Source organism: Mycobacterium sp. IS-1496 (assembly GCF_001499995.1).
GTDB lineage: Bacteria > Actinomycetota > Actinomycetes > Mycobacteriales > Mycobacteriaceae > Mycobacterium.
Window position 1 is genome coordinate 57,672 of the sequence record NZ_LQIU01000067.1, and the last position, 57,671, is coordinate 115,342.

The 57,671-nt window shown below is 69.4% G+C and carries 50 protein-coding genes and 1 tRNA gene (2 of these 51 cut by a window edge); 25 read left to right on the plus strand and 26 right to left on the minus strand.

The genetic code is table 11. The features are described from left to right. From AU195_RS22865 to AU195_RS22885, 6 genes are all read left to right on the plus strand, one after another. Positions 1 to 1,261, plus strand: partial view of a TldD/PmbA family protein gene (locus tag AU195_RS22865; RefSeq protein WP_059161400.1) — the 3' portion only. Its footprint begins 257 nt before the window's first position; 1,261 of the gene's 1,518 nt are visible here — the last part of the coding sequence; its start codon lies off the left edge, out of view; its stop codon occupies positions 1,259 to 1,261. After that, a complete protein-coding gene (locus tag AU195_RS22870) occupies positions 1,258 to 2,628 on the plus strand; it encodes a TldD/PmbA family protein (protein ID WP_059161304.1) in 1,371 nt (456 codons plus the stop codon). Before AU195_RS22865 ends, AU195_RS22870 begins: the two co-directional genes overlap by 4 nt. Before the next feature lie 52 nt (positions 2,629 to 2,680). Then, on the plus strand, positions 2,681 to 3,484 hold the full coding sequence (locus tag AU195_RS22875) for a carboxymuconolactone decarboxylase family protein (RefSeq protein WP_059161401.1): 804 nt from the start codon (positions 2,681 to 2,683) through the stop codon (positions 3,482 to 3,484). Next, positions 3,481 to 4,218: a YwaF family protein gene (locus tag AU195_RS25455; protein ID WP_082703170.1), complete on the plus strand. Its 738-nt coding sequence runs from the start codon at positions 3,481 to 3,483 to the stop codon at positions 4,216 to 4,218. The genes AU195_RS22875 and AU195_RS25455 overlap by 4 nt, the downstream gene beginning before the upstream one ends. Further along, positions 4,209 to 4,285: transfer RNA gene (locus AU195_RS22880), tRNA-Ile, on the plus strand. The genes AU195_RS25455 and AU195_RS22880 overlap by 10 nt, the downstream gene beginning before the upstream one ends. Positions 4,286 to 4,429: 144 nt before the next feature. Continuing rightward, positions 4,430 to 5,284 (plus strand): hypothetical protein, encoded by an 855-nt coding sequence (locus tag AU195_RS22885; RefSeq protein ID WP_286149458.1) that lies wholly within the window; start codon positions 4,430 to 4,432, stop codon positions 5,282 to 5,284. Between the two features lie 25 nt (positions 5,285 to 5,309). Here AU195_RS22885 and AU195_RS22890 read toward each other — a convergent pair whose 3' ends face one another. The 5 genes from AU195_RS22890 to AU195_RS22910 all read right to left on the minus strand — a co-directional run bounded on the left by AU195_RS22890 (position 5,310) and on the right by AU195_RS22910 (position 11,161). Further along, entirely contained in the window at positions 5,310 to 6,176 is an 867-nt protein-coding gene (locus AU195_RS22890; protein ID WP_059161306.1) for a universal stress protein, read from the minus strand. 84 nt (positions 6,177 to 6,260) lie between these two features. Further along, on the minus strand, positions 6,261 to 6,677 hold the full coding sequence (locus AU195_RS22895) for a nuclear transport factor 2 family protein (protein ID WP_082703171.1): 417 nt from the start codon (positions 6,675 to 6,677) through the stop codon (positions 6,261 to 6,263). A gap of 11 nt (positions 6,678 to 6,688) precedes the next feature. Beyond that, entirely contained in the window at positions 6,689 to 7,759 is a 1,071-nt protein-coding gene (locus AU195_RS22900; RefSeq protein ID WP_082703172.1) for an NAD(P)-dependent alcohol dehydrogenase, read from the minus strand. Between the two features lie 80 nt (positions 7,760 to 7,839). Further along, positions 7,840 to 10,575 carry a helix-turn-helix transcriptional regulator gene (locus tag AU195_RS22905; RefSeq protein WP_082703173.1) on the minus strand — a complete coding sequence of 912 codons (2,736 nt, stop codon included), beginning with the start codon at positions 10,573 to 10,575 and terminating at the stop codon, positions 7,840 to 7,842. Positions 10,576 to 10,603: 28 nt separating this feature from the next. Beyond that, positions 10,604 to 11,161, minus strand: a complete 558-nt coding sequence (locus AU195_RS22910; protein ID WP_059161308.1) for a TetR/AcrR family transcriptional regulator — start codon at positions 11,159 to 11,161, stop codon at positions 10,604 to 10,606. 185 nt (positions 11,162 to 11,346) lie between these two features. On the opposite strand from AU195_RS22910, the gene AU195_RS22915 reads away from it, so the two are divergent. Next, on the plus strand, positions 11,347 to 12,567 hold the full coding sequence (locus AU195_RS22915) for a cytochrome P450 (RefSeq protein ID WP_059161309.1): 1,221 nt from the start codon (positions 11,347 to 11,349) through the stop codon (positions 12,565 to 12,567). A 1-nt stretch (position 12,568) separates the two neighbouring features. Here the strand turns inward: AU195_RS22915 and AU195_RS22920 are convergent, their stop codons facing one another. Together AU195_RS22920 and AU195_RS26510 are read right to left on the minus strand one after the other, a co-directional pair. After that, on the minus strand, positions 12,569 to 12,799 hold the full coding sequence (locus AU195_RS22920; protein ID WP_286149459.1) for a hypothetical protein: 231 nt from the start codon (positions 12,797 to 12,799) through the stop codon (positions 12,569 to 12,571). 66 nt (positions 12,800 to 12,865) lie between these two features. Further along, complete coding sequence (locus tag AU195_RS26510) at positions 12,866 to 14,539, minus strand: N-acetylmuramoyl-L-alanine amidase-like domain-containing protein (RefSeq protein ID WP_059161311.1); 1,674 nt, start codon at positions 14,537 to 14,539, stop codon at positions 12,866 to 12,868. Between the two features lie 144 nt (positions 14,540 to 14,683). Here AU195_RS26510 and AU195_RS22930 point away from each other — a divergent pair, with 144 nt between their 5' ends. From AU195_RS22930 to AU195_RS22960, 7 genes are read left to right on the plus strand one after another with little or no spacing between them, the layout of a single operon-like run. After that, positions 14,684 to 15,781 carry a 4Fe-4S dicluster domain-containing protein gene (locus AU195_RS22930; RefSeq protein ID WP_172800690.1) on the plus strand — a complete coding sequence of 366 codons (1,098 nt, stop codon included), beginning with the start codon at positions 14,684 to 14,686 and terminating at the stop codon, positions 15,779 to 15,781. After that, positions 15,774 to 16,628: an FAD/NAD(P)-binding protein gene (locus tag AU195_RS22935; RefSeq protein WP_059161312.1), complete on the plus strand. Its 855-nt coding sequence runs from the start codon at positions 15,774 to 15,776 to the stop codon at positions 16,626 to 16,628. Before AU195_RS22930 ends, AU195_RS22935 begins: the two co-directional genes overlap by 8 nt. Continuing rightward, the gene (locus AU195_RS22940) at positions 16,629 to 17,387 is read left to right on the plus strand and encodes an NADH-quinone oxidoreductase subunit B family protein (RefSeq protein ID WP_059161313.1); all 759 of its coding nucleotides are present in this window, start codon (positions 16,629 to 16,631) and stop codon (positions 17,385 to 17,387) included. It begins immediately after the preceding gene. Next, positions 17,384 to 18,676: a Ni/Fe hydrogenase subunit alpha gene (locus AU195_RS22945; RefSeq protein ID WP_059161314.1), complete on the plus strand. Its 1,293-nt coding sequence runs from the start codon at positions 17,384 to 17,386 to the stop codon at positions 18,674 to 18,676. Before AU195_RS22940 ends, AU195_RS22945 begins: the two co-directional genes overlap by 4 nt. Positions 18,677 to 18,689: 13 nt before the next feature. After that, positions 18,690 to 19,190, plus strand: coding sequence for a hydrogenase maturation protease (locus AU195_RS22950; RefSeq protein ID WP_502687373.1), 501 nt, complete (start codon positions 18,690 to 18,692; stop codon positions 19,188 to 19,190). Between the two features lie 31 nt (positions 19,191 to 19,221). Next, entirely contained in the window at positions 19,222 to 20,325 is a 1,104-nt protein-coding gene (locus AU195_RS22955; protein WP_502687374.1) for a 3-oxoacyl-ACP synthase III family protein, read from the plus strand. After that, entirely contained in the window at positions 20,309 to 21,223 is a 915-nt protein-coding gene (locus AU195_RS22960) for a 3-oxoacyl-[acyl-carrier-protein] synthase III C-terminal domain-containing protein (protein ID WP_059161315.1), read from the plus strand. The genes AU195_RS22955 and AU195_RS22960 overlap by 17 nt, the downstream gene beginning before the upstream one ends. Here AU195_RS22960 and AU195_RS22965 read toward each other — a convergent pair. The 4 genes from AU195_RS22965 to AU195_RS22980 are packed head-to-tail and all read right to left on the minus strand — an operon-like array spanning position 21,159 to position 25,501. Next, a complete protein-coding gene (locus tag AU195_RS22965) occupies positions 21,159 to 22,193 on the minus strand; it encodes a 1-phosphofructokinase family hexose kinase (RefSeq protein WP_059161316.1) in 1,035 nt (344 codons plus the stop codon). The genes AU195_RS22960 and AU195_RS22965 overlap by 65 nt on opposite strands. After that, positions 22,190 to 23,095, minus strand: a complete 906-nt coding sequence (locus AU195_RS22970; protein ID WP_059161317.1) for a universal stress protein — start codon at positions 23,093 to 23,095, stop codon at positions 22,190 to 22,192. Before AU195_RS22970 ends, AU195_RS22965 begins: the two co-directional genes overlap by 4 nt. A 1-nt stretch (position 23,096) precedes the next feature. Continuing rightward, positions 23,097 to 24,104: an Acg family FMN-binding oxidoreductase gene (locus tag AU195_RS22975; protein ID WP_059161318.1), complete on the minus strand. Its 1,008-nt coding sequence runs from the start codon at positions 24,102 to 24,104 to the stop codon at positions 23,097 to 23,099. A 14-nt stretch (positions 24,105 to 24,118) separates the two neighbouring features. Beyond that, positions 24,119 to 25,501: a WS/DGAT/MGAT family O-acyltransferase gene (locus AU195_RS22980; RefSeq protein ID WP_059161319.1), complete on the minus strand. Its 1,383-nt coding sequence runs from the start codon at positions 25,499 to 25,501 to the stop codon at positions 24,119 to 24,121. A 139-nt stretch (positions 25,502 to 25,640) separates the two neighbouring features. Between AU195_RS22980 and AU195_RS22985 the strand changes: the two genes are divergently transcribed. Then, positions 25,641 to 27,014 (plus strand): wax ester/triacylglycerol synthase domain-containing protein, encoded by a 1,374-nt coding sequence (locus tag AU195_RS22985; RefSeq protein WP_059161407.1) that lies wholly within the window; start codon positions 25,641 to 25,643, stop codon positions 27,012 to 27,014. A gap of 11 nt (positions 27,015 to 27,025) precedes the next feature. Here AU195_RS22985 and otsB read toward each other — a convergent pair whose 3' ends face one another. Continuing rightward, positions 27,026 to 30,607 (minus strand): trehalose-phosphatase, encoded by a 3,582-nt coding sequence (gene otsB, locus AU195_RS22990; protein ID WP_059161320.1) that lies wholly within the window; start codon positions 30,605 to 30,607, stop codon positions 27,026 to 27,028. After that, the gene (gene ppsA, locus AU195_RS22995; RefSeq protein WP_059161321.1) at positions 30,604 to 33,000 is read right to left on the minus strand and encodes a phosphoenolpyruvate synthase; all 2,397 of its coding nucleotides are present in this window, start codon (positions 32,998 to 33,000) and stop codon (positions 30,604 to 30,606) included. The genes otsB and ppsA overlap by 4 nt, the downstream gene beginning before the upstream one ends. Positions 33,001 to 33,248: 248 nt before the next feature. Between ppsA and AU195_RS23000 the strand changes: the two genes are divergently transcribed. The 3 genes from AU195_RS23000 to AU195_RS23010 all read left to right on the plus strand — a co-directional run bounded on the left by AU195_RS23000 (position 33,249) and on the right by AU195_RS23010 (position 37,020). Then, the gene (locus AU195_RS23000; RefSeq protein WP_059161322.1) at positions 33,249 to 33,716 is read left to right on the plus strand and encodes a hypothetical protein; all 468 of its coding nucleotides are present in this window, start codon (positions 33,249 to 33,251) and stop codon (positions 33,714 to 33,716) included. A 215-nt stretch (positions 33,717 to 33,931) separates the two neighbouring features. Beyond that, positions 33,932 to 34,588 (plus strand): Rv1733c family protein, encoded by a 657-nt coding sequence (locus tag AU195_RS23005; protein ID WP_059161323.1) that lies wholly within the window; start codon positions 33,932 to 33,934, stop codon positions 34,586 to 34,588. Between the two features lie 98 nt (positions 34,589 to 34,686). Next, positions 34,687 to 37,020 (plus strand): Tex family protein, encoded by a 2,334-nt coding sequence (locus AU195_RS23010; protein WP_059161324.1) that lies wholly within the window; start codon positions 34,687 to 34,689, stop codon positions 37,018 to 37,020. A 9-nt stretch (positions 37,021 to 37,029) separates the two neighbouring features. Here AU195_RS23010 and AU195_RS23015 read toward each other — a convergent pair whose 3' ends face one another. Further along, positions 37,030 to 39,897 (minus strand): MMPL/RND family transporter, encoded by a 2,868-nt coding sequence (locus AU195_RS23015; protein WP_059161325.1) that lies wholly within the window; start codon positions 39,895 to 39,897, stop codon positions 37,030 to 37,032. A gap of 205 nt (positions 39,898 to 40,102) precedes the next feature. Here AU195_RS23015 and AU195_RS23020 point away from each other — a divergent pair, with 205 nt between their 5' ends. After that, positions 40,103 to 41,668, plus strand: coding sequence for a serine/threonine-protein kinase (locus tag AU195_RS23020; protein WP_059161326.1), 1,566 nt, complete (start codon positions 40,103 to 40,105; stop codon positions 41,666 to 41,668). Between the two features lie 7 nt (positions 41,669 to 41,675). On the opposite strand, the gene AU195_RS23025 is transcribed toward AU195_RS23020, so the two are convergent. Then, positions 41,676 to 42,359, minus strand: coding sequence for a hypothetical protein (locus tag AU195_RS23025; RefSeq protein ID WP_059161327.1), 684 nt, complete (start codon positions 42,357 to 42,359; stop codon positions 41,676 to 41,678). A gap of 18 nt (positions 42,360 to 42,377) precedes the next feature. Further along, complete coding sequence (locus tag AU195_RS23030; protein ID WP_059161328.1) at positions 42,378 to 42,944, minus strand: CsbD family protein; 567 nt, start codon at positions 42,942 to 42,944, stop codon at positions 42,378 to 42,380. Positions 42,945 to 43,181: 237 nt separating this feature from the next. On the opposite strand from AU195_RS23030, the gene AU195_RS23035 reads away from it, so the two are divergent. Both AU195_RS23035 and AU195_RS23040 read left to right on the plus strand, forming a co-directional pair. Beyond that, entirely contained in the window at positions 43,182 to 43,421 is a 240-nt protein-coding gene (locus AU195_RS23035) for a hypothetical protein (protein WP_286149460.1), read from the plus strand. A gap of 187 nt (positions 43,422 to 43,608) precedes the next feature. Then, entirely contained in the window at positions 43,609 to 44,925 is a 1,317-nt protein-coding gene (locus AU195_RS23040; protein ID WP_059161330.1) for a glycoside hydrolase family 183 protein, read from the plus strand. Here the strand turns inward: AU195_RS23040 and AU195_RS23045 are convergent. From AU195_RS23045 to AU195_RS23070, 6 genes are all read right to left on the minus strand, one after another. After that, positions 44,922 to 45,245, minus strand: coding sequence for a hypothetical protein (locus AU195_RS23045; RefSeq protein WP_286149461.1), 324 nt, complete (start codon positions 45,243 to 45,245; stop codon positions 44,922 to 44,924). The two genes, AU195_RS23040 and AU195_RS23045, sit on opposite strands and share 4 nt — an antisense overlap. Before the next feature lie 65 nt (positions 45,246 to 45,310). After that, on the minus strand, positions 45,311 to 46,051 hold the full coding sequence (locus AU195_RS23050; RefSeq protein ID WP_059161332.1) for an SDR family NAD(P)-dependent oxidoreductase: 741 nt from the start codon (positions 46,049 to 46,051) through the stop codon (positions 45,311 to 45,313). Positions 46,052 to 46,065: 14 nt separating this feature from the next. Beyond that, positions 46,066 to 47,679 carry a dipeptide ABC transporter ATP-binding protein gene (locus AU195_RS23055; RefSeq protein WP_059161333.1) on the minus strand — a complete coding sequence of 538 codons (1,614 nt, stop codon included), beginning with the start codon at positions 47,677 to 47,679 and terminating at the stop codon, positions 46,066 to 46,068. Next, positions 47,676 to 48,554 carry an ABC transporter permease gene (locus AU195_RS23060; protein WP_059161334.1) on the minus strand — a complete coding sequence of 293 codons (879 nt, stop codon included), beginning with the start codon at positions 48,552 to 48,554 and terminating at the stop codon, positions 47,676 to 47,678. Before AU195_RS23060 ends, AU195_RS23055 begins: the two co-directional genes overlap by 4 nt. Next, complete coding sequence (locus AU195_RS23065) at positions 48,551 to 49,519, minus strand: ABC transporter permease (RefSeq protein ID WP_059161335.1); 969 nt, start codon at positions 49,517 to 49,519, stop codon at positions 48,551 to 48,553. Before AU195_RS23065 ends, AU195_RS23060 begins: the two co-directional genes overlap by 4 nt. Beyond that, positions 49,516 to 51,054, minus strand: coding sequence for an ABC transporter substrate-binding protein (locus AU195_RS23070; RefSeq protein WP_059161408.1), 1,539 nt, complete (start codon positions 51,052 to 51,054; stop codon positions 49,516 to 49,518). The genes AU195_RS23065 and AU195_RS23070 overlap by 4 nt, the downstream gene beginning before the upstream one ends. 120 nt (positions 51,055 to 51,174) lie before the next feature. Between AU195_RS23070 and AU195_RS23075 the strand changes: the two genes are divergently transcribed. Further along, positions 51,175 to 51,708, plus strand: coding sequence for a hypothetical protein (locus AU195_RS23075; RefSeq protein WP_059161336.1), 534 nt, complete (start codon positions 51,175 to 51,177; stop codon positions 51,706 to 51,708). Here AU195_RS23075 and AU195_RS23080 read toward each other — a convergent pair. Continuing rightward, on the minus strand, positions 51,705 to 52,460 hold the full coding sequence (locus tag AU195_RS23080; RefSeq protein WP_059161337.1) for a 3-oxoacyl-ACP reductase family protein: 756 nt from the start codon (positions 52,458 to 52,460) through the stop codon (positions 51,705 to 51,707). The genes AU195_RS23075 and AU195_RS23080 overlap by 4 nt on opposite strands. 22 nt (positions 52,461 to 52,482) lie before the next feature. On the opposite strand from AU195_RS23080, the gene AU195_RS23085 reads away from it, so the two are divergent. Both AU195_RS23085 and AU195_RS23090 read left to right on the plus strand, forming a co-directional pair. Next, on the plus strand, positions 52,483 to 53,556 hold the full coding sequence (locus AU195_RS23085) for an NAD(P)H-dependent amine dehydrogenase family protein (protein ID WP_059161409.1): 1,074 nt from the start codon (positions 52,483 to 52,485) through the stop codon (positions 53,554 to 53,556). 1 nt (position 53,557) lies between these two features. Further along, complete coding sequence (locus AU195_RS23090) at positions 53,558 to 55,270, plus strand: Hsp70 family protein (RefSeq protein WP_059161338.1); 1,713 nt, start codon at positions 53,558 to 53,560, stop codon at positions 55,268 to 55,270. Here AU195_RS23090 and AU195_RS23095 read toward each other — a convergent pair. Together AU195_RS23095 and AU195_RS23100 are read right to left on the minus strand one after the other, a co-directional pair. After that, a complete protein-coding gene (locus tag AU195_RS23095; protein WP_059161339.1) occupies positions 55,267 to 55,584 on the minus strand; it encodes a hypothetical protein in 318 nt (105 codons plus the stop codon). The two genes, AU195_RS23090 and AU195_RS23095, sit on opposite strands and share 4 nt — an antisense overlap. After that, positions 55,581 to 56,237, minus strand: a complete 657-nt coding sequence (locus AU195_RS23100; protein WP_059161340.1) for a DJ-1/PfpI family protein — start codon at positions 56,235 to 56,237, stop codon at positions 55,581 to 55,583. The genes AU195_RS23095 and AU195_RS23100 overlap by 4 nt, the downstream gene beginning before the upstream one ends. Before the next feature lie 93 nt (positions 56,238 to 56,330). Between AU195_RS23100 and AU195_RS23105 the strand changes: the two genes are divergently transcribed. Then, positions 56,331 to 57,293 (plus strand): GlxA family transcriptional regulator, encoded by a 963-nt coding sequence (locus AU195_RS23105; RefSeq protein ID WP_059161341.1) that lies wholly within the window; start codon positions 56,331 to 56,333, stop codon positions 57,291 to 57,293. Here AU195_RS23105 and AU195_RS23110 read toward each other — a convergent pair whose 3' ends face one another. Next, positions 57,294 to 57,671, minus strand: the 3' end of a protein-coding gene (locus AU195_RS23110; protein ID WP_059161410.1) for a class I SAM-dependent methyltransferase. 711 nt of this gene lie beyond the right edge of the window; the window shows 378 of its 1,089 coding nt (coding positions 712-1,089); its start codon lies beyond the right edge, outside the window; it ends in the stop codon at positions 57,294 to 57,296.

Sequence of the window (57,671 nt, forward strand, 5' to 3'; positions counted from 1 at the left end):
CGTGGCCGCCGACACCGCGCGGCGGGCGGTCGCCGTGGCCAGGACGTTGGCGCCGCTCAACGCCGAACGCATCGAGCTCGCACCCGAACCGGTGTACCGCGACGTCACCTGGGTGTCGGACTACCGCGTCGACCCGTTCACGGTGCCTGCCGACGAGAAGATCGCCGTGCTGGGCGAGTACTCCGGACGGCTGCTCGCCGCGGACGGGGTCGACCACGTGTCGGCCGGTCTGCACACCGCCAAGGAGCAGACGTTCTACGCCGACACGTTCGGCTCGTCGATCACCCAGCAGCGGGTCCGGGTGCTGCCGACGCTGGACGCCGTCTCCGTCGACGCCGCCGCGGGCACGTTCGAGACCATGCGCACGCTGGCCCCGCCCACCGCGCGCGGCTGGGAGGTCGTCGCCGGTGACGAGGTCTGGGACTGGACCGGCGAACTCGCGCAGTTGCCGGCCCTGCTCGCCGAGAAGGTCAAGGCTCCCAGCGTGGCCGCCGGCCCCACCGATCTGGTGATCGACCCCTCCAACCTGTGGCTGACGATTCACGAATCCATCGGCCACGCCACCGAGTACGACCGGGCCATCGGCTACGAGGCCGCCTACGCCGGTACGTCGTTCGCCACCCCCGACAAGCTCGGCACGATGCGGTACGGGTCACCGGTGATGAACGTGACCGCCGACCGCACGGTCGAATACGGCCTGGCGTCAATCGGTTTCGACGACGAAGGGGTGCGCGCCCAGAGCTGGGACCTGGTGCGCGACGGCGTCTTCGTCGGCTATCAGCTCGACCGGGTCTTCGCCCCGCGCCTCGGCGTGGCGCGGTCCAACGGATGCTCCTACGCGGACTCGCCGCACCACGTGCCGATCCAGCGGATGGCGAACGTGTCGCTGCAGCCGGCGGCCGAGGACGTCAGCACCGACGAGCTCATCGCCCGCGTCGAGGACGGCCTCTACATCGTCGGCGACAAGAGCTGGTCTATCGACATGCAGCGCTACAACTTCCAGTTCACCGGTCAGCGGTTCTTCCGGATCCGCGACGGCCGCCTCGACGGTCAGGTGCGTGATGTGGCGTATCAGGCGACGACACTGGAGTTCTGGGGTGCGCTCGAGGCGGTCGGCGGACCGTCGACGTGGCGGCTCGGCGGGGCACTCAATTGCGGGAAGGCGCAGCCTGGGCAGGTGGCGGCGGTCAGCCACGGCTGTCCGTCGGCGCTCTTCCGGGGGATCAACGTGCTCAACACGCGGGCGGAGGCGGGCCAGTGATCGGGCCTCAGGACGTCGTCGAGGCGGTCCTCGCCGAGGCGGCCCGCCGCGGTCGGGCCGACGAGACGATCGTGCTGGTCACCGACCGCGCCGATGCCTCGCTGCGGTGGGCGGGCAATTCGATGACCACCAACGGCGAGTCGTTCAGCCGCAGCACCACGGTCATTTCGATCGTGCGGCAGGGTAAGAGTGCGCACGTCGGATCGGTGCGCTCCAGCGAGGTGGAACCGGCCGCGATCACCGCGCTGGTGGCGGCGTCGCAGGACGCCGCCGTGGCCGCGCCCGAGGCCCGCGACAGTGCGCCGCCGCTCCCGCCGACCGATACCCCGGGCGACTGGGACCTGCCGGTGCCGACGACCGGGGCGGAGGTGTTCGCCGGGGTGGCAGGCAGCCTGGCGCGTGGATTTCGCGGCGAGAACGCACTCTACGGCTTCGCCCGCCACGAGCTGGAGACGACGTTCGTCGCGACGTCGACCGGTGTGCGCAGGCGGTACACGCAGCCCACCGGATCGGTCGAGATCAACGCCAAGCGCGGCGGCGCGAGCGCGTGGGCGGGTATCAGCACACCCGACTTCGTCAACGTGCCAACGGATTCCCTGCTCGAAGACCTCGCGATGCGGCTGGGCTGGGCCGAGCGCACGGTCGAATTACCCGCGGGGCGGTACGAGACGATCATGCCGCCGTCCACCGTCGCCGACATGATGATCTACCTGACCTGGACGATGGACGGTCGTGGTGCTCAGGAGGGTCGCACCGCACTGTCGGCGCCCGGCGGCACCCGGGTGGGGGAGAAGTTGACGGACCTGCCGTTGACGCTGTACTCCGACCCGGCCGCCCCCGGCCTGGCGTGCCTGCCGTTCGTCGCGGCGGCCACGTCGTCCGAGCGGATGTCGGTGTTCGACAACGGAATGGACATCGGCCGGGTGGACTGGTTGCGCGACGGCGCGGTCAGCGCGCTGGCCTATCCGCGGGCCGCGGCGGCCGAGTTCGGCGAACCGGTCGCGGTGCCGGCCGAAAACCTGCTGATGACCGGCGGTACCGCGGAGTTGGCCGACATGATCGCCGCCACCGAGCGCGGGCTGCTGCTGAGCACGTTGTGGTACATCCGCGAGGTCGATCCGACCGTGCTCCTGCTGACCGGACTGACACGCGACGGCGTTTACCTCATCGAGGACGGCGAGGTGTCGGCAGCGGTGAACAACTTCCGGTTCAACGAGAGCCCGCTCGATCTGCTGCGGCGCGCCACCGAGGCGGGGGTGAGCGAGGTGACGCTGCCACGGGAATGGGGTGACTGGGCGACCCGCGCGGCCATGCCGACGTTACGGATTCCCGACTTCCACATGTCTTCGGTCAGTCAGGCGCAATAATCCGAAGGTGCCCCTCGACGCGGTCTTCCGTCAGCTGTCCGCTCTGGTCTCGATGTCGTCGGGAGACCAGCGCCTCGACACGGTGATCCGGTTGACCTGTGGGCGGGCGCTGCGACTGCTTCCGCTTCCGGTCGAGGTCGACCTGTTCGACGGGAAGTCGGACGCCGAATCGGTGGTCGCCGCGTTCGCCGAGCAGTTCGCCACCGACGTGACGGGCATCGGGGACAACCAGCGCGCGCGGTTCGCAGCGGTGTTGGGGGACAAGGCCTTTCGTGTGTCCGCCGCGGTGTTCATCGCCGACTTCGTGCCGCGCGTGCGGGCGGGGTTCGAGGCGCTGGGTCTCGGGCATGCGGTCGGCGACACGAAGGACTGGGACCACGAGACCGACCCGTCGCAGGCACTGCTGGGCGAATTCGTCCCCGCGGTCGCCCGCCTCCGGGCGCTCGACCCGCTGACCACCGAGGTGGTGCGGCTTCGCGGGGCGATCGCGCACAACTGCCGGTTGTGCAAATCGCTTCGGGAGGAGCACGCCCTCGACGCGGGCGGGTCGGAACCGCTGTACGCCGAGATCCAGGATTTTGAACACTCCGAGCGGTTGACCGCTGAGCACAAGGCCGCCCTGCGGTACGTGGACGCGTTGGTGTGGACGCCGTCGGCGATCCCGCTGGACGTCGCGCTCGGTGTGCGCGCGTGCTTCTCCGAGGACGAGTCGATCGAGTTGACGCTGGACGTCATGCGCAACGCCACCAACAAGATCGCCGTCGCGTTCCGTGCCGACGCGCCGAGGGTGGCGTCGGGCACCGAACGGTACCTGGTGGACGACGACGGGCAGACGGTGTTCGCCGGAGCGCCGTGACCGTCGCCGCGGTACGGCAGTTCGAAGCGTACGGGCCGTCCTACTGGGGCGCGATCGCTCTGTTCGTGGCGGGTGCGGTGGTCCTGGTGTGGTTGGGGCGCAGGCAGACTCGAGCCCAGTCGCGGCGGTTCGGCCGGATCGTCGGAGCATTCACCGCGGTGATCTACGCGGCCGTGCTGGTCTACTCGATGTTTCCGCCGACGATCGAGCGATCGGTGCCGTTGCGGTTGACCGACCTGGCCACGGTGGCCGCGGCGTGTGCGCTGTGGTCGCAGCGGCACTGGGCGTTCGCGCTGACGTACTACTGGGGTCTGGTACTCAGCGCGCAGGCGCTGATCTCGCCGGTGCTGGTCGGCCCCGACTTCCCGCATTACACGTTCCTGGCGTTCTGGGCGATTCACCTGGCGGTGGTGTGGGCAGCGATCTACCTGACGTGGGGGCGAGGGATGCGGCCGGGCTGGCGCAGCCTGCGCCTGGTCGTGATCGTGACGGCGGTGTGGGCGGCGGTCACCTTCACGTTCAGTCGGATCGCCGGCACCAACTACGGGTTTCTCAACGGCAAACCGGTGACCGCGAGCCTGTTGGACGTGCTGGGCCCGTGGCCGGTGTACATCGTCTCCGCGACGGCGCTGATCGTCGCCGTGTGGGTGCTGATGACGCTGCCGTGGGTGCGGGTGAGCGACTCCGCGCCGCATGCGACGATGGTGCCGCGTTCGTCGCGCCGGGGGCGGTAGCTCAGTCGGTTAGAGCCGTGGACTCATAATCCATTGGTCGCGGGTTCGAGCCCCGCCCGCCCCACCACCTCCCGTTCCGTGCGCCCAAACTGCGCACAGATCGTGGTCGGTCGTGATTTCGTGATCTGACAGCAGTCTCGGCGATGCTGAGGGAGGTGAGCCCCTCGTGAATCCACGACTCGACGGCTCATGTGTCTCGACGGACTTGACGATGAGCATCATCGAACTGGTCGGGGATTACGGCTTCCTCTCCAACCTGCTCTGCGGTCTGGCACTCGGCGCGGTCGCTTTCCTCCTCGGCAAGAGCGAAGCGGCTCCGCCGCACACCATCGCGCTGCTCTCCTCCGGCGTGCTGATCCTCACCGCCGACTCCTTCCTGTTCGCCTCGGTGCATTCCCGTCGGCCCTTCACCGTCGACGGCCTGGTCGCGCCGGGCGGCGAGAACGTGTGTTATCTCATGTGGACTCTCGCGATGCCGGGGTTCGGGATGCTGATGATCGGGGCGACAGTCCTCGTCGTCAGCATCGGCTGGATGATCGTGCAATACGCGATCTTGAACGACATCGAGAGTCGGGTGTTCGCCACCCTGGGTGGCGTCTTCAGCTTCTTCATCGTGCTGACCACAGCCTTGTCGCTGGTCAACATCTCGAACCAGTACCTCGTCTTCATGACCTACCCGGACCGGCCGTCGGCGCTGGCCGTCGCCGCCGTCTGGATTTTCGGGGCGGCCATGGCGGTGATCGCCTGCTCGATGATCGTGGTGAGGACGCTGGGTCTCTACCGCTACCGCAGACATCACTCCGACTGGGGTGCGATCGCCGATTCCCGCTTCGGCGCGCTCGCCGTCGCTGCGGTCGCCATCTCGGCGTACGGGTTTCTCGCGATCACCGTCGATGCGCTCGTCTTCCTGTTCCGCGCCGACGACTCGGTGCGCGGAGCGGGCGTGATGTGGTCCGCCGTAGTCCTGTGCCTGGTCGTTCCCTGGGTGGTCTACCTCCCGATCTGTTATGCCGTACCCGGACCCGGGTTCAAAGACGCAGTCTCGTCGTCTCGCGGTCCACGGTGATGACCGTGCCGCAGCCCCTCCCGCGCTACGCGCCGAGCGTGGGCACGACGAGCACATCGCACTGCGCTTCGCGCATCACGTGTTGGGCCACGCTGCCCAGGAAGGCGTAGGACAGCCGCGAGCGGGCGCCCGTCCCGACCACGATCAGATCCGCGTCGACAGACCGGGCGGCACCTTCGAGTGCGGTCGGCGGATGGCCTCCGACGACGGCGATCTCGCGCGGGCAGGGGTTCAGCGTGCCCGTCAGCCGCGAGATATCCCGCCGTGCCCGGTCGAGCGCGGCCCGCCGCAATCCCTCGACATCGTCGCCGGACACACCGAATGCATGCATCAGGCTCTCGCCGACGACGGTGCTGACGTGGACGACGACGTGGTCTGCCGCAGGTGTCAGTCCGAGGCCGAAGCGGGCCGCCTCGGCGGACTCCGTCGTGGCGTCGAGCGCCAGGACGACCGAGCGGTAGCTGTCCGTGCCCGGCCGCTTGACGACCAGCACCGGCACCGGACTCATCCGCACCACGTTCTCCGCCGTACTGCCGAGCAGAGCCTCGACGAGGCCGTGCTCGCCGCTGGCGCCGATGACCACGAGATCCGCCGCCGTGTCGGCCGCTTCGGCGGTGATCTCCACGGCCGCCCTGCCCCGGCGGACGGTGATGGTGGGCGCCGCGTCGGCGGAAGCCGACGGATCGAGGAGCCCGTCGACGAGTGCCGCGACCGCACCCCGTGCGGGCTCCGAGAAGTCGGTGCGCATTCCGGTGGGCTCCACGTGCAGGGCGGTCAGCCGGGCGCCGTGCTCGGTGGCCAAATGCGCGGCCCGAATGACCGCCGCGGCCGCCGGTTCGGACAGGTCCGTCGCCACGAGGACGTGGCGCAGAGCACCGGTGACCGTGTCCATCGAACCGCGACCTCCCGACTGGCGAACACCAGCGACGATACGCACCGACGGGCCCGGGCGGACCGTCGAACGCCCGCGGCGCGGTCACACCGCCACGCGCCGCCACAGGTCGTCGAACGCGAGCGAGTCGAAGAAGGCCGCTGCCCGCACGATCTTTCCGTGGTCGAGGGTGAGGAACCAGGCGTAGGTGTTGCGGTAGGGAACCCCGTCGCGTGCCACGCCTTCGGCATCGAAGAACACGATCACCGTGTCCCTGTCGGCGAACATGTCGCGGATGGTCGGGACGAGTGGCCGGGACATCCTGGCGTTGAACGGCCGGATGACATGCGTAAGGAAATCCTCCCTGCTGGTGTACACGCGCGACGCGACGGAGTTGCCCACGATTTCCCACGTGGCGTGCTCCGCGAGTGAGTCGAAGGGACTGCCCGTCCCGGCGCGCCACGCGTTGAAGCCGGCCTGGACGGTGGCGATGTTGCCGGATGTGACGTCCTCGTATGGCATCGGAGCTCCCGTCAGTCGTAGACGATGACGGCACGACCCAGGACGTCACCCCGCGCGATCGCCTCGAGCGTCTCGTTGACGTCGTCGAACCGCACACGGGTCACCGAGTGCTTGACCTTGCCTGCAGCGGCCAGCGACAGCACCTCGGTCAGGTCGTTGTAGTTGCCCCAGAACGAGCCGAAGTAGGTGTACTCGCGTGCCACCAGAGGAAAGAGCGGGATGTCGACGCGGTTGCCGATCAACCCGACGGACGCCACGGCACCCTCGGTCGCCAACAGGGAGAAGGCCAGCCGGATGGCCTCCTCGGAGCCCGCGCACTCGATCACCGCGTCGAGTTCCGGCCGTCCAGTCAGCGCCTCGAGTTCCCTGCGCACCGCATCGGGGTCCTTGTCGCGGACGTTGATGGCGTGGTCCACCCCGTTCTCCAGCGCGATTTTGAGCTTCTCGTCGCTACGCGCGAACGCGACCACGTCGGCGCCGCCTCCCAGCAGCTTCGCGTACTGGGCGCCATAGCTTCCCAGCCCGCCGATGCCACTGACGGCCACCGTGCGCCCGGCACCGAGATGGCCTGCCGCGCGGAGCTTCTTGAGTCCGCGGTACGGAGTCAGCCCCGCGTCGGTCAGCGGCGCGAGGTTGTCCGGCGACAGTTCGCCGTCTCCCGCCATCTTGATCAGGTAGCGGTAGTTGACGGGGAGGTACTCCTGGTAGCCGCCGTGGCGGCCGAACCCGGCCCAGACCCCGTGCGCGCAGAGTTGTTCGTTGCCCTCGTGGCACTGGCGGCATGCGCCGTCCCCCCAGCTGCCGAACACCACCACCTGATCGCCCTCGGACAACCCCGCCGACCTCGGCACCGCCGCGCCCAGACCGTCGATCCATCCCGCGACCTCGTGTCCCGGCGTGATCGGGAAGTCCATCGCCAGTCCGTTGTCGAAGTAGCCGTCGATCAACTGGAAGTCGGTGCGGCACATGCCCGCACCGCCTACCCGGACGAGGACCTCCTCCGGCCCGGGGGCGGGGACATCGATCTCCTCGAGGCGCAGGGGCTGCTTGTAGCCGTACATGCGCGCGGCACGCATCTTCATGGGGACTCCTCTGTGGACGGATGACAGAGAAGATGTTCCGGATGCCGGAGGTCATTCGCATCCGCCACTGGCCAGTCGAATCAGCTTCCGTGGGCGTCGGTCAACACGGCCGCGAGCTGACTGCGCGCTTCGATGCCGAGCTTGGCGAAGATCTTGCCGAGGTGATACTGCACGGTGCGGGCACTGATGAACAGCCGTGCCCCGATCTCCGGGTTGGACATGCCGTCACGCGCAAGCCGGGCGATCTGCGTCTCCTGTGCGGTGAGCTCGAGGGGCGTGGTCGCCGCCGCGGTGCGGCGGCGCGCGTGCTCACCGGTGGCCAGCAGTTCGCGCTCGGCCCGTTGTGCGAACGCCGCCATGCCGATCGACTCGAAAAGCTCATGAGCCGCGCGTAGTTGCGCCCGCGCGTCGACCCGACGGCGCTGCCTGCGCAGCCACTCGCCGTACAGCAACCGGGCCCTGCCGAGGTCGGGTCGCAGTCCCGCCCTGTCGAAACGCTCGATCGCCTCGCAGTACAGGTCTTCGGCGGCGGACCGATCGCTCAGCAACGCCCTCGCCCGCGCCTCGACGCCGAGGGCCCAGTCGGTGCCACTCGCTGTGGTCATCTCGGTCAGACGATCGAGTGCGGTCGCTGCGGCGACGGTGTCTCCGAGTCGTGCCGCGGCCTCGACGAGTTCCGGCAGGGCCCACCCCGACGCCCCGCCACCGTCCAGGCCGGACCACGCGTCCGCTGCGGCGTCTCGCGCTGTCCGGTAGTCACCACGTGAGTTGCCGGAAACGGCTTCAGCCCAGGCGATCACCGTCAGGCCGTGCCCTTCACCGCGTGTCTCCGCGTCGCGACGGGCGGTGTCGCTGAGCGCGGCCAACTCGGCGTGTCGGCCCCGCCAAGCCGTCAGCGCGATCTCACTGTACGGAGTCAAGTTCCTGCCCATGGCCTCGATGGCCGTGTACATCTCCGCCGTCGTCTGCGCTGCCTGGTCGAAGTCGCCGGTGAACAGCAAGGGGATGACGCGGCTGCTCAATGCCAAGGGAAGTTGGGTGACAGAACCCGAACCTCGTGCCAGTTGCACGTACCGGGTCGCCAGCGTCGCGTGCCGTTCGATGTCCCAGATGCGGGTGGACGCCAGGCAGGCCAACACCATCCACCGCAGCTCCTGTTCGGCGGTCATACCTCGGCCGAAGGAGCCGATCGCCTCGCGCAACGCCGGAACGCCTTCCTCGAAGCCCGCACAGTGCTGGGTCGCAAGGCCGTCGAGGAGGAGGTCGGCGGGACCTCCGCCCCCGGGGCGGCGTACTGCGGCGAAGGCCGCCTTCGACACCTCGGTCATGCTGCCCTCGACCGCGAGACGGCCGGCGAACAGTGCTGCGGACATCGCGTCGAGGTACGTCTCGCGGCTCAGCGCCGGGTCGACGGACTCCAGCCGGCGGGCGGCGGCGAGCAGCAATGGGGCGGCGTCGTTTCCGTGTCTGCTCACCAACGCCAGCTGGGCGCGCACCAGGTCGGTGCGCGCGCGCTGGATGTCGTCGCACGGTACGGCCTCGGCGATCGCCAGGAGGTCCCTCGCCGCGTCGAATGCCCCGGCCTGGGCCTTGGCCGATGCCGCGGCGGTGGCCAGCTCGCCGCGGCGTGCCGGGTCGACCGTCAGCGCCGCTGCCCGCTCGAGGAACGCTGCCGCGGCGGTGACGCCGCCGCGTGCTCTGACCCGGTTCGCCGAACGTGCCAGTTCGCCGGCGACCTCCTCGTCCGGCCCGACGGCCGCATGGCCGAGATGCCATGCCCGCCGGTCAGGTTCGCGATCGGCGTCGGTGACCGCGGCCAATGCGGCGTGGATCGTCTGTCGATCCGACAGGGGCACGCACCGGTAGGCGGTCGAGCGAATGAGTGGATGACGGAAGAGCACCCGGCTACCGATCTCGGCCAATCCGGCGTCGAGTGCAGGGGCGGCGGCGGCGCGGTCGAGGCCGAGGACGTCCGCGGCACGCCACAGCACCGACGGGTCCCCGGTCGGATCGGCGGCGGCCAGGGCCAGCAGCCGGCGCGTCGCCGACGGAAGACTCTCCAACCGGCGACGGTACGTGCCTTCGAGGCTGTGCGACGCGGGCGCGCCCGGATCCCCGAACCCCCCTGCGAATTCGCCGCGGGCCAGCGACCGCGGAATCTCCAGCAGGGCCAACGGATTACCGTGTGCCTCGGCGATGAGCCGATCACGGAGGCGGTGGTCCAGTGGGCCGTCGAGGTTCCTGCTCAGCAGTGTTCGCGAATCGTCGTCGGGCAGCCGCCCGAGTGTCATCTCGGGCAGGTCTCGCAGTTCGTCTCCGACGATCCGCGTCGCGAAGACGATCCCGACGGACTCGGCGCCCAGTCGGCGGGCGACGAACGCCATCACCCGCGCCGAAGCCTGGTCGAGCCAATGCTGGTCGTCGACGAGCAGCAGCAGACCGCGGTGCTGCGCGGCCTCGGACACGAGGTTGAGGACGGCCAGCCCGACCAGGAAGAGATCCGGTGGGGGTCCGTCGCGCTCACCGAGAGCGACGCACAAGGCGTCGCGCTGCGGCCCGGTGATGGTGTCCATCCGTTCCGCGATCGCGGTGCACACCTGATGTAGACCCGAGAACGCGAAATCCGCTTCCGATTCGACACCCGCGATCCGGACGACGCGGCACCCCGCGGCCCGGCCGGCCGCTTCGTCGAGCAGGGCGGTCTTCCCGATACCGGGCTCACCGCACACGACCAGCACCCGGCTCTGGCCGGACTGAAGCGCCTCGAGCAATTCGTCGAGGACGCGGCACTCGGCGCGTCGGCCTACCAGTTCCACCGTGCCTCCTGGCTCGGGCGTGGGGGAGTCACCCGGGCGGACCGTCGAACGCAGGCGCGACGAAGCGGAGCAGCAGTTCGCGTTCGTCACGTGGGTCGGGGTTCGGCCAGTACGCCAGCGACATCACCACGCGCACGATCCACTGTGCCGCCACGGGGTCGTCCTCGGTGATCCCGGTGAGATCGGCGGCGAGTTGGCGCAGCACCGGTGACGAGTGGAGCTCGCCGAGCCCGGGTGCGCTCGTCGCGCTCATGAGCAGCTTTCTCATGGGGTCGGACCGGATTTCCTCGAGCGCCACCACGATCGCGGTGACGACTCGATCCGAACCGCTGCGGTTCGCGACGGCGTGGCGGACCGTCTCGATGACGCCGCCGGCAAGGCGCGTCAGCACCGCGTCGCGGATCTGGGCCTTCCCCCCGGCGTAGCGGTAGATGGTGGCCCTGGAGCAGTGCAGTCGACTCGCCAGCGTGTCGATGTCGAAGGCGTTCAGCCCGTCCGTCACGACGAGGTCGACCGCGGCCGCGTAGATGCGTTCGGCTGCCGCGCCGCGGCGGTCGCCGCCGACCACCCAGTCGTCGCGAACCATCGGAAAACCCCCGTGTCGGTTGTCGCAAAGTATCTCAGCATTGAGACGAGCGCGGTGCCGTGTTTCAGCGTTCACCCAGCGTGGCGAGCTTCGTTGAGACAGTGCCGTGCCGCAGCGCGCGCGCCGGATGTCAACTTCGTGAGCATCCGTTGACGCGGCGTCGCCGCGCCGCGCAGCGTGGAGCGATGACGTCACCAGACGGTGCCCTCGGGCTCGCGCTCTTCGAGGACTCCTCCATCCAGGACCCGGGCCCGCTCTACGCGCGGATGCACCGGGCCGGAGCCGTCCACCGCGTCGGCGAGTCCGGGTTCTACGCGGTGAGCGGGTGGGATGCCGTGACCGAGGCGATCGCCCGCTGCGACGACTTCTCGTCGAACTTGACCGCGACCATGATGTACCAGCCCGGTGGAACCGTGTCCGAGTTCCACGTCGGTGAACTGGGCGGCGCGACACAGGCCCTGGCAACCGCCGACGAGCCGGCCCATTCGGTCCATCGGAAGGCACTGCTCCCACAACTGGCGGTCAAACGCATCCGGGCGTTCGAGCCGTTCATCGGCGACACGGCAACGCAGCTCTGGGACACCCACCTCCGAGACGGACGCATCGAGTGGATGGGTGCCCTGGCCAACCGGCTGCCGATGATGATCGTCGGGCGGATCATCGGCGTGCCCGACGCCGACATCGACAAGTTGATCCGGTGGGGCTACTCGGCGACCCAGGTCGTCGAGGGGTTGGTCACCCAAGAGCAGTTGAACGACGCGGCTGTTGCGGTCCTGGAGTTGGGCGGTTACATCACCGACCAGTTCCAGCGGGCGGCCGCCGATCCGCAGGACAACCTGCTCGGCGACCTCGCGGTCGCATGTGCCGACGGTGCACTGGACGATATGACCGCGTTGGCCATGATGATCACCCTGTTCAGTGCCGGAGGCGAGTCGACGGCTTCGCTCATCGGTTCTGCCGCATGGACGCTCGCGACGCGCCAGGACATCCAGCAGCAGGTCCGCGCTCGGCCGGAACTGCTCGACGCATTCCTCGAAGAGGTGCTGCGCTGCGAGCCCCCGTTCCGCGGTCATTACCGGCATGTCGTCCGCGACACCGCGCTGTGCGGCGTCGACCTGCCGGCGGGCTCACGGCTGCTGCTGCTCTGGGGCGCGGCCAACCGCGACCCGTCCCACTTCGACCAGCCCGGAGAGTTCCGACTCGATCGCCCGGCTGGCAAGGGGCACATCGCGTTCGGGAAGGGGGCGCACTTCTGTGTGGGAGCGGCGTTGGCCAGGCTGGAGGCCAGGATCGTGATCCGTCATCTCCTCGACCGGACCTCCCGCGTGGAGGCCGCCGAGGTCGGCCGGTGGTTACCGAGCCTGCTCGTGCGCCGACTCGAACGGTTGGAGTTGGCGGTCGAGTAAGTCAGCGGGTCGATTCGCAGCCGGTGCCGCTCCCGTCTCGATCGAGTTCGTAGATGTCTTCGCCGATGACGGTCACCGGTCCCTCGACATAGGCCGGACCGTCCCCGCTCCCGCCGGCACAGTCGACGTCGCTGGCGATCGGGACACAGGCGCCCGAGTAATTCGGGTCGCACTCGTTGGACTGTTGCGTCAGGGGAGTCGCGTGGGCAACCGGAGCGAGACCGATGCCCACGAAGATGCCGAGAGCAAGTACTGCAAAATGTCGCACGCTGGCAGATCGCTCCGAACCGGCGCCGCGTTACTGGGTCGGGCGCAGCACCACGATGCCCGGGATGGTCCGCATGTAGTCGAAGAACGGGACGTCGACCACCCGGTTGTGTTCCCGCAGCGACGACGCATTCCGCACCGCCGGTCCGTTCGGGGTGTCGACGTACATCCCGACGTGCGTGACGTCGAGACCGCCGTCTGCGGCGTACGCCCCGATGTAGTCACCGGTGCGCAGACCGTCCACGACCGCGTCGTCGATCTCTTCGCTCGGGATGTAGGTGATCTGGCGTGGCACCTCGGGCAGCCCGGGTAGGTACACCCCGCCGTCGTTCTTCCTGTTGAGGCGTTTGGCCACCGTCTTCGCCCGGGCGCCGAGGTCCGCGGTCACATCCGTCGCGATCGCCGGCGTCGCCGCCGACCAGTCGGTGAAGAAGTGCCTTCGGGTGCTGAACCCGACGACACCGTCTTTGTAGCGGACGTCGATGAGACGGTCGACGAACTCCTCGCGGTCGTCGGCGCGTTTGAGCGCCTCGACGTAGTCGACGTATGTGAAGCAGTCCACCGCCTCGACGTTGACGATGAGTTCCTCGGGTCGGTTCGTGGAGCCGACCAGGGTGTTGGGGCCGTACGGCACCCCGAGGAACTTGCTCGACACCGCCTCGGCAACAGACGGAACACGTTGGCGCACAGCGTGGTTGCGCACCCGCAGCAGCTCTTCGAGGATCTTCTCGCTGCGGCCGTGGACACGGATGACCGGCGGCTCGAGAGGGTGTTTGGCCAAGTAGTCGGTGACGGGGATCGGTGCGGTCGCGGCGTAGCCGATGGGCAACACCACGTCACCGGCGGTGGAGTTGTAGTAGACGTCCCAGCGGTAGAAACCCTCGAAGGCCGCCGGGTCGCGGGCCAGCGCCGCCGCGTAATCGCTGACCGCCCGCACGTACTCGTTCGAGTTGTTGTACCGCCACAGCGCGCCGTCGGGGTTGCGGGCGAAGTTGTTGGCGGCGAGGTAGCGGCCGGCGGCCATGATGCTGTCGTGGGGGGAGGTGATGTCGCCGCCCGCGCCGTACGCCGCGAACGTCGCAGGCATGAACTGCATCGGCCCCTGGGCGCCGGCCGTGCTGACCCCGGCGATGCGCCCGAACGCCGTCTCCACCAGGTTGATCGCCGCCAGATAGTTCCACCCGACACCGAAGGTCGACTCCGCCTTGCGGTAGTAGCCCATCAACTCGTCGGCGGGCCGCGGCGCGACGATCCGCCAGGCCGGCAGGGTCGGTTTCGCGTCGCCCCTGCTCAACGCCGTCAACTGGCGCCGCGCGCTGACGTTGCGGTCGTAGACCTCGATCAGCCACGCCGGGACCCGCGCCCGCACCTGCGCATCCCATTCGGGGTGGCGTCCCAGCGCGCGGTAGGCCAATTGCTGACGCCGCGCGGCCGCCACCATCAGCGCCTCCGGAGACGACGGGTCGCGCAGCACCCGCTCGTCGGCGACGAGGTCGTCGACGATCCGCAGCGGATCAGCCGCCAGGCGCAGTTTCGGCGGTGTGGGCGCGGCCTTGGGTGCGGGGGAGGGCGCGGCCGCCGCGGGCGTCGGAGCCGGGGGCGACGGCGCGGCCGGACTGGAGCAGCCGCCGGCCGCCACCGCGACGACGAGGAGAAGAGACGGCGCCGCCCTCAACAGGGCGGGCAGGGCGTGATGGTGGATCAAGGGTTCACTCCGGAGATTGCGTACACCCGACGGTCGCACATCCGGACCGTGACGTGACGTCCGCCCCGCCGGTGAGGGCCGCGGTCGGCGGAAAAAGGGTCCAATGCCCCTACCTCAGCTCCAGGCTGAGAGCACGATAGGCCTGTGAGCGTCGGGGTGATCGACGCTGCGGGGTTGCAGCAGCTGGTGGCCGCGTTGATTGCGCGCGGCTACCGGGTGGTGGGCCCGACCGTCTCGGACAACGCGATCGTGCTCGCCGAACTGACCTCGGCCGACGAGCTGCCCCGCGGCTGGGGGGTGGAGGTGGCCCCCGGCCGGTACCAGCTGCGCCGTCGCGACGACGACGCGCTGTTCGGGCATTCCGCCGGCCCGCAGTCCTGGAAGCAGTTCCTCCATCCGCCCCGGCAGCGGGTGTGGTCGTCGGACGGCGACCGACCGGAGGAGCCCCCGAAGTACGCCTTCGTCGGGGTACGGGCATGTGACCTGGCGGCGATCCGTGTGCTCGACGGTGTGCTGGGTGAGGGCGCCTATCCGGACCGGGGCTTCGTCGGCCGCCTGAAGCGGATCTTCGTCGTCGCGGTGAACTGCACCGAACCCGGCGGCCTGTGCTTCTGCGCGTCGATGAACACCGGCCCTGCCGTCGGCCCCGGCTACGACCTCGCCCTCACCGAGCGCATCGACGAAGCGGGCCGGCGCTACGTCGTGGACGTGGGCAGCGACGACGGCGCCGAGGTGCTGGCCGCCGTCGCCCACCGCGACGCCGAACAGGACGAGATCGACTCGGCCCGCGCCGAGGTGAGCGAGGCGGCACATCACATGGGCCGCCACATGCCGGAGACGGACCTGCGCCGGCTGTTGATCGAGTCGCGCGAATCCTCCCAGTGGGACGAGGTGGCCGGTCGGTGTCTGACGTGCGGGAACTGCACCATGGTGTGTCCGACCTGCTTCTGCACCAGCGTCGAGGACGTCACCGACCTCACCGGCGAACACGCCGAGCGCTGGATGCACTGGTCGTCGTGCTTCGAGCTCGACTTCACGTTCGTCCACGAAGGAAGCACCCGGCAGTCGGCGCCGTCGCGATACCGGCACTGGCTCACCCACAAACTCGGCACCTGGCACGACCAGTTCGGCAGCAGCGGATGCGTGGGTTGCGGACGCTGTATCGCCTGGTGTCCCACCGGGATCGACATCACCGCGGAGATGACCACGATGGCCGACGGGGCGGCACCCGCCGATGACTGACGCCATGACCACGTCGGCGCCGACGTCGGCGATGACCCCGGTGCCCTACCGGGTGCGCACGCGCGTCGCCGAGAACCGCGACTCGGCCACCTTGCGCCTCGAACCGGTCGGCGAACCGCTCCGCGCGCCGAAACCAGGCGAGTTCATGATGCTCTACGCCTTCGGGATCGGCGAGGTCGCGATCTCGGTCAGCGGGTCCCCCACGGACACCGACGATGCCGTCACCCACACCATCCGCGCGGTCGGCGCCGTGAGCCGGGCGCTGCACGACGCGCAGCCCGGCACCGTGATCGGGATGCGTGGACCGTTGGGCACCGACTGGGGACTCGACGACGCCGTGGGGCGCGATCTCGTCGTCGTGGCCGGCGGGGTCGGCCTCGCCCCGCTCCGGCCGGTGGTGCTCGGCGCACTGGCCGAGCGGGACCGCTACGGCAGGGTGGCGCTGATCGCCGGCGCCCGCTCACGTGACGACTTCCTGTTCGCCGACGAGCTCCGGCGCTGGGCCGACAGCGGCGCCGTCGACGTCCACCTGACCGTCGACGTGCCCGTCCAGGGCTGGCCGGGCGAGGTCGGGTTCGTCACCGAGCCCCTACGTCGGCTACCCGTCCGGCCGGGCCGCACCACCGCGTTCCTGTGCGGTCCCGAACCGATGATGCGCAACAGCGCGGCGGAGCTGGTTCGCAAAGGGCTCGCCCGCAACGACATCCGCGTCTCGCTCGAACGGAACATGCAGTGCGGGATCGGCTGGTGCGGGCACTGCCAGCTCGGCCCGCTCCTGCTGTGCCGCGACGGACCCGTCGTGGGATACGACGTCGCCGAGCCACTGCTTCAGGTCGAGGAGCTGTAGATGAGCCCACCCACGCTCGGCGTCTGGAAGTTCGCCTCCTGCGACGGCTGCCAGCTGACCCTGCTGGACTGTGAGGACGAACTTCTCACCCTCGCCGGTCAGGTGCAGATCGCCACTTTCCTGGAGGCGTCGAGTGCGATCCTGGGCGGCCCCTACGACGTGTCGCTGGTCGAGGGGTCGATCACCACCGCGGCGGACCAGCGGCGTATCAAGGAGATTCGCGAGCAGTCGAAGGTGCTGGTCACCATCGGCGCGTGCGCGACCGCAGGCGGAGTGCAGGCGCTGCGCAACTTCGCCGACGTCGAGGAGTTCGCGTCGGTGGTCTACGCCCGGCCCGATTACATCGACACCCTGGCGACCTCCACGCCCGCCGCGGCGCACGTCCGGGTGGACTATCAGCTGCAGGGCTGCCCGATCGACCGCGGGCAGCTGCTCGACACCCTCGCCGCACTGCTGGTGGGGCGCAAACCGCGGCTGCCGGCAAAGACGGTGTGCACCGAATGCAAATTGCGCGGCGTGACGTGCGTGATGGTGGCCGAGGGCGTGCCCTGCCTGGGGCCGGTCACCCACGCCGGTTGCGGCGCACTGTGTCCGACGTATCACCGTGGCTGTTACGGATGCTTCGGCCCCGCGGCGACGCCGAACACCGCCGCCCTCATCCCGGTGCTGCGCCGCGACGGGATGTCGGGCGGTGATGTCGAGCGGGTGTTCTCGACGTTCAACGTCGCCGAGTTCGCCGAGCACCGGAACGACTCGTGAACCCGGAGATCCGCACCCTGACGGTCGGCGCGTTGACCCGGGTGGAAGGTGAAGGCGCGCTGCATGTCACGTTGACCGACGGCACGGTCGACACCGTCGAACTGAACATCTACGAGCCACCGCGGTTCTTCGAGGCCTTCCTGCGCGGACGGGCTCACACCGAACCGCCCGACATCACCGCGCGGGTGTGCGGCATCTGTCCGGTGGCCTATCAGGTGAGTGCCTGCAACGCGATCGAGGATGCGTGTGGGGTGACGCTCGACCCCGAGCTGATCGAGCTGCGTCGGCTGTTGTACTGCGGGGAGTGGATTCACAGCCACGCCCTGCACATACTCCTGCTGCATGCGCCGGACTTCCTGGGGTACCCCGACGCCATCGGTTTCGCCAAGGACCACCGGGAGTTCCTGGAGCGCGGGCTGGCCCTGAAGAAGGCCGGGAACCGGCTCATGGAGCAGCTCGGCGGACGCTCGATCCATCCGATCAACGTCCGGCTGGGCGGCTTCTACTCGGTGCCGCGCCGCGACGAGCTCGAACCACTCGCCGAACAGTTGCGGCGCGCGCTGGACGACGCCTTGTTCACCGTTCGCGCGGTGGCCGGATTCGACTGCCCCGAGGTGGAATTCGACCACGAGTTCCTCGCACTGACCCACCCTGACCGGTATGCGATCGAGGACGGCACGATCCGGCGCAGCGCCGGAGCCCCGTTCCCGGTGGCCGAATTCGGTGAACACGTGAGGGAAAGCCAGGTGCCGCACTCCACGGCGCTGCATGCGACGCTCGACGGTGAGCGCTATCTGACCGGTCCCCTGGCGCGGTACTCGCTGAACTCGGCCGCCCTCTCGCCGACGGCCCGACAGGCCGCCGCGGACGCGGGACTCGGCGCGCAATGCCGAAACCCGTTCCGCAGCATCGTGGTTCGCGCCGTGGAAATCGTCTACGCGATCGAGGAGGCGTTGCGGATCATCGACGAGTACGAGCGGCCTGCGCGTCCCTTCGTCGACGTCGCACCGCGCCCCAGGGTGGGCCACGGTGTCAGCGAAGCGCCGCGCGGGCTGCTGTACCACCGTTACGAGATCGGCGACGACGGTCTGATCGCCGCGGCGACGATGGTGCCGCCGACAGCGCAGAACCAGGCCGCCATCGAATACGAGATGGCCCAGCTGGTTGCAGGCAACCTCAACATCGACGACGCGACGCTGACGTCGATGTGCGAGCGCTCGATCCGCAACCACGACCCGTGCATCTCGTGTTCGGCCCACTTCCTGACCCTCACCGTCGAGCGCAGATGAGCGGTGAGTGGTCGTGATCGGGGACGTCGTGGTGTTAGGCATCGGCAACAGCTGTCGCCGTGACGACGGGGTGGGCCCGGCCGTCGCAGCGGCCGTCGGCGCCCGAGGCGCGCCCGGTGTCCGGGTTGTGTGCGTGGCCGACGATCCGTGCGAGATCCTCGACGCGTGGGCCGGGGCCCGGCTCGCCGTCGTGATCGACGCGGCAGTCGTCACACCGGCGACGCCGGGCCGCATTCACCGGTGCCCCGCCGATCGGCTCCTGTCGTCACCTGCGATGAGCTCCCACGGCATGGACATCGCCACGGTGGTCGAGCTGGGCCGGGCTTTGAACAGGATGCCCGACGACCTCCTGGTGCTCGCCGTCGAAGTCGCCGAGACCGGGTTCGGGGTCGGATTGTCCGCCGCGGTGCAGGCCGCGGTACCGGATGCGGTCGACGCCGTGCTCAGTGCGAGCCGCCAGAGGCCGTCGGACCGCAGGCAAGGGTCCAAATGCCCTGGCCGGGTGACGCCGTGATGATCGACCATCGCATCGGGAGGTGACGTTCGTGACCACACACTGGCTGGTGATGGACCACTCGACGGAGAACGGTGAAGCGCCGTACCGCACCCGGTTGGCCGCTGCCGGCCGGCATCTGCCCGCCACCCGTCTGACGACCGACGAGCTGATGGCGTCGACCCGTCACAACACCCACATCGACCTCGAACGCCTCACCGGCATCCACGAGCGCCGGGTGTCCGTCGGGGACGAGGACTCCTACAGCCTGGCGACCACGGCCGCGCGCGACTGCCTGGACAGGGCGGGGTCGCCGGCCTCCGACATCGACGTCGTCATCAGCTGCAGCATCACGAAATTCCACGGCGGTCTGACCCAGTGGGTGGAGCCGACCATGAGCAGCGCGGTCGCCCACGCGATCGGCGCACACCGTGCGATGACGTTCGACCTGTCGAACGCGTGTGCCGGAATGCTCACCGGCGTCACGGTTCTGAACAACTGGATCCGGCAGGGCGTGGTGCGGAGGGGCCTGGTGGTCAGCGGGGAGTACATCTCCCAGCTGGGCCGCAACGCCGCCCGCCACATCCGCACCATCATGAGCAAAGAACTCGCGTGCCTGACGCTGGGGGACGCCGGAGCGGCGCTGCTGCTCGAACGCGCAGGCGCCGACTCGGGCACGATCAGCCTCGCCGGCTTCACCACGATCGCCGACCACAGCCGGTTGTGCCTGGCCTACCCCAAGGGCCGTGACCCGGGGGCGCGGATGTTCACCGACTCCCGCGCGATCCAACGCGCAGCGATCGCCGACACACCGGTGCTCCTGCACGAGGTCCTGGACGCGGCGGGGATCGCCATCCACGACATCGACCACGTGATCACCCACCAGACCTCCGCGCGTGCCATCCGCAAGGGCATGGCCGAGATGTCGGCGGTCTTCGGCGACGCCCCCCGCCACGACGCGGTGATCACCGTCGACCGCTACGGGAACACGGCGTCGACGACACACACCGTCGCCCTCGTCGAAGAACTCGAAGCGGGCCACATCCAGCCCGGCGAGACCATCGCGCTGATCGCGTTGGCGTCGGGGCTCGAGATCGGGGTCGTACTCATCGAGGTGGACGAGGATCTGGTGAAACGCTATGGGCACCATCATTGATCAGGTCGCGGTCACGCGCGGCGGCTGGCGGGACCGGCACAGCGCCCTGCATCTGGCCGTCGCGGCCGCGAGATCGTGTCTCGACGCCGCGCGCCGCGATCCCGACGATCTGAGCCTCCTCGTCAACGCCGGGATCTACCGGGACAAGAACCTGGGGGAGCCCGCGCTGGCGGCGCTGATCCAGGAGGACATCGGCGCCAATCCCGAGGATCCCCCCGGCGGCCTGCGCGACGATGCGCACGGCACGTTCTCGTTCGACATCTCCAACGGCAGCTGCGGGGTCCTGACCGGGCTGCAGGTCGTCGACGGCTTCCTGCGGTCACGGGCGGCCACCCACGCGCTCATCACCGCCAGCGACGCCGATCCCGGCCGGGGGATGAGCAGACACTTCCCGTTCTCGCCCGTCGGGGCGGCGCTGCTGTGCGACTGGACCGACGACGACTCGGGCCTCGGGCGGGTGAGCTGGGTGAGCGATCCCGACGACGGGAACTCCTTCCGCGCCACCGTGGGTTCGGTGGATGCACGAAACGTGTTGCGATTCACTGAATCCGGCGATCTCGACGGACGGTTCGCGGAGGCGGCCGCGCACGCCGCGCGCATCTGTCTGGACGACGCCGGGCTGACGTTGTCCGACGTCGACGTCGTGGTGGCCGCGCCCGGGCGCCCGGACTACGGTGCCGCGCTCGCCCGGCGACTCGATCTGCGAGCCGGCCGGATCGTCATCGCCGACGACGCGAACGCCCACACCGCCTCGCTCGCCTCGGCATTGAAGCGCGCGTTGACGGACCTCCCGCAGGGAGCGCTGATCCTGATCGTCGCCGCAGGTGCCGGAATCACCGCGGGGGCAGCTCTGTACCGGGCGCCGGGCCGGCCGGAACCGGACGGCCGGCCTCGCTGACGGCCACCTCCTCGGGCCCCGGGACGATCTCGAAGAGCCGTTCGGCCTCGGCTCGCTCGCACACCGCGGTACCCGGGGTCAACAACATGGCCCCTCCCGTGGCGATCCCGAACTGCACGGATTTGCTCGGCGACCACCCCCGCGTCAGGCCCGCGACGATCGCCGCCACCATCGCGTCACCTGCACCGACACCGCTGACGGCCTCCACCGGTACCGGCCGGAAACGTCGACTGTGCTGCGAGGTGGCCAGCAGCGCACCCTTCGAACCGAGGGAGACGACCACCATCTCGGCGACGCCGGCGTCGACGAGTTCGTGCGCGGCGGTCAACTGATCGGATTCGTCGAGGAGATCTCGGCCGACCCGCTCCCGGAGTTCGCGCACGCTGGCCTTGAGCAGGAAGACCCCCGAACGGACCCGCTGCAGGGCATCGCCCGACGTGTCGAGGATCAGGCGCGCGCCGAGTTCGCGGCAGAGGTCGGCGACCCGCTGATAGAAGTCCGGCGGAACCCCCGGCGGCAGACTGCCACTGGCCACGACGAACTGCGCGACCCGGGCCTCGTAACGCAGCTCGTCCAGACACTTCGTCTGCTCCTGCGGTGTCAGGCACGGCCCGGGGAGGATGAAGCGGTACTGCTGGCCGTTGCTGTCGTCGTTGACGGTGAAGCTCTCGCGCGTCGGCTCGCCGATCGCGACACGACGAAACGGGACGTCGGCCTTGCCCAGCAGTTCGGTGACCAGGTCGCCGGTCGGCCCGCCCACGGGGAACACCGCCGACACCGACTCGCCGAGCACGAACGCGGTCCGGGCCACGTTGATCCCGCCACCGCCCGGGTCGTAACGCGCTCGGGCGCAACGGATCTTGCTGGTGGGCCGGACCTGCGGTGCGCTCGTGGTGATGTCGAGGGCGGGGTTCATCGTCAGCGTGACGATGGTCGGACCGTGGCCTGGGCGTTCGCCGGAACGTCTCATCGGCCCACACTCCTGGATGCGGCCCGTGGTGCGCGGACCACGAGCACCGGTGTGTCCGTGGACTGCGCCACGGCCGAGCTGACCGAACCCAGCCAGGGTGATGCGAAGCCGCCACGACCGCGGACTCCGACCACCACCAGTTGCGCGTGCTCGGACTCGCGGATCAGCCATCGTGCGGGCTGGTCGCAGACCAGGCGTCGGTGTACCCGCACCTCGGGGTACCGCTCCTGCCAGCCCGCGAGCCGTTCGCCGAGGACTTCGTCACCCTGGCTTTCGTATTCGCGCCAGTCCCTGCCGACGATCGGGAAGACCGCCACGTCGCTCCAAGCATGCAGCGCCACCAGGTCGACCCCCCGCCGTGCCGCCTCGTCGAAGGCCATCGCGGTCGCCGCCTCCGAGGCCGGTGACCCGTCGATGCCCAGCAGGACGGGCGCGTCCTCGTCCGGCCGCCCGCCGCGTGCGGGGCGGATGACGGCCACCGGGCAGCGGGCGTGGTGCACCAGACCGGTGCTGACCGAGCCCAGCAGCAGCCGGCCGAGCGCACCGGTTCCGCGGCTTCCGACGACGACCATCTGCTTCTCGCCGGATTCGTGCACCAGGGTCGGGACCACGCTCGACGCGAGGACTTCGGTGCGGATGTCGGGCAGACGGGAGTCGGGAGCGCAGGCCAGTGCGGTCTTGAGCGCCTGTTCGAGGACGTGCCGGGCGTTGTCCTGCTGCCATTCGTAGATCTCGGCCAGGATCGGTCCCACCGGCGAACTCGCCGCCACCGCCGCCACGACGTGCGTCAGCGTCAGTGGCACGCGGCGCATCACCGCCTCATGGGTCGCCCAGCGGATGGCGGCATCGGATTCGGCCGAACCGTCGACACCCACCAGGATGCCGTTGCCGTTCGCTTCCATGTCACTCCTCCCGCCGGGGATGGTTCGATCGGCGAATCTGTATGACGTCGCTGGAGGGTAGCCGCGGGGTCGGTGCACGTGTCTCCTCCACGTCCGGGGCTCTGCCCACCCGGATCAGGGCCTGGGGAACTCCCCGGTCACCGATCAGGCTCCCGATCGCGGCGCGGCTCTCCAGCAGTTCGGTGACATGGGTCAGCGGGCAGGTGGCCAGCCCGGCCACCGTGCACGCCAACAGCACGGTCGACAGCGTCTCGCCGCACCACAGTGCGTCGGCGCGGGTGTCTCCCGGTGTGGTCAGCACGAGGATCTTCGCTTCGTCGGCGCGCACCTCGGGGCACCGATCACCGTGCCACGTGACCGGGAACGTGCGACCGATGTCGACGCGTCCCTGCTCCTCCTCGGACACCAGGGCGCTCGGCGGCACGCCCCGGTACGGCCGGTGAGGCTCTGTCCACCAACGCAGTTCGTCGCGGTAGTAGACATCGTGGCGCCGATGCGACTCGGTCAGCCGGGATGCCTCGGCCAGAATCGGCCGTGACCGGTCGCTCAGCACCACCAGAGCCGCGGGACGGGATTCGATGCTCTGCCGCAACACCGGTTCGAACATCTCCCAGTCCTCGGGCGCGCGGAACGGCAGCCGATCGGTGCGGCGTCGCAGGATCGCCTCCGCGCGCTCACGGTCGGCCGCGGTAACGCTCGGCGCGGGTGTGAAGGTGAGCGATGCCAGAAGGTCCCGTTCACCCGGGTCGGGGAACCGGTCGGCTTCGGTCCGCCACCCCGATGCGGCCATCGCGATCCGGAAGTGATCAAGGGCCGCACCGCAACTGATGAGCGCCTCACGGCCCGACCTGTCGGTGGAGCGCACGACCCGGCGGTGGTCGGCGAACAGGTCGACCGATGCGTCGCGCACGATCCACCGCCACGGCTGGCTGTTGTGCAGGGACGGCGCCCGGCACGCCCGCCGGATCGCCGCGACGACGGTGTCGGTGTCCGCGCTCCCCTGTGTCATCGATGCGGGCTCCTCTAACCAGGCCGTCGGTGCTCGGCGTCGGAGCTGATCTCCACGAGGCGGTCCATGGCGTGTTCGATACCGCGGGCGAGGTCCTCGACGTCGGGTGCGGTGTCGAAATCACCCGTGATACCGAAGACCAGCCTGTCGGCGTAACTGACGATCGCGATGCCGGTTCGGAGGCCGAGCGCGATCGGCGGGATCGGGAACATGCGCACGACTTCGCGTCCCATGACCTGCATGTGGTGCCGTGGCCCGGGCACATTCGTCGCGACGGTGACCACGCTGCGTTGAGGAAGCCGGGTCATGGCGCGAACAGCCCACGCGGTCAACGGAAACGGGATGATGTTCGACGCCGAGACGACGGCGTGGCCCGCCTGGCGCTGCCCACTGTTCTTGGCCTCGGTCAGGCGCGCGTGAACGGTCCGCAGCTGTTCTTCGGGATCCGCCTTGTCGACCGGCAGGTAGGGAAGCATCAGCGACACCCTGTTGTCGACCTTGCCGACGGCGTCGTTCGAGCGGACCGACACCGGCACCAAGGTGCGCAACGTAGTGCTGCGGGGTGTCTCGCCACGGCGGATCAACACGGCGCGGAACGCGTCGGTGATCGCTGCGAGCACGACGTCGTTGAGGGTCACCCCGAAGGCCTGACAGACTTGCTGCGCGTCGTCGAGCGACACCTCGGCCCCCGCGAACCGCCGCATCGTGCTGACGGATCCGACCAGCGACGTCGGCGTCGGCCGCAGGAGGCCGCCGATGATCTCGGCCGCACCGCCCACACCGCGTGCGGCCGCGCCCGCCAGGCCGGTCGAGGTCCGCCAGAGGGTGCCGGCCCACCGCCGCGGATCGAGACCGAGTGCCGGTAACCCGAACCTGCGCTGCGCCGCCTCGCCGGCCGCCCGGATCTCCGTGGCGTAGGTGTCGTCGTCCCCGTTGTCGCTGAGCCCGGCCAGCATGTGCATCGTCGCGATCCCGTCGGCGATGCAGTGGTGCAGTTTCATGATCATGGCCCACCGGTCGTCCGGCAGACCCTCCACGATCCAGCACTCCCACAGTGGGCGCTCGCGGTCGAGCCGGCGTTCCATCACGTCGGCGGTCAGCCGGAACAGCGCCGCGTCGTCGCCCGGATGAGGGAGCGCGGTCCGGTGCAGGTGGTGGGAGATGTCGAAGTTGGTCGCGTCGACCCACTCCGGCGCCTCGAGGTCCAGCGGGTGCGTGCGAAGCACCTGCCGGAACCGCGGCATGTCGAGCACCCGGTCCGCTAGGCCCGACACGAACGCCTCGTCGTCGGGAACGGGTCCGTCGAGTATGGAGACGGACCCGATGGCAAGACTGACGTGGGGGTCGGAGTCCTCGGCTTCGAGGAAGCTCGCGTCGAGGCTGGTCAGGTGCTCCATGTCACCACTGTGCGCCCGGCGTGGGACGCGTAACAGGGTCGGAAGTCCCGAGTCCGGCACCCGGTGGCACGGAGATCCGTCGGAAGAAGAGACCAACGGCCCTGGTTCGGCGCTCGCCGGCAGCCTTAACGTGGCGTCGATGACCGACTTCATGCGTAACAGCGATGCGTTCACGTGGGCGATGGAAACCGACCCCGGGTTGCGGTCCACGGTGGTCACGGTGATCGTGCTCGAGCGGTCCCCGGACTGGGATGAGCTGCGGGACCGCTTCGACCTGGTCTCGCGCAAGGTCCCGATGGTGCGGCAGCGGGTCGTCCCGTCCTCACCTCCGGCGCCGCCACGGTGGGAGTTCGTGGAGGATTTCGACCTCGATTTCCACATGCGCAGGGTGACCGCCACCGCGCCGGGCAGCTTCGACGCCGTGCTGGAGATGGCCAGAGTCGCGGCGATGGAGGACTTCGACCGTGCGCGCCCGCTCTGGGAGGCGACGTTGGTCGACGGCCTCGACAACGGCGGGGCGGCACTGATTCTCAAGTTCCACCACGCTCTGACCGACGGGGTGGGAGGAATCCAGATCGGGATGATCCTGTTCGACCTGTCGGAGGTCCCCGCGACGCACGGTCCTGTCGCGGAGGTGCCCGAGGTGACACCGCCGCCATGGTTGAGCGGCTACCGCGAGACGGCCAAGTACGACCTGCGGCTGGTTGCGGACGCGGTCATGGGCACGGCGAGGAGCGCGCCGCGGCTGATCCGCGACGGGATCCGGCGGCCGGTGTCGACGGTCTCATCGGCGGCGCAGATCGCCGCGTCGGTCGTCCGGACCGTCCGCCCGGTGAATCGGACGGGCTCCTCACTCATCAGGCGGCGCAGCCTGATTCGCCGGCTCGGTGTGCTGGAGGTCCCGTTCGAGGAGCTGCGGCGCGCCGCCCACCGGTGCGAGTGCGCGCTGAACGACGCGTTCGTCGCGGGGGTGGCCGGTGGGCTCCGGCGCTACCACGAACACCACGGCGTCGACGTCGGTGACCTCCACCTGACGATGCCGATCAGTCTGCGCGAGGAGGGCGACGGGCTGGGCGGCAACCGGATCACGTTGATGCGCTTCGACGTTCCCGCCGGAATCGCCGACCCGACTGAGCGGATCCGGGAGATCCACCAGAGAACCAGCACGGTGCGCCACGAGAAGTCACTGCCCTACACCCAGTGGATCGCCGGTGCCCTAAACATGATGCCCCGGTGGTACATCGCCTCCATCCTGCGCAACGTCGACTTCCTGTGCAGTGACGTGCCGGGCATACCGGTGCCGGTGTTCCTCGGCGGGGCGCGGGTGGTGACCCAGTATGCGTTCGGCCCGACGATCGGCGCCGCGGTCAACGTCACGCTGCTGACCTATGTGGACACGTGCGCGATAGGTGTCGACGTCGACACCGGGGCGATCCCCGACTTCGACGTCTTCCACCAGTGCCTCGTCGAGGGGTTCGACGAGGTGCTCGCCCTCGCCGCGCCGGACGCCTGAGGATCGCCGGATCAACCGGGGAACCGGACGGTGGTGCCGGGCATCAGTTGCACCACCCGCCCACGGCATTCCACCACCACCCCCGCGGCCTCGCGCGGGTCGACACTGATGATCACACCCTTCCCGCTGACCCGTAGGTGCAGGTGCAGTCCCCGGTAGTGGATCGGCACGGCCAGCACCCCAAGGCTTTCCGGCCAGTACGGGGAGAGGATGAGGCGGTTGGACCGGGTCTCCAGGCCGGTGAAACACCGCTGCATGAGGTCGACGGTGCCGGCCATGGCCGCCAGGTGGATGCCTTCGGACGTCGTGCCGCCCTGGATGTCGGAGACGTCGGAGGTGAGCGCCTGTTCGAAGTAGTCCATCGCCCGGTCACGGTTGGCGCGCGCCAGGACCCAGGTGTGCACCACCCCGCTGAGCGTCGATCCGTGGGACGTGCGGGCCAGGTAGTAGTCGACCATGCCCGGGACGTCGTCCGGGGGGAAGTGGTAGCCGAGCCGGTTCAGTATCTCGTCGAGTTCGGTCACCGACATCAGGTACAACAGCATAAGGACGTCGGCCTGCTTGGAGGCCTGGTAGCGGTTGACGTCGTCGTCCTCCGCCTCGAGGATGCGGTCGAGGCGCTGGATGTTGCCGTACTGCGCTCGGTAGCGGTCCCAGTCCAACTCCGCCAACTCGCCGTAACCCTCGAACTGGCTGATGACGCCGTCGTGGAACGGTACGTACATCCGGCGGCTCACCTCGTCCCAGTGCGCCAGTTCGCCGCTGGTCAGTCCGAGCGTCTCCAGCAGGTCGAGGCGGTTGGGCAGCGGCAGCAGGTTCAACGCGTCGAGGGCACGCATGATCACCCAGACCGCCATCACGTTCGTGTACGCGTTGTTGTCGATGCCGTCGTACGGTGCGTCGGGGTACCCGGAGTGGAATTCGTCGGGTCCGATGACGCCGCGGATGCTGTAGCGACAGCGTTCTTCGTCGTAGGTGGCCCTGCTCACCCAGAAGCGCGCGATCTCGGCCAGCATCTCTGCGCCGTAGTCGATCAGGTACGCGAGATCCCCGGTGGCCTGATAGAACTTCCACGCGCTGTACGCGACCGCGATGCCGATGTGGTGGGCCCGCGCGCTCGCATCGGGGTTCCAGTTGCCGCTGCGCGGATTGAGGTGCAGCCGTTGGCTTTCCTCCCTGCCGTCGCTGCCGGACTGCCAGGGGAACATCGCACCGGAGTATCCGGCCGCAGCGGCCGCGTGACGGGCCTCCGGCAGCCGTCGGTAGCGGTATGCCAGCAACGACCGGGTGATCATGGGCAGTCGCAGGTTGAGCACCGGGAAGATGAACAGCTCGTCCCAGAAGATGTGGCCGCGGTACGCTTCGCCGTGCAGCCCACGTGCGGGCACACCCACGTCGAGGTCGGCGCTGTTCGGCGAGACGGTCTGCAGCAGGTGCAGCAGATGGAGCCGCAGGATGCGTACTTCGTCTGTGTAGCCGTCGAATTCGATGGACAGGCGCTCCCAGAGGTGCAGCCAGTCGGTCAGGTGCCCCTCGCGCACCTCGGCATACCGGCCGAGTCGGCTCAGCCAGCGCTCGGCGTCCACCGCGGGTTCCGACGTCGCGACGTCGCGGCCGGTGAACAGGGTCACCAGCTTCTCCACCGTCAGCGTCTCACCGACCGCCTGCTCGACGGTGATCTCGTGACCGATCTCCGCGCCGTCCCCGACGAGTCGGTAGGAGGCCGCCACCGGTGCGTTGTCACGCCACACGACGCTGCGCGCCGCCATGGCGACCGGTATGCGCGACTGGCTGGTGCGGACCGTCAACAGCACCGAATCGTCGCAGAGCTGCCGCCTCTCGACGATGTCGAGGTGTTCCTTGCTCAGGTCGCGGTACCGCTCGACGAGCGAGTTCGTCACGTTGCCGTCCAGCGTCGAGCGGACCGTGATGCGGCCCGACCAGTCCTCGGCGACGATCGTGGTCTGCAGAGCGCCGACGTGGGGCAGGTGCATCGCGACGAATCGTTGCTGCGTCAGCGATGTGGTGTGGCCCGCGCCGTCGCGGAAGCGGACCTTCCTCGTCAGCGTCGCCCCGCGCAGATCGAGGGTCTGGCGGTAGGACAGCACCTCGACCGCGTCGATGTCGAACCATTCGCCGTCGTCGATCCGGAAGGTCAGCGACAGCCAGTCGGGCAGGTTCACCATGCTCTCGTTGTCGACGGGGGTACCCGATACGTCGTCGACGAGACGATTGAACACACCGGCCGCGTAGGTTCCCGGATAGTGCACCCGGCCGGCCTTGGATTCCGGTGCGGCGCCCCTCGTGGCGAAGTAGCCGTTACCGACCGTGCACAACGACTCGCGCAGCTTCTCGCTCTGCGGGTCGTAACCCTCGTAGGTGAAATCCCAGGCCTCGCTTGCGACTTGGTGCTTGTAGGCCAGCCACTGCGACCCCCGCTGAAGCAACTCGCGCACCTGGTCGGGGCTCTGCAGGCTGAACCGGGCCGCCGTCCTGCGGTCGGTGTCCTCGTCGTGGCGCACGACAATGCCTATCCCGTCGAAGCGGACCGCGTCGAACGCGTCCTCGTCGGTGAGATCGTCACCGATGTAGATGGGCAGCAGCGAACCCGCCGCGTCGATCCGGTCGCGGATCCACCGGAGGGTGGTTCCCTTGTCCCAGTCGATGTCCGGTCTGAGCTCGACCAGCATGCGTCCGCCCGTCACGCGCAGACCGGCCTGCCGGCCGAGTCGGTGTGTGGCCGAGACGATCTCGGCGACCTGGTCGGCCGCGCCGACCTCGCGGAAGTGCACCGCGACGGCGAAGCGCTTGTGCTCCACGCGGACACCGGCAATGTGGGTGAACAGGTCGCGCAGTTCACCGGCCGCACGCTCGAGGACGGGCACGAACGCGGCGGCCGCCTCGTTCTGGTGATAGGTGCCGTCCGGTCCCGTCAACTCGAATCCGTGGCTCCCCGCGTACCACAGGCCCGGAGCGTCCACCCGCGCCCGCACGTCCGCGAGGTCGCGTCCGCTGAGGATCGCGACCGGACACACCGCCGCGACGAGCGTCAACGCCTCGGCCGCGCCGTCGACGAGCACGGCCGCGTCCGGATCGGACACGATCGGCGACAGCGTTCCGTCGTAGTCGAGGAACAACATCGACTCCCTGACGCTGGTGATGCCGATCAGCTGACCGTAGGACTCCAGCGCGTTGGGCACCTCGGAGACCCGCTTGTCGCCGGTGCGTACCGCGATGTCGGCCAGACCCTCGACCACCCGGTCGGCGTCGTCTCTGACCGCATCGTCTCTGACCGCATCGTCGGGGCGCCGGTCCGGGTCGACCCGGATGACGAGTGCGAACCCGTCGTCCCGCGCCGGACCCGCCGTCGAGTCCTCGACGAGCACGGCGCGTTGCGGACGTACGTCCAACCCGCGCAACGCGTCCCGGCGCGCCGAAGGCGCACCGTCCGATGAGCAGAACGCCGTCTTGACGCCACCGTCCTCGAGATCGCGGGTGAGCGCGACACTCGGTGCGGTATCGGCGGACATGCCGTGGAGATCGAAGATCACCGCGTCGTGGTAGCGGGGATCGATGACGACCGGCGGTGTCATGGCAGGTGTGCGAGCTGCTGCTCGGCGGCGAGGACCAGGCGGGTGGTCCGCACCACCGTGTCGGGGTTGAGGCTCATCGAGTCGATGCCGACCCGCACCAGGAACTCGGCCATGTCCGGATAGTCGGAGGGCGCCTGGCCGCACAGGCCGGAGTGAATCCCGTTGCGGCGGCAGCCTTCCACTGCCATCCGGATCATCTCCTTCACCCCGTCGTCACGTTCGTCGTAGTCGAATGCGACGACCTCGCTGTCGCGGTCGACGCCCAGGGTGAGCTGGGTCAGGTCGTTGGAGCCGATGGAGAACCCGTCGAAGCGGGTGGCGAACTGGTCGATGAGGATGACGTTGTTCGGGATCTCGCACATCGCGTAGATCTTCAACCCGTTCTCGCCCCGCCGCAGACCGAGATCCGCCATCGTCTGGAGGACGAGGTCCGCTTCGGCGACCCGGCGCACGAACGGCAGCATGATGATGACGTTCGTCAGGCCCATCTCCTCGCGCACGCGCCGCATCGCGCGGCACTCGAGGGCGAACCCCTCGGCGTAGGCGGGGTGGGCGTAGCGCGAGGCCCCCCGGAAGCCGAGCATCGGATTGCTCTCCGACGGCTCGAATCCGCGTCCGCCGACAAGGCTCGCGTACTCGTTGGTCTTGAAGTCCGACATCCGCACCACCACGGGCTTCGGCCAGAAGGCGGCCGCGATCGTGCCGATGCCCTCCGACAGGCGTTCGACGAAGAAGGCGCCCCCGTCCCGGTGGCCCTGCGTCAGCCGCTCGATGTCGCGGCGCACCGCGGGATCGTCGACCTTCTCGGGGTGCAGCAGGGCCAGCGGGTGGAAGCGGATGTACTCGCTGATGACGAATTCCATCCTGGCCAGTCCCACACCGTCATTGGGCAGAAACGAGTTCTTGAAGGCGAGTTCGGGGTTGCCGAGGTTGATCATGATCTCGGTCCGTGGCCGTGCCATGTCGGCGATCTCGGTGCGATCCACATGGAAACCCACCGCGCCGTCGTACACCCGTCCCGTGTCGCCTTCGGCGCACGACACCGTGACAGTTGCGCCGTCCGGCACGGTGACGGTCGCGTCGCCGGTCCCCACCACGGCCGGGATGCCGAGTTCGCGGGCGATGATCGAGGCGTGGCAGGTCCGCCCGCCGCGGTTGGTGACGATCGCCGCGGCGGTCTTCATGACCGGTTCCCAGTCGGGTGTGGTGGTGTCGGCGACGAGCACCTGTCCGGGCCGGAACTCCGCCAGTTGGGAGAGATGGTCGATGCGTTTGACCGCACCTGAGGCGATGCGCTCGCCGACCGAGCGGCCTTCGGCGAGTACGTCGGCGCGGCTTTCCAACACGTAGGTCTCCAGGGCGGTGGCGCTGAGCCGAGAGGCCACCGTCTCCGGGCGGGCCTGCACGATGTAGAGCGCTCCGTCGAGGCCGTCCTTGGCCCACTCCATGTCCATGGGCCGGCCGTAGTGCTCTTCGATCGCACACGCGTAGCCGGCCAGTTCCAGAACGTCCTCGTCGTCGAGGCAGAAGCGGCCGCGATCCGCCTTCGGCGTGGGGATGTTGCGCGTCGTGTTCTTCGTCTCGCCCTCGACGTAGACCATCTTCACGGCTTTGTCGCCGAGGCGGCGGCGCAGGACCGCGCGGTGGCCGGCGAGATAGGTCGGCTTGTGGACGTAAAACTCGTCGGGGTCGACCGCGCCCTGGACCACATTCTCGCCGAGGCCGTAGGCGCCGGTGACGAACACCGCGTCACGGAACCCCGATTCGGTGTCCAGCGAGAACATGACGCCGGAGGAGGCGATGTCGGAGCGGACCATCTTCATCACCCCGATGGACAGCGAGACCTTGAACTGGTCGAAGCCCTGGTCGATCCGATAGTGGATGGCGCGATCGGTGAAAAGGCTTGCGAAGCAGCGGCGGCAGGTGTCGAGCAGGCTCTCCTCGCCCTTGATGTTGAGATACGAGTCCTGCTGGCCGGCGAAACTCGCGGTGGGCAGGTCCTCGGCCGTCGCGGAACTGCGGACGGCGAGGCTGACGTCCTCGCCGTATTCCTGCTGCAGCGTGCGATAGGCGGCTCGGATCTGCGCGGCCAGGTCGGCGGGCAATCCGGCGCCGTAGACGATTTCGCGGGCACGCTTGCCTTTACGCGCCAGTGCCGCGACGTCGGCCGGGTCGATGTCGTCGAGTTCGGCGTGTAACCGGCCCCACGCGTCGGCCTCGTCGAGCATGTGGCGATAGGCCGCGGCGGTGATGGCGAACCCGTGGGGGATACGGACGCCGTGGCCGGAGAGGTTCTGGTACATCTCGCCCAGCGAGGCATTCTTCCCGCCCACGAGGGGCACGTCGTCGATACCGATCTCTTCGAAGAAACGGACATAGGCGGACGCACTCATGGTCTGTCCTCTCGCTGCGTGTCAACGCAAACCTGCCACGGACGCACGCGGCCGAGACAGGGCCGGAAGTCACAGGAATGCGCCAGCCGCGACGGCCGCGGACTCAGGCGGTCGGGGTGATCAGCGACCGGCAATTCACCTCTTCAGTCACATTGGTCACAAATTTCACGTTTATCACAGGAGTATCACGGCAAGCCTCTTTATCGAGAGCCCCTCTCAACAACCGCACCAGCCGAAAAGGACTCCTCATGAACACCGTCCTCTATATCGACCCCCGGGGCGTGGTTTACGAAACCCGCGCCTTCAGCAAAGCGGATATCGCCCATCTGGTGAGCGATTACGGGCTGGAAAGCCTGTCCAGCGGCGATCGACAGTTCGATTTCTGGTTCACCCCGACCGCGCGCCGCTGCCAGCGCCGGGTCAACCGCAGTGCCACCGAGCTGCTGCTGGCCGCCACCGGGTTCACCGCGAAGAACGTGCCGCTCCTGCGTGGCGGCGTGGTTGTGGCCACCCACGACGCGGACGGGGACCTCGACGGTCTGAGCTGGGAGCAGTTGGACCAACTGTCGCGGGCCTGCCGCACACTCACCAAACGCGACTTCCGGGTGCTCGACCGCCGGTTCAGCCGCGCCGACGCCCGCCTACGGCACCGTCCCGCAACCCCGGCCGCGGCACCTGCGGAAAGCGTCGAACAGCGCGAGTCCGTGCGGCACTGAGTTCGGCTGAACGACAATTCGCCGACCTGGCGAATTGCGCCGCCCAGCCCTGTGAGAACCGGACAATTCTCCGCCGCGACGTTGTCGAGTTTCGGCTAACCGTGCGGCGGTCATCTCCTCCACGATGGAATCAACCGTCGGAGCATGTCGAGGAGGTGGGTGTTGATCACCGCGCTCACCTCCGGTGGCCGTTTCGTGGACGGAGGGAGATCACGGTGAAGCGCCACGATCCGGCCCCTCGGCCGGAGACGTCCCATCCCAGGCGCGAGGACACCCTGGAATCCTTCGAGATCCGGGTGCCCCGATGGCCGCTCCTCGTGCGGTTGGTCGATCGGGGACCGTTGGTTCGCACCACCGACAGGGTCGAGGCTTTCGTCGTGACGCTGGCGATCGTCGTGTCGCTGCTCGCCATTCCCGTCGCCGCCGCCGTCGGCACCGCGACCTACGACAGCCGCAGCCGCTTCTACGCCGAACAGCACGCGATGCGGCAGCAGGTGACGGCCACTGTCACCGATGTGCCGGAGTCCGTGTCGTTCTCGCGCACCGGCATGATCACGGTCCCGGTCGAATGGTGGGACGGCGACACCCGCCGCACGGACACCGTGCAGGCGCACGGCTCGGTGGACCCGGGTGACGCCGTCGACCTGTGGGTCGGCGAGGACGGCGCCCAGGTGCTCGCCCCCGAACCGACGTCCCGCGCCGCGGTGGAGGCGGTGGCGGGCGCCGTCGCGATCTGGATGAGCGTCGCCGCAGGCACGGCGATCCTGTCCGCGCTCGTCCAGTTGACATGTGACCGCATCCGGTCCGCAGCGTGGCAACACGAACTCGACACGTTGGTCGACGGTGGTGGCCACACGTCCAGTCATCCCTGACGACATCGTGCGCTGACGACCTGGTACTCCCGTCCTGACCGAGACGCGCCGGTCGACCGCTGCCGCGACGTGTCGTCGGCCTTCGGTAGGGTTCCCGCGTGACTTCGAGCCCGACCGTCAGATCTGTAAACGCCCGTCTCGCTGAGGAACTCACCGTCGCCGAGGCGCAGGTGGCGGCCGCCGTCCGGTTGCTCGACGAAGGCGCCACCGTGCCCTTCATCGCCCGCTACCGCAAGGAGGTCACCGGCAGCCTCGACGACGCACAACTGCGCACGCTCGAAGAACGCCTGACCTACCTGCGTGAACTCGACTCGCGGCGGGCCGCTGTGCTGGCCTCCATCGAGGAGCAGGGCAAACTCACCGACGCGCTCAGAACCGCGCTGCTGACCGCCGACACCAAGTCGAGGGTCGAGGACATCTACCTGCCGTACAAGCCGAAGCGGCGCACGAAGGCGCAGATCGCCCGGGAAGCGGGCCTCGAACCGCTGGCCGACCGCCTGCTGACCGACCCGGCGTGTGTCCCCGAGGAGGCCGCGGCGCCCTTCCTCACCGACGGTGTGCCCGATGCGGCCGCCGCACTCGACGGGGCGCGCCACATCCTGATCGAGCGCGCCGCCGAGGACGCCGACCTGGTCGGCGCCGTGCGCGAGAAGTTCTGGTCCGACGGGTCGCTGCGCACCTCACCCCGGTCCGACGATGTCGCCAAGACCCCGGCCGCCCAGAAGTTCCGCGACTACTTCGACTTCTCCGAACCACTGCAGAACATGCCGTCGCACCGCGTGCTCGCCGTGATGCGCGGCGAGAAGGAGGAGGTGCTGTCGCTGAACTTCGACGGGGGAGACGACGACGTCTACCTCGCGATGGTGGCGCGGACCCTGGGCGTCGACATGAGCTCGGAGGCCCCCGCCGCGCCGTGGCTCGCGACGACCGTGCGGTTGGCGTGGCGCGTCAAGCTGATGGTGTCGGCGGCCGTCGCCGCCCGCGTCCGCCTGCGGCAGCGCGCCGAGGAGGACGCAGTCGCGGTGTTCGCCCGCAACCTCAAGGACCTCCTGCTCGCCGCCCCCGCGGGTTCGCGCACCACTCTCGGCCTCGACCCGGGCTTCCGCACCGGCGTCAAGGTGGCCGTCGTCGACGGCACCGGCAAGGTCGTCGACACCTGCGCGATCTTCCCGCACCAGCCGCAGAAGCAGTGGGATCAGGGCAAGGCCACGCTCGCGGCGCTGGTCGCCCGTCACGGTGTCGAGTTGATCGCCGTCGGCAACGGCACTGCCTCGCGCGAAACCGACGCTCTGGCAGCCGAACTCATCGCCGATATCGCAGCCGCGGGGGCCACGGCGCCGGTGAAGGCGATGGTCAGTGAGGCCGGGGCGTCGGTGTACTCCGCCTCGGCGTACGCCGCGCACGAACTGCCCGCCCTGGACGTGACGTTGCGGGGTGCGGTGTCCATCGCCCGTCGTCTGCAGGACCCGCTCGCCGAACTGGTCAAGATCGAGCCCAAGTCGATCGGCGTGGGCCAGTACCAGCACGACGTCACGCCCGGGACGCTCGCGCGGAGCCTCGACGCCGTCGTCGAGGACGCCGTCAACGCGGTGGGCGTCGACCTGAACACGGCGTCGGTGCCGCTGCTGGCCCGCGTGTCGGGCGTCACCGAGACCCTCGCGGAGGCCATCGTCGCGCACCGCGAGAAGACCGGGCCGTTCCGCAACCGGACCTCCCTGCTCGAGGTACCGCGGTTGGGCCCCAAGGCATTCGAACAGTGTGCGGGCTTCCTGCGGATCACCGGCGGGGAGGATCCGCTCGACGCCTCGGGCGTCCATCCCGAGGCCTACCCGGTGGTGCGGCGCATCCTGGACCGTTCGGGGGTCACGCTGGCCGAGATCATCGGCAACCAACGGCAGCTGCGCTCGCTGAAACCCGCCGAGTTCGCCGACGACCGGTTCGGCATCCCCACCGTCACTGACATTCTCGCCGAACTCGAGAAGCCCGGACGCGACCCGCGGCCGGCGTTCTCGACGGCGACCTTCGCCGCCGGTGTGGAGAAGGTCGCCGACCTGAAGGTGGGCATGGTGCTCGAGGGTGTGGTGACCAATGTCGCGGCGTTCGGCGCGTTCGTCGACGTGGGCGTGCACCAGGACGGTCTCGTCCACGTCTCCGCGATGGCCGACCGCTTCGTGTCCGACCCGCATGAGGTGGTGCGCTCCGGCCAGGTGGTTCGGGTCAAGGTCGTCGACGTCGACGTGGACCGGCAGCGGATCGGGCTGAGCCTCCGGCTGGGCGACACTCCGCAGCGCGACAAGGCCAAACCGCGTCGTGATGCGCCCACCCAGCGGCCGCAGGGGAGGCGGAACCCCAAGCGCGACAACGATCGTCGGGAGAAGGCGCCGGCCGGGTCGATGGCGCAGGCGCTCCGCGACGCCGGCTTCGGCCGCTAGCGCGAAGCCTCAGCGCCGGACCAGCGAGCCCGCCGTCGCCGGCCGTCGGCGCACCCGCTGCGGCCACCAGAACCACGGGCCCAGCAGTGCTGCGATCGACGGCGTCATGAACGCCCGGATGACCAGCGTGTCGAAGATCAGGCCCAGCCCGATCGTCGTGCCGATCTGCGCCGCCACGGTCAGTTCGCTGACCACCATCGACATCATCGTGAACGCGAACACCAGGCCGGCGGCGGTCACCACGGATCCGGTGCCGCCCATCGCGCGGATGATCCCGGTGTTGATCCCCGCCGGGATCTCCTCTTTAAGGCGCGCCACCAACAGCAGGTTGTAGTCCGCGCCGACGGCCAGCAGGATGATCACCGCCATCGCCATCACCATGAAGTGCAGTTCGATCCCGAACACGTGCTGCCACACCAGGACCGACAGCCCGAACGACGCGCCGAGTGACAGGACCACGGTGCCGACGATCACCGCCGCGGCCACCAGCGCGCGTGTGAGGATCAGCATGATGATGAAAATCAATGACAGGGCGGCGATCCCGGCGATCAGCAGATCCCAGTTGTTGCCTTCCTGCATGTCCTTGAACGCCGCCGCGGTGCCGCCGATGTAGATCCGCGAACCCTCCAGCGGCGTGCCCTTGATGGCCTCTTTGGCGGCCGTCTTGACGGCGTCGATGCGGTCGATGCCCTCCACCGTCAGCGGGTCGCCCTCGTGGGAGATGATGAACCGGACCGCCCGGCCGTTCGGCGAGATGAAACTCTCCATACCGCGCTTGAAATCCTCGTTCTCGAAGATCTCCGGTGGTAGGTAGAAGGTGTCGTCGTTCATCGCGTCGTTGAACGCATCGGCCATCGCCGTTGAGTCCGTGTCCATCGCGGCCTGCTGCTCGAGCAGTCCCGCCTGCGTGGAGTGCATCGACAGGATCGTCGCGCGCGCGGTCTCCATGGTCTCGATCGTCTGCGGCATGACCGCCAGCAGCTGCGGCATCAACGCGTCGAGCCGCTCCATGTCCGGGATGATGGCCTGGAAGTCGTCGGTCATGGTGTTGACCCCGTCGAGGGCGTCGAACACCGAGCGCATCGCGAAGCACACCGGGATGTTGTAGCAGTGCGGTTCCCAGTAGAAGTAGTTGCGGATCGGGCGGAAGAAGTCGTCGAAATTCGAGATGCTGTCCCGCAATTCGGCGATCTCGACCGACAGGTCCTTGGACTTGCCCACCAGGTCGTGGGTGGTCGCGCTCATCTGCTCCATCAACCCGATCATCTCGGTCATCGTGTCGACGGACTTCTCCATCTCGTCGGCCTGCAGCAGGAGGGTGTCCATGTTCTCCTGCAGGTAGGGCCGCGTCATCGTCTGCATCACCCCGCCCAGGCTCATCTGGGCCGGGATGGTGGCGTAGTTCAACGGTTTACCCTGGGGCCGGGTGATCGCCTGGACGCTGCCGATGCCCTCGACGCGGAAGACCGCCTTGGCGATCTTGTCGATGACGAGGAAGTCGGCCGGGTTGCGCAGATCCCTGTCGGTCTCGACCAGCAGCAGTTCCGGGTTCATCCGGGCGACCGAGAAGTGCCGTTCGGCGGCGGCGAAACCCTCCATCGCGGGCAGGTCGTCCGGCAGGTAGTTGCGGTCGTTGTAGTTGGTCTTGTAGCCGGGCAGCGTCAGCAGGCCGATCAGCGACAGCGCGATCGTCAGCAGAAGGATCGGGCCGGGCCAGCGGACCACCGCGGCACCGAGGCGGCGCCAGCCACGGATCCGCATCGCCCGCTTGGGTTCGAGCAGGCCGAACCGGGTGGCGACCGTGATGAGCGCGGGGCCCAGGGTGAGCGCGACCAACACGGCGACCGTCATCCCGACGGCGAGCGGGACGCCGAGTGACTGGAAGTACGGCAGGCGGGTGAAGCTCAGGCAGAAGGTCGCCCCGGCGATCGTCATACCGGAGCCGAGAACCACGTGCGCGGTGCCGTGGAACATCGTGTAGAAGGCGGACTCCCGGTCCTCCCCGGCGGTACGGGCCTCCTGGTAGCGGCCGATCAGGAAGATCGCGTAGTCGGTCGCCGCGGCGATCGCGAGTGCGACCAGCAGCGTGGTCGCGAACGTCGAGAGCCCGATCAGGTCGTGGTACCCGAGGAACGCCACCACGCCGCGCGCCGCGCTCAGCCCGAGCAGGACCATGCCCAGCACCAGCAGCACCGTGGTGATCGACCGGTAGACGATCAACAACACCACGATGATCACGGCGAAGGTGACCATCTCGATGACCCGCACGCTGCGGTCGCCCGCGATCTGCTGGTCGGCGGCCAGCGCCGAACCGCCGGTGACGTAGACGTCCACCCCGGGCGGCGGAGACAGACCGCCGACGATCTCCTGCACGGCCTTGACCGACTCGTTGGCCAGCGCTTCGCCCTGGTTGCCCGCCAGGTACAGCTGGACGTAGGCGGCCTTGCCGTCGCTACTGAGCGCGCCCGCCTCGGTCAGCGGGTCACCCCAGAAGTCCTGGGTGTGTTCGACGTGGACGGTGTCGGCCTCGAGGCGGTCGACCATGTCGTTGTAGAAGCGGTGCGCCTCGTCGCCGAGACGTTGCTCACCCTCCAGCACGATCATGACCGAGCTGTCGGATTCGAACTCCTCGAAGACCTCACCGGCGCGGGTCATCGCGATCACCGAGGGCGCTTCCTCGGGCGCCATCGACACCGACCGCATCTGGCTGACGACCTCCAGCTGCGGCACCGTCAGCGACAGGACCGCCACCAGCAGGATCCAGCCCAGGATGATCGGCACCGCGAGCCGCCGGATCCATTTCGCCGGACCGGTGCGCGCAGCGGGCTGCGGAGGGGGACCGACGCGGTGCCCAGCCTCAACGTGCGAGTTGGGCAACTTGGTGAAATCCTCCGTGCGACGTGGTGTCGTCAGTAGTGATAGCAGATCGCGCGGATTTTCAGGGGCCTCCCTTTCGGTCTCGCGCCAGGCTGTGGGATGTGCCACGAATCCGTCAGGGGCCGAGCGGGAACACTGATGTCACCTGATCCGGCGCAAGGGGGGAGCCGGTACGGTCGGGACGGACTGAAAGGACTCACTTCTGATGGCCACCCCGCACGGCGGCTCGCGGCTCGGTACCCGGTTCGGCCCGTACGAACTCCGGTCCCTGATCGGAGTCGGCGGGATGGGCGAGGTCTACCGCGCCTATGACACGGTCAAAGGCCGCACGGTCGCGCTGAAACTTCTGCGCGCGGAGATGGCCGCCGACCCGAGTTTCCAGGAGCGCTTCCGCCGCGAATCGCGGGTCGCGGCCCGGCTGCAGGAACCGCACGTCATCCCGGTGCACGACTTCGGTGACATCGGCGGTGTCCTCTACATCGACATGCGCCTGGTGGAAGGGGCCAGCCTCAAGGACGTCCTGCAGGCCAGTGGCCCCCTCGACGCCAAACGGGCGTCCTCGATCATCGCCCAGGTCGCCGCGGCGCTCGACGCCGCGCACGCCGACGGACTCGTGCACCGCGACATCAAACCGGAGAACGTCCTGCTCAACCCGGACGACTTCGCCTATCTGGTGGACTTCGGGATCGCCCACACCGGCGGCGATCCGGGCGTCACGTCGACAGGAATGATCGTCGGGTCGTCGGCGTACATGGCGCCGGAGCGGTTCAGCGGCGGGCCCGTCGGCCCGCCCGCCGACGTGTACTCGCTGACGTGCCTGCTCTACGAGTGCCTCACCGGGAGGCCGCCGTTCGAGACCCGGGAACTGCAGCAACTCATGAGCGCCCACATGTTCGCGCCGCCGCCGCGGCCGAGCATCATGCGCCGGGGGATCAGCCGCGCGTACGACGACGTCATCGCCCGCGGGATGGCCAAACAGCCCGAGGACAGGTTCCCCACGGCGGGCGACCTGGCCAAGGCGGCGACCGCGGCGGCGACGCTGCCCGCAGCGCCCGCTGGTGCGGCCGGCGGTGCCGTCGCACCGGCTCCGGCCGGGACACGACAGTTCTCGTCGGTGTTCCCCAACCCCGCCGCCACCGGCTTCACCCCGTATCCGCCCGCGCCACCGCGGGCCGCGGCCAAACCGCCCGCGAAGAAGAACACCGCGCAGGTGGTGTTGATCGCCGCGATCATCGTGATGTTCGGAGTGGCCGCGGTGCTGGCCGCGCTCCTCGCGTTCAACGGGCAGGACAGCACGCCGACGGCCCGCACGACGCTGACCCCGACCGCCCCGTACGACGAGAGCGTTCCGACGACCACCAGCGAGACCACCACGTCGTCGACGACCACCACGCCGTCGACCACGACGAGCACCACCCCGTCGACGTCGGCCACCGCCCCGGCCGGTGTGTCCGGCGCCGACGGGCAGGGCTTCGTCGGCCACTACGCCCGGTGCGAGTCCGGCGGGTCCCCGGCGGCGATGGTGCGCACCGCGCAGTCCCTGGCCATCGTGTGCCGCAGCGACGACGACGACGAGTACTACTACCGCGGCGAACGGCTCAGCGACGGCGCCACCATCGAACTGCAGGATGCGAAGCCCGCCGGCGGCGGCTATGACGTCGTCGACCCGTCCGGAGGTGCCCGCTACGAAGTTCGGCCCGACCGGCTCACCATCGTGAGCAACGGCCGGGCCGATACATCAGAGCGCGTACTGGAGTACTACGCGGGGTAGAGCCGGGTCAGTTCCCGTTCTTCGCCGCGCGCTCCTGCTGGCGCTTCTCCTTCTCGGTATCCGCGAGGTCCTCGACGCGGTCGGCCTGAGTCCGCTTGGCGGCAGCGCTGCCCGCCTTGTCGGCGGCGTCGTCGAGCTTGGCCTGAGCGACCTTCTCGACGCTCTTCTCGGTGGCCGAGATCACGGCCTCCTCCTGACGGCGGGCGGCCTCGGCCGACTTCACGCGCTGCGCGGCGACCCGATCGGCCTGCTCCTTGGCGTCGGCGGCCTTCTTCTGCGCGTTCTGCGCGGCGTTCTGCTTACGCTCGGCAGCCGTCTGGCGGGCTTCGGAGATCTCGCGCTCGCGATCCTGCTCGGCCTGCTGCTTCTCGCGCGCGGCCTGCTCGCGGGTCGATTCGAGCTCCGCCTCGGCCTGGTTCTGCACCTCGGTGGCCGTCGCGTCGAGCTGGGCCGCCCGGCGTAGCGCCTCACTGCGTTCGAGCAGCGCCGCGCCGCGCTGCTCGACATCGGGGGCGCTCAGGGCATTGCCGACAGCGAGGTCGAGCATGCCCAGTGAGCGTTCGTAGAACAGCCGCGCCGGTGCCTCGGAGTCGAGGCGGGCCACGACCCGGTCCTCGATGACCTGCAGCGGAAAGCGGGCGACCTGGTACTGGAGTCGCAGCACGGCGAATGGGACGTCGGTGATCTTCATCGATTACTCCTGGCTTCTCTATCGCTGTTCGGGAACGTCGGCGTCGGCGGTCAATTCGTCGGCTTCCCGCCGAATGCGCTCGGCTTCGGCCTTCGCGTCGGCGGCGACCTTGATCGAGTCGTTGCGCTGTCCGGCGGCGTCGGCGACCTCGGCGGTGGCCTCGGCCTTCTCGGCGCGCGCTTCGGCGTCGGCCTGCTCGGCCTTGCGCTGGGCTTCGGTCTCGGCCTGCGCCGCGTCACGGGCCGCGCGCTGCGCTGCCGCCTGCTCGGCCTGCCGCTTCTGTGCGGCCTGGTCGGCGCGTGCGGCGCTCTCGGCGGCCGCGGTCTCGGCGTTCACGGCGGCGCGCTCCTGCGCACCCTCCTGCCGTGCCTCCACCACTTCCTGACGTGCCTGCTCGGCCTCGGCCTCGGCGACCGCCTCTTCGGCGTTGGCGGCCTTCCGCTCCTTGGCCTGGGTCTGCTCGAGCTGCCCCTCGGCGGTCAGCGAATCGTTCCCGGTCACAGCGCCGACGACTTCCTTCGCCTTGCCCTTGACCGAGTCGATGAGGCCTTTGCGGGCCTGGTCGGACTTGTTGTTCTCAGTCATGTAATCCCCTCAGTAGGTGCCGGGGGCAGCATTCCCGCTCGTCGCGGAACCACACGTGGATGTGGCCTGGGCCACTCCCGCCCGTCCACCTGATCCGGAGGATTACAGAGTTGCAAAGCAGGGTAAGATCAGACGCGAAGCTGTGAACAGCCTAAACAGCTTGGCGTGCGGAGGACAGCGAACATGTATACCAATGAATTCCCTGAGGAAACCCTTCGAATTAACTTTGAACATTGGTTGTGTGAAGCCATCCGCACCGGCGCCCGCAGCGCGCATCTGCAGCCCCTCACCCCGCTGAGCGCGCAGACCTGGCAGGCGATCGACGAGGTGGCCGACGCGGCCGCCGCGGTCGGGGGGCAGTCCGCCCACGTGGCACGCCTGCAGAATGTGGTGCTCGCCGCCCGCGACCAGTTCGCCCGCCAGCTCGACGGAACGCAGGGCACGCCGCAGATGCTGCTGGGCCGGGCAGCCAGCTGATCACCCTTTGCGCAAACAAATAAAGCGCGCGGCGAATCGTCGCGTGCTGCGCTGACGTAGGCGTCAGTTCGCACTGGCAAACCATCTCGGATCGATCACGAAGCCGTTGCGGTTCGTTCGCCGACGCGTTCGGTAAACCTCAGAGGCCACTACTGTCACACGGGTATCTCGGCCCGAAAGGTGTGACATGTCGGCCATGCGACGACTGGCGGTGCTGACCGTGGCGTCGACGACTATGGCGTCGCTGGTGGTGCCGATCGCGACGAGCCCCCCAGCGGCAGCCGACCCCTGTTCGGTCCCCGTCGCGGCGCCGTCGGCCCGCAGCGCCAACCCGGGGTTCACCGTCCCGAAGTTCCCCATCCTGCACCTGCCGATCGGTCGGAAACCCGCGCCGAAGACCACCGCCGCCGAGGCCGCGCAGTCCGACGCCGCGGTCGCACCCGACACCGAGGCGCGCGCGGCCGCGGCGCCCGCCGCATCGGGTGCGACCGTCGTCGACACGGTCGCCGGCCCGGACTCGTCGTCCTACCCGCGCTTCGGCATCTCGGGTGCCGATCTCGGCATCCTCTGGGACAACGGACACTCCGGCGCGCAGCGTCAGGTGCTGGTCGCGTTCGGCGACACCTTCGGCAATTGCAGCCTGCAGGACCAGGAATGGCGGAAGAACACCCTGTTCCGCAGTGCCACCACGGACCTGTCGAACGGGATGGTGGTCACCAATCCGGTGGCCGGCGACAGGTTCGGCGGCTCACCGGTCAACGCCGACCGGCCGAGCTTCTCCCGCCAGGTGATCCAGAGCCTCAACCTCGCGGCCACCGAGGTCACCGTCATCCCCACCGCAGGCATATCCGTCGGCACGCGGCAGTACGTCAACTTCATGTCGGTCAGTCAGTGGGGCGCGCCGGGGCAGTGGTCGACGAACTTCTCGGCCGTCGCGGTCTCCGACGACAACGGCGAGACGTGGACGGTGCCGCGCACCAGCATTCGGCCCAGCTGGTTCAACACCGTGCCCGGGGTGCAGTTCGTGTGGGGCGACCAGAACTTCCAGATGGGCGCGTACCTGCGCCACAACGGCTACGTCTACGCCTACGGCACCGGCGCCGGTCGTGGCGGCATGCCGTTCCTGTCCCGCGTCAGCGAGAACGCGGTCGCCGACAAATCGGCCTACGAGTACTACACGCCCTTCGGCTGGCTGCGGGGCTTTCCGTTCCTCGCCATCCAAGTGGTGTGGGCCCCGGGAAGTGAGATGTCGGTGGCGTGGAACGACCACCTGAAGAAGTTCGTCATGCTCTACACCAACACGGTGAGCGACGTCGTGATGCGCACCGCCGACAAGCCCGAGGGTCCGTGGAGTTCGGCCAAGAAGATCGTCACGTCGGCCGCCATGCCGGGCGGCATCTACGCCCCGTACATCCACCCCTGGTCGAAGGGCAACGACCTGTACTTCACGCTGTCACGGTGGTCGGACTACAGCACCCTGCTGATGCACACCACACTCGGCTAGATGTGCACATCGCGCAGGCCGACCGCGTTGCGCAGCCCGGAGCAGTTGTAACACCCAACGCAGCCAACACAATTCGAGCACCTCGCGCATCCGATGCAGGCGACGCACCTGGCGCACGCGAAACACCCCACACAGGCCAGGCACGCGCTCATCGCGAACGACAGCGCGGTCAGCGCACTCCCGGCCACCGCCGCGCTGGAGGCGGTGGCGACCGACCCGGTCACCCCGGCGCTGTTGACGGTGCCCAGCGAGGCCGAGACGCCGGCGCTGTTGACGGTGCCCACGGAGGCTGAGACGCCGGCGCTGTTGACGGTCGCCACAGACCGGACGACCCCCGCGCTCGCGCGGGTCGCCCTGGATCGCACCACAGCCGGCCGTCGTCGCGTCATCCCGCCGTCTTCCCGTTGTCCACCACATACACCGCACCGTGCACCGCCGAGGCGTCATCGCTGGCCAGAAAGGCGATGGTCTTGGCGACGTCGGTGACGTCCATCATCCCGCGGGGCGCGGCGATCCGCATGATCAGGTTCCAGTCCGCCTGCTCCGGTGCGGCGAAGTCCGTCGTCTGCGGGGTCACCATCCCGCCGGGGCAGACGGCGTTGACCCGCAACCGGTCCGCGGTGAACTCGATGGCCAGCGCCCGCGTCAGGCCGACCAGTCCGTGCTTGGCCGCACAGTAGCCCGCCGAGTACACCTCACCCTCCACACCGGCGATGGATGCCACGTTGACGATGCTGCCGCCGGTCTCGAGCAGGTGCGGCAACGCGGCGCGGCACAGGAAGTACGGGCCGTTGAGGTTGACGGCGAGGTCGTGGTCCCAGTCCGCATCGGACATCGTCGTCGTGTGCCGCATCTGGTGGTAGCCGGCGACATTCGCCAGCACGTCGAGCCTGCCGAACCTCTCGACGCAGTCGTCGACGGCGCTGCGGCAGGCCGCGGGGGAGGTGATGTCGACCGACGCGTACGCCCCGCCGGGTACGTCGGCGAACACCGACGCCATCCGGTCGGCGTCCCGGGAGATCCCGAACACGGTCGCGCCGCGCTCGGCGAACAGTTTCGCCGTGGCCGCGCCCAACCCCGACGACGCGCCCGTCACCAACGCCACCTTGCCGCTCAGCTGTGCCATGGGAGATGACCCTCTCACGCGGAGGCGCGCGGCCGGGCGGGAGGTACGGCCGCCAGCAGGTCGCGGGTGTAGGGCTGCTCGGGTGCGGCGAACAGATCGGCCGCGGGCCGGTGCTCGACCGCGGCGCCGTCGGCCATCACCAGCACGTCGTGGCTCATCCGCTGGATGACCGCGAGGTCGTGGCCGATGAACAGATAGGTCAGCCCGAGGTCGCGCTGCAACCGGGCCAGCAGGTCGAGCACCTTCGACTGCACCGAGACGTCAAGCGAGGCAGTCGATTCGTCGAGGATGAGCAGGTCGGGTTCGGTCGCCAGCGCGCGGGCGATGCTCACCCGCTGGCGCTGGCCGCCGGACAGTTCGTGCGGGTACCGGGATGCGAAGTCGGCGGGTAGGCCGACGAGGTCGAGCAGTTCGGCGACGCGCGCCCGGCGGGCGGCCCGCCCGTCGACGAGCTTGTGTACCGACAGCGGTTCGCCGATCGCCGTACCCACCCGCATGCGAGAGTTCAACGAGGAGAACGGATCCTGGAACACCAGGCTGATCCGGCGCCGGAGCTTCTTCTCCTCGGCGCCCCGTACGGCGAGCACGTCGGCGCCGTCGAGGGTCGCGGCCCCGGCCCGGGGTGCGACCAGACCCGTCAGGGCGGCGGCGACGGTCGACTTCCCGGACCCGGACTCACCGACCAGGCCGAGCGTGCTGCCCCGACGGATGCGCAACGAGAGATCCCGCACCGCATGCACGGTCGAGCGACCGGTCGGACCGGACACGTCGAAGCGGACGTCGAGACCGTCGACCTCGAGCAGGACGGGGGCGTCCGGGTCGGCCGGCGGTGGACCGTCGCCGCCGACCATGGGCCGAGCCGCCAAGAGTTCGCGGGTGTAGACGTGCTGGGGGCGGTCGAAGACGTCGAGCACCGGTGCGTGCTCCACCGCCAGGCCGTTCTGCAGGACCGTGACGTCGTCGGCGACCTGTCCGATCACCCCCAGGTCGTGGCTGATCCACACGACCGCGGTCCCGAAGTCGCGCTGCAGATCCCGGACCAGATCGATGATCTGGGCCTGCGTGGTGACGTCGAGCGCCGTGGTCGGCTCGTCGGCGATCAACAGTTCCGGGTCACACGCCAGGGCGATCGCGATCATCACCCGCTGGCGCTGCCCGCCCGACAGTTGGTGCGGGTAGGAGTCCAGGCGGCGTTCGGCCTCGGGCAGCCCTACTGCGGTCAGCAGTTCCAGGGCGCGGTCCCGGGCCTGTCTGCGGGTCATGTTCCGGTGCGCCTCGAGCGATTCGGTGATCTGACGTTCCAGTGTCAGCAGCGGGTTCAGCGATGTGCCGGGGTCCTGGAACACGAAGCCGATGCGGCCACCGTGGACGCCGCGCAGGGTTCGCGCCGACGCGCCGATGAGTTCCGTCGGAGTCTGCCCGCCGAGCCGGCTCGACCCGCTGACCGACGCGCCGGGGGCGTCCAGCAGACCCGTCGCCGCCAGCACCGTCATCGACTTACCGGACCCCGACTCGCCGACGATGCCCAGCGTCTTGTCCCGCTCGACGGTGAACGACACCCCGCGCACGATGTCGCGCCGCCCGATCCGCACCCCCAGATCGGTGACCTCCAGAACTGGACCGGTCATCGCTTTCTCCGTGCCTCGATCATCGTGCGCTGCTTGGGATCCAACACATCGCGCAGCCCGTCGCCGAGCAGGTTGAACGCCAGGACGATGACGAATATCGCCGCGCCGGGGAACACCGCCATCCACCACGCCAGCGTGACGAAGCCCTGCGAGTCGAAGATCATCCGGCCCAGTGACGGCTGGGGCGGCTGGATGCCCAGGCCGAGGAACGACAGCGCCGCCTCCGACAGGATCGCGAACGCCAGCGACAGCGACGTCTGCACGATCAGCGGTCCCGAGATGTTCGGCAACACGTGGCGCGTGAGGATGTAGAGGTGTCCGGTGCCCATCGTCCGCGACACCGCCACATAGGGTTCGACCCGCACCGACAGCGTGCTCGCCCTGGCCACGCGGGCGAAGATCGGGGTGAACACGATGCCGATCGCGAGGATCGTCGTCGTCACGCCCGGCCCGAGGATCGCCACCACCGCCAGCGCGAGCAGCAGCACCGGGAACGCGAACATCACGTCGACGATGCGCATCAGCACGGTGTCGAGCCACCCGCCGCGGTATCCGGCGACCACACCCACCGTGACCCCGACGACGACCGCGAACGCCACGCTGACCACCGACACCCGCATCGACGCCTGGATGGCGACCAGCACGCGGGAGAAGACGTCGCGGCCGAGTTCGTCGGTGCCGAACCAGTGCGCGCCGCTGGGCGACTGCAGGGCGTTCGGCACGTCGATGTCGTTGACGCCGTAGGGGATCAACCACTGTGCGAACAGCGCGACGACGACGACGACCGCGAGGATCACCGCGCTGACCACCGTGACGGGGTTGCCGAGCAGCAACCGCCACGAGGCGATGCGGGTCTGTTCGGCGGGGGCGGTCATGACAGCCGGATCCTCGGGTCGGCGACCGCGTACAGCACGTCGACGATGAGGTTGATGAGCAGGAACAGCGCCGCCATCAGCAGCACCGCGCCCTGGATGACGGGGTAGTCGCGGGCGGCGACGGCGTTGTAGACGAGCCGGCCCAGGCCGGGCCAGGCGAACACGACCTCGACGACGATGACGCCGCCGAGGATCGTGGCCAGCTGGATGCCGGTTATGGTGAGCACCGGGATCAGCGCGTTGCGCACCGTGTGCCGCAGCGTGACCACCCGCGGCGCAAGGCCTTTCGACCGGGCGGTGCGCACATATCCCATCGACGCCACCTCCAGCACCGCGGACCGGATGTAGCGGGTCATGATGGCCGCGGCGACCAGCCCGACCGTCAGCCCCGGCAGGATGATGTGCCGCAGCCAGCCGCCCGGGTCGTCGAACAGGGGCCGGTACCCCGACGTCGGCAGCCAGCCCAGGGTGGACGAGAACAGCGCGATCAGCAGGATCCCGAGCCAGAAATCCGGGACCGAGACGCCGAACTGACTGCTGACCCGCACGATCGCATCGCTGACGCGGCCTTCGCGCAGCGCCGCCCAGATGCCTGCGGGCACCGCGATGAGCAACGCGAACACGATGCCCACCAACCCGAGGGACACCGTGGCAGGCAACCGGTCGAGCAGGGTGGCGGTGACGGGGTCACCGTTGCGGAAACTCACCCCGAGGTCACCGGTGAGCGCGTTGCCCAGATAGCTGAAGAACTGCACGATCAACGGGCGGTCCAGGCCGCTCGCCGACCGCAGCGCCTCGTAGGCCTCCGGGGTGTACCGGGTCCCGAGCGCGATGCGCACGGGGTCGCCGGGCACCAACTGCACGAGCGCGAACACCACGACCAGCACGCCGATCAGCACCACCAGCGAGTAGGCGATCCGTCGGGCCAGGAAGCGTGCGACGGGGTGGGTGAGCCACGCGGTCACGAGGATTCGTCCTCACCGAGGGCGGCGCCGCGGAACCGGACGGCGCCGTCACGGCGCGCCTCGTATCCCGACAGCGCCGGTGTCCAGGCCTGGATGACCGACGGGTTGTAGAGATAGATGTAGCTGACCTCGTCGGCGATGCGGGTGGCGGCCTCGGCGTAGACGGCGCGGCGCCGGTCGCGGTCGGTCTCGACACGGCCCGCGTCGAGCAGTCGGTCCACCACCGGATCGGAGAACTTCTGCGCGTTGCTGGTGCCGTTCGTGTGGTGCTGGGCGTAGTAGAAGTCGTCGGGGTCGATGTTGCCCAGCCAGCCCATCATCAGCATGTCGAAGTTGCCGTTGTTCTGCTCGTCGAGCCAGGTGGCGAAGTCCACGGTGCGGATGTCGACCGTGATCCCGAGCGGGGCGAGGTTGTCGGCGATGATCTGCGCGGCGGTGACCGTCTCCGGGTACTCGCTGGTGACCAGCATGTCGAGGTTTCCCGGTTCCACCTTCGCCTCGGCCAGCAGGCTGTTCGCCTTGTCGGTGTCGAAGGAGTAGCGGTCGTACGGGGTGTACCAGGGGTTTCCGTCGGGGATCGCGAGTTGGTTGCGGGCCGCGGTGCCGTAGCTCGTGGCCGCGACGATCGCCTCGCGGTCGATACCGTAGGCGATCGCCTGGCGCACCCGCACGTCGTTCCACGGCGCACGGGCCTCGTTGAGCGCCAGATACCAGTAGTCGTTGCTCGGGGTGACGGCCAGGCGCAGGGATTCGTCGTCGCGCAGCTGCGAGACACGCTGTGGGGGAACCGAATCGGTCCAGTCGACCTCTCCGGCCTGCAGAGCCGACAACGCCGTCGACGGTTCGGAGATGAAGCGGAACGTCACGCCCGAGATCCGTGGACCGCCGCCCCAGTACGTGGGGTTCGCGCGCAGGGTGATCGAGTCGCCGCTGGTGGCGCCGGCGAACGAGAACGGCCCGGTGCCGACGGGATGGGTGGCGATGCGTCCGCTCTCGACGTTGGCCCGCGACACGATGGCCATTCCCTTGAAGCCGCCGAGGTTCGTCAGCAGGTTGGGGGTGGGTTTGTCGACGGTGATGCGCACGGTCGCCGGGTCGGCGGCGGTGACGTCGGTGACGGCGCTGAACTTGTCGACGTTGGTCAGTTCCTCGTCGATGATGCGGCGGTAGGAGTAGACGACGTCCTCGGCGGTGAACGGCGACCCGTCGTGAAACGTGACCCCTCGCCGCAGGTGGAACGTCCACACCAACTGATCGGGGCTGACCTCCCAGCGTTCGGCGAGCGCCGGGCGCATCTCGAGGTCGGCGTCGGGTTCCACCAGGGTGTCGAAGACGTTCTCGAGCACCTCGAACGAGAAGTACGCGCTGGTCTTGTGCGGGTCCAGTTGGTCGGGTTCGCCCGCGATCGCGGCGACCAGGTTGCCGGAGGCGGCGTCTCCGAGGTCGACGCGTTCGCCGGTGGAACAGCCGGTGACCGCGAGCAGCAGCGCCACGGTGAGCGCCAGGCAGGCAGCCCGCACCGCGTCACGCCGCATCACGACCACCTCAAGATCAACCGGGCACCTCCACGCTTCTTACCCCACCCGGTCGTCGCCGCAAACGCCGAAGCGGCGAACCGGTGACTTCGGGGGAGACGGACTGCCATACTGACCCCGATGACCACCATCTCGCGACTGATTGCCGCCGCGGTCCTGGCGCTCGGCGTCGCCGTCGGCGTCGCCGGACCGGCGCAGGCCGAACAGCAGGTGCTGCAGGGGGTCTACACCTACACCCAGCAGGACGGCCTCACCGGCGACTGGGACATCCACCCCTCGTGCGTGCCCACCGTCGGCGATCTGCGCGAACCGCTGTACCTGCCGGTCGCCTGCCGGTTGCATGTGACGTCGTTCCCCGGCGTCAAGAGTGGCGACGCCGTCCTCACCAACGGCGTGTGGACCTACGACACCACCATCGCCGACGGGGTGATCTGCTCGGACGGCAGTCCACTGCAGGTCGTCCAGACGATCGAGTTCAACACCGAGACCATGAGCGGGATCCGCACCGACAGCCACGTGCCGGGCTGCAACGGCCAACTCCCGGCGACGATGATCAAGACGCCGTTCACCCTGGCGTTCAAGGAACCGTTGCCGATCCCGGTGGACAAGTATCCGCTGATCTGCGAGCCGGGCGGCCTGCGGCGCTGCTTCTAAGCGGTGAACCCGCCGTCGACGTTCCAGTTGGCGCCGGTGATGTAGCCGGTGTCCGGCCCCGCAAGGTAGCTCACCACGCCCGCCACGTCGGCGGTGTGCCCGTAGTGTCCGACGGCGATGAACGGCTTTGCCGCGTCGGCGAACTCGCCCTCAGCGGGATTCATGTCCGTCGCGATCGGGCCGGGCTGCACGTTGTTGATCGTGATGCCGCGCGGCCCCAGTTCGCGGGCCAGGCCGCGGGTGAGGCCGGCCACCGCGGCTTTGGTCATCGAGTACACCGACAGCCCGGGCGACGGCACCCGCTCGGCGTTGATGCTGCCGATGTTGATGATGCGCCCGCCGTCGCCGAGGTGCGGTACCGCGCACTGGATCGCCACGAACACCCCGCGCACGTTGACCGCCACCAGGTGGTCGAACTGCTCGAGCGGAAACGACTCGACGGCGCCTGCCCGCGCCACACCCGCGTTGTTGACCAGGATGTCCAGCCCGCCGAGGCGGGTGACCGTCTCGTCGACCGCCGAGGCGATCTGCCCGGCGTCGGAACTGTCCGCGCGGATCGGCAGCACCCGGCCGCCGCCGCGGGAGACGTCGACCACCACCTTGTCGGCATCGGTCACCGAGGACCCGTACGTGAACGCGACGGCCGCGCCGTCGAAGGCCAGTCGTCGCACGATCTCCGCGCCGATCCCGCGCGATCCGCCGGTCACCAGCGCCCGCCGTCCGGTCAATCGCCCTTCGCCCGCATTCGTCATGGACTCACCCTATGGTGAACGCATGTCCAAACGGGTCGTCGTGTGGGGCACGGGTTTCGTCGGCTCGATGGTGATCGCCGAGATCGACCGGCATCCGCTGTTCGAACTCGTCGGCGTCGGGGTGAGCAACCCGGACAAGGTCGGCCGCGACGCGGGGGAGATCTGCGGGCTCGGCCACGAACTCGGCGTGACCGCCACCGACGACGTCGACGCGCTCATCGCGCTCCGACCCGACGCCCTGGTGCACTTCGGGCCGACCGCCGCACACGCCGACGCCAACATCGCGCTGATCACCCGCTTCCTGCGCGCCGGCATCGACGTCTGCTCGACGGCCATGACGCCGTGGGTGTGGCCGACCATGCACCTCAACCCCCCGGCGTGGATCGTGCCGGTGACCGAGGCGTGCGAACTCGGCGAATCGTCGTGCTTCACCACCGGCATCGACCCCGGGTTCGCCAACGACCTCCTCCCGATGACGCTGATGGGGGTGTGCGCCGAGGTCAAGCGCGTCCGCGCCGCCGAGATACTGGACTACACCCACTACACCGGCGATTACGAGAACGAGATGGGCATCGGCAGGCCGCCGGAGCACCGGGCGCTGCTCGAAACCCCGGACATCCTCGTGTTCGCCTGGGGCGCAACCGTTCCCATGATCGCCCATGCGGCAGGCATCATGCTCGACGAGATCACCACCACCTACGACAAGTGGGTGACCCCGACCGACCGCGCGAGCGCCAAGGGCCTGATCGAGGCGGGTAACGTCGCCGCCGTCCGGTTCACCATCAACGGGGTCTACCGCGGTGAGACGCGCATCCAGCTCGAACACGTCAACCGCATCGGGGCCGACGCCGCACCCGACTGGCCCTCGGGCACCCAGGACGACGTCTACCGCGTCGAGATCGACGGGACCCCCAGCATCGTTCAGGAGACCGCGTTCCGGTTCACCGACGGCTCGGGACGCGACGCCGCCGCGGCGGGCTGCCTGGCCACGGGCATGCGGGCGCTCAACGCGGTGCCCGCGGTCAACGACCTCCGGCCGGGGTGGGTCACGGCACTCGATTTACCGCTGATCGCCGGAGCGGGCACAATTCGCTGACATGACTGATGGGACCGGGCTGTCGATCGGCGCGACGGCACTGACCGCAGTGGTCGTGGACCGCGCGGCCGTGCGGCGCTCACCTGTGCTGACGCTGTATCCGCACCGGCCGCCCGAGGTGGGCGTGCCGAGCGAGAACCCCCGCCTCGACGAGCGCGGTCTGGTCATCACCGGCTTCGTCGACCGCGTCGGTGACCCGGTCGGCATCCTCGCCGCCGACGGCACCAGCCACCGCGGCGAGAAGGTGATGGCCGATGCGCTGCGGGCCCTGCTGCACGCCCTGCCCCGCGGCCGCGAGACCGGGGCCCCCGTCGCGGTGACCCACCCGGCGCACTGGCACGCCGGATCCGTCGACGCGCTACGTGCCGCCCTGGCCGAGACCGCCGAGTTCGGCCCGGCCACCCCCGTCCTCCCGGACGCGCAGGCCACGCTGACCGCCTTGCAGACCGAGCCGGGACTGCCCACCCGCGGACTGATCGCGCTCTGCGACTTCGGCGGTTCCGGGACCAGCCTCACCGTCGTCGACGCGGCCGACGGTTATCGACCGGTCGCGCCGACCGTCCGGCACCTCGACCTGTCCGGTGACCTGATCGACCAGGCACTGCTGACGCACGTCCTCGCCGGCGTGCCGGGCTCGGCGGATCTGACCGGAACCTCGGCCATCGGCTCGCTGACCCGGCTGCGCGGCCAGTGCCGCGCCGCCAAGGAGCGCCTGTCGACCGACACGGTGACCGCGTTGAGTGCCGATCTGCCCGGAGGCGCAGGCGAGGTGCGGATCACCCGCACCGAACTCGACGACGTGGTGCGCGGCCCGCTCGCCGAGTTCGTCGAGGTGCTGCGCAGCACCATCGAACGGAGCGGTGCGCGGCCTGCCGACCTGGCCGCGGTCGCCACCGCAGGCGGCGGCGCGCGGATACCGATCGTCACGACCGCGCTGTCGGAGAACTTCCGCGTCCCGGTGATCACCACCCCGCGCCCCGAACTGTCGGCCGCGATCGGTGCGGGGCTGACCGCCGTGCGGGGACCCGACGACGACCGCACCGCGCTCGCCGCGGCCGCCGTCGCACCGGCGACCGCTGCCGCCCCGGTCATCGGCGACAATCCGGAGTCCACCACGTTCGGCGCGCTGGCGTGGTCCGACGCCGAGGACATCCCCGACATCGCACCCACGTCCTACGAGGCCGCCGATCCAGGGGAGGTGCGGCCACGGTTGATGTTCGGCGCACCCGAGTCCGCCGCGGACGACCGGCCCGCCGCGGTGCCGTGGTACCGGCGGCCTCCGGTGGCGCTGGCGATCGGGGCGGCCGCAGTGCTCGCGGCGCTCGCCGTGGCGGTGCTCCTGGTCAACCGCGACGACGGCGACACCCCCGCGACGACGGACACGACCACCACCACCGCGACGACCGAGGCGCCCGCCCCGGCGCCCGCTGCGCCACCGCCCGCCGACAGTCCGGCCCCGCAGGCACCCGCGCCCGGCACCGTCGTGCAGGAGGCACCGCCGCCGGCGGGAACCGAGGCGCCGCCGCCGCCACCCTCCGAGGCGCCACCTCCGCCGCCGGAGGAACCGCCGCCACCGCCACCCCCGCCGGCCACGACGGAGGCACCGCCACCGCCGCCGCCCACGACGCAGCCGCCACCGGTGATCCCGACGTTGCCGTACACGACGATCCCGGGGCTGCCGTTCGTGCCCGCGCCGCCCGGGTTCGGCGGTTAGCCGCCGCGGCGCACGCCGGTCACGGCCGAGCGAGGCAGCCTCCCGGCCCGCGAGTGGCCGGTCATCCGGTCGCCGGCGACGAGCACGTCGAAGTCGAGGTGCAGCCGCATCGGCCTGGTCACCGACTGGCGCCACCGCACCCGCCGGCCGTCCGGTTCGTCGGTGACGGTGATGCCGTGCAGGGGGACCGTCTCGTCCTTCGACGTTGCGCTGCCACGCAACGCATCCCCGTCGGTGACGAATTCGTATGTGGTGGACAGAGTTCCGATCGGGGTCTTGATCCGCACATTCCACTGCCCGGCGAGGTTCGTCACACCGTCACCGGGACCTGGCCGCGGTTGCTCCACACGGTGCCGCGGCGCTCGTAGGCGAACAGCGTCTCGACCGCGGCGGCGATCTTCGGGCCGTAGGTGCGGTCGAGCAGGTGAAGCGCGAGGTCCAGCCCCGAGGTCACGCCCGCGGCGGTGACCAGGTCGCCGTCGTCGACCACCCGGGCGGGTACGGCGTGGGCACCCGTCGCCTCGAGCAGGTCCATCCCGAGATGGTGCGTGACGGCGAACCTGCCTTCGAGCAGACCGGCCATGGCCAGGGCGAGGGAACCGCCGCAGACCGTGGCCACCGTGACCTCCGGATCGGCCATGGCCCGGCGGATGAGCGGCATCGCCACCGTCTCGGCGAAGCGGGCCAACAGAACCGGGATCGTCTCGACACCCTCGTCGGGATCGCCCTCGATCGGTCCCGCCGCGCCGGGCACGATCACGAAACCCGGCCGGTGGGGATCGAGGCCGCCCGTCGCCTGAAGCACCAGCCCACGGCTGCCGCTGGTCACCGGGCGGGGTCCCTCCGCGGAGACGAGTTCCACGGCCAGGTCGCCGCCGACGGCGTCGCTGCCGGCGACGAGGACTTCGAAGGGCGCGATGACGTCGAGCGGGTCGAACCCGTCGAACAGCACGATCTGGGCATCCATGCCGATCAGCGTGCCCGCGATGCCGCACCCCCGATAGTGACCAGATCGCCATACTGCGCCGACATCTTGCCAAACCGACTGCTATCGTGCCGCATGCACACCGTCGCGGTCCTGGCAGTGCCGGACACCATCGCCTTCGACCTGGCCACCGCCGTCGAGGTGTTCGGACGGGCCCGAAAAGCCGACGGGACAAGGGGTTACGACGTGCGGGTGTGCGCCACCGCGCCGCAGGTCGAGGCGGGGCCGCTGCGTATCGGCGCCGACCACGGCATCGACGCCCTGGCCGGCGCCGACACGATCGTGGTGCCCGGCTGCAACGACCCCGCTGCCGAAGCCCCCGCCGCGGTGCTGGAGGCGCTGCGGGCGGCGCACTCGGCGGGCACGCGGATCGCGTCGATCTGCACCGGCGCCTTCATGATGGCCGCGGCCGGTCTGCTCGACGGCAGGCGCGCCACCACCCACTGGCTGGCCGCCGACGCGTTCCGGGCCGCGTTCCCGACCGTCGACCTCGACCCGGACGTGCTCTACGTCGACGAGGGACAGGTGCTCACCTCGGCGGGCGCCTCGGCCGGTCTGGACCTGTGCCTGCACATGGTGGCGCGCGACCACGGTGCGGCGGTGGCCGCGGACTCCGCGCGCATGGCGGTCGCGCCTCTGCACCGCAGCGGCGGCCAGGCGCAGTTCATCCTGCGCAACCGGGCGGCCGGCGGACCGCTCGCCGAGCGCGCCGGACTCGACGGCGTGCTGGTCTGGCTCGAGGAGCACGCCCACCGGGACCTCACGCTCGCCGACATCGCGCAGTACGCGTCGATGAGCGTGCGCACGCTCAACCGGCGCTTCCAAGCGGAGACCGCGCAGACCCCGATGCAGTGGGTGACAGGAGTGCGGGTCCGGCACGCCCAGCAGCTTCTGGAGACCACCGATCACGGTGTCGAACGCATCGGCCGCCAGGTCGGGTTCACCTCGCCGGCGAACTTCCGCGAACAGTTCCGACGGCTCACCGGCGTCGCACCGACGAGCTACCGCAACACGTTCCGGGAGCGCGTCGCCGGCTGATCAGCGGGACTTCGGCCGCTTGTGCAGCACCAGATGGGCCAGCGGGATCTGCGTCTGCTCCGGGGCGGCGGCCAACCGGGCGGCGATGCCGGCCTCGAGCCGGTCGAGGAACTGCGCCGCACGCGGATCGTCACGGCCGCCGTCGAGGGCGCCGACCATGGTGGGGAACACCGACGCCCGCGCGAACTGCCCCCAGTTGGCGCCGAATGCGCTGGCGTCCTTGTCCTTTCGGTACTGGGCGAAGAACCTGTCCTCACCGTCGAAGATCTCGAGGTGCTCGATCTCCAAACGCTCGAAGCGGCCCGACGGGGCGAACGGCGCCACGAAATCCGCGGCGCGCCTGCTCACGGTAGGGATGGTCATGCGCCGCAGCTCGTC

Excerpts from the sequence above, each read along its gene's own strand:
- AU195_RS22875 (WP_059161401.1), top strand. The coding sequence starts at position 2,681 with ATGTCGTCGGGAGACCAGCGCCTCGACACGGTGATCCGGTTGACCTGT.
- AU195_RS22885 (WP_286149458.1), top strand. The coding sequence starts at position 4,430 with ATGAGCATCATCGAACTGGTCGGGGATTACGGCTTCCTCTCCAACCTG.
- AU195_RS22890 (WP_059161306.1), bottom strand. The coding sequence starts at position 6,176 with ATGGACACGGTCACCGGTGCTCTGCGCCACGTCCTCGTGGCGACGGAC.
- AU195_RS22895 (WP_082703171.1), bottom strand. The coding sequence starts at position 6,677 with ATGCCATACGAGGACGTCACATCCGGCAACATCGCCACCGTCCAGGCC.
- AU195_RS22900 (WP_082703172.1), bottom strand. The coding sequence starts at position 7,759 with ATGAAGATGCGTGCCGCGCGCATGTACGGCTACAAGCAGCCCCTGCGC.
- AU195_RS22910 (WP_059161308.1), bottom strand. The coding sequence starts at position 11,161 with ATGGTTCGCGACGACTGGGTGGTCGGCGGCGACCGCCGCGGCGCGGCA.
- AU195_RS22915 (WP_059161309.1), top strand. The coding sequence starts at position 11,347 with ATGACGTCACCAGACGGTGCCCTCGGGCTCGCGCTCTTCGAGGACTCC.
- AU195_RS22935 (WP_059161312.1), top strand. The coding sequence starts at position 15,774 with ATGACTGACGCCATGACCACGTCGGCGCCGACGTCGGCGATGACCCCG.
- AU195_RS22940 (WP_059161313.1), top strand. The coding sequence starts at position 16,629 with ATGAGCCCACCCACGCTCGGCGTCTGGAAGTTCGCCTCCTGCGACGGC.
- AU195_RS22960 (WP_059161315.1), top strand. The coding sequence starts at position 20,309 with ATGGGCACCATCATTGATCAGGTCGCGGTCACGCGCGGCGGCTGGCGG.
- AU195_RS22965 (WP_059161316.1), bottom strand. The coding sequence starts at position 22,193 with ATGAGACGTTCCGGCGAACGCCCAGGCCACGGTCCGACCATCGTCACG.
- AU195_RS22970 (WP_059161317.1), bottom strand. The coding sequence starts at position 23,095 with ATGGAAGCGAACGGCAACGGCATCCTGGTGGGTGTCGACGGTTCGGCC.
- AU195_RS22975 (WP_059161318.1), bottom strand. The coding sequence starts at position 24,104 with ATGACACAGGGGAGCGCGGACACCGACACCGTCGTCGCGGCGATCCGG.
- AU195_RS22980 (WP_059161319.1), bottom strand. The coding sequence starts at position 25,501 with ATGGAGCACCTGACCAGCCTCGACGCGAGCTTCCTCGAAGCCGAGGAC.
- AU195_RS22985 (WP_059161407.1), top strand. The coding sequence starts at position 25,641 with ATGACCGACTTCATGCGTAACAGCGATGCGTTCACGTGGGCGATGGAA.
- otsB (WP_059161320.1), bottom strand. The coding sequence starts at position 30,607 with ATGACACCGCCGGTCGTCATCGATCCCCGCTACCACGACGCGGTGATC.
- ppsA (WP_059161321.1), bottom strand. The coding sequence starts at position 33,000 with ATGAGTGCGTCCGCCTATGTCCGTTTCTTCGAAGAGATCGGTATCGAC.
- AU195_RS23000 (WP_059161322.1), top strand. The coding sequence starts at position 33,249 with ATGAACACCGTCCTCTATATCGACCCCCGGGGCGTGGTTTACGAAACC.
- AU195_RS23020 (WP_059161326.1), top strand. The coding sequence starts at position 40,103 with ATGGCCACCCCGCACGGCGGCTCGCGGCTCGGTACCCGGTTCGGCCCG.
- AU195_RS23025 (WP_059161327.1), bottom strand. The coding sequence starts at position 42,359 with ATGAAGATCACCGACGTCCCATTCGCCGTGCTGCGACTCCAGTACCAG.
- AU195_RS23030 (WP_059161328.1), bottom strand. The coding sequence starts at position 42,944 with ATGACTGAGAACAACAAGTCCGACCAGGCCCGCAAAGGCCTCATCGAC.
- AU195_RS23040 (WP_059161330.1), top strand. The coding sequence starts at position 43,609 with ATGTCGGCCATGCGACGACTGGCGGTGCTGACCGTGGCGTCGACGACT.
- AU195_RS23050 (WP_059161332.1), bottom strand. The coding sequence starts at position 46,051 with ATGGCACAGCTGAGCGGCAAGGTGGCGTTGGTGACGGGCGCGTCGTCG.
- AU195_RS23055 (WP_059161333.1), bottom strand. The coding sequence starts at position 47,679 with ATGACCGGTCCAGTTCTGGAGGTCACCGATCTGGGGGTGCGGATCGGG.
- AU195_RS23060 (WP_059161334.1), bottom strand. The coding sequence starts at position 48,554 with ATGACCGCCCCCGCCGAACAGACCCGCATCGCCTCGTGGCGGTTGCTG.
- AU195_RS23070 (WP_059161408.1), bottom strand. The coding sequence starts at position 51,054 with ATGCGGCGTGACGCGGTGCGGGCTGCCTGCCTGGCGCTCACCGTGGCG.
- AU195_RS23075 (WP_059161336.1), top strand. The coding sequence starts at position 51,175 with ATGACCACCATCTCGCGACTGATTGCCGCCGCGGTCCTGGCGCTCGGC.
- AU195_RS23080 (WP_059161337.1), bottom strand. The coding sequence starts at position 52,460 with ATGACGAATGCGGGCGAAGGGCGATTGACCGGACGGCGGGCGCTGGTG.
- AU195_RS23085 (WP_059161409.1), top strand. The coding sequence starts at position 52,483 with ATGTCCAAACGGGTCGTCGTGTGGGGCACGGGTTTCGTCGGCTCGATG.
- AU195_RS23090 (WP_059161338.1), top strand. The coding sequence starts at position 53,558 with ATGACTGATGGGACCGGGCTGTCGATCGGCGCGACGGCACTGACCGCA.
- AU195_RS23100 (WP_059161340.1), bottom strand. The coding sequence starts at position 56,237 with ATGGATGCCCAGATCGTGCTGTTCGACGGGTTCGACCCGCTCGACGTC.
- AU195_RS23105 (WP_059161341.1), top strand. The coding sequence starts at position 56,331 with ATGCACACCGTCGCGGTCCTGGCAGTGCCGGACACCATCGCCTTCGAC.